Genomic DNA, 47,780 nt, shown 5'->3' on the forward strand with positions numbered 1-47,780 from the left:
TCTTCAATTCTCTTAATGATTTTTCTGCTCTTCGTCAGAGACAGATTCGACACAATACTAAGCTTTTATCTTAACCCTGTAAGCTAAGATATTCTCGTGTATCGCGTCGGGATGAGTGCATTATAGGGAAAAAAAACCGGTACGCAAGCACTTTTATAAATATCTGTGTTCGACCGGTTCTTTTTCACTCAAATAAAGCTTATAAAATTATTAAACATTTGATTTATATCATTAATTTATTTTTTTCGATGTTTTGATCTTTATATCTACAATCTTTATAGGCTGTTTTGGCACGTTTTGATGCATGCCATAGTTTGATGTAGGAACCTGAACAATACGGTCAACCACATCCATTCCTTTTACCACTTTACCAAAAACGGCGTATCCTGGATTTCCTGGTGAACGGTTAAGAAATTTATTATCTGCAACATTTATAAAAAACTGACTAGTAGCTGAATCTGGATCTGATGTACGAGCCATGGCTAAAGTACCACGCGTATTTGCAATACCATTTCCTGCTTCATTCTTAATAGGCGCTCGTGTTGTCTTTTCCTGCATATTTGCAGTCATGCCACCACCTTGTGCCATGAAACCTGGAATCACACGATGAAAGATTGTCTCTTTATAAAAACCAGACTTTATATAGCTTTTAAAGTTATTCACACTAATCGGTGCTTTGTCGTCATATAACTCTATTTCGATGTTGCCTAAATTTGTTTGCATCTCAACTAAGCTATTAGCCCATACTGAGTGACTACTTAGACCTAGACAAAACAACATCAATAGCTTTTTCATATTTTCCTACAATAAAATTTATAAAAAGATAATCATTAAATCTAATCGTCTACAGCAAAGAATTCTAGTGAGTATTTATTAAGAATTTTAATTCTATTTTCTAAGTAATCCATGTTCCACGTGAAACATGGATTACTGTGTTTGTTTAACTATTTTTATCCCAGAATTTTCTAAAGTTTTTACTAATTTCGATAGTATGGCGTTTCGCTTTTCTAGAAATTGGTGTCAGATTAATAAAACCATGTGTCTGTTCCGGAAATTCTTCGTAATACATTTTTACGCCATTTTGTCTTAACTTATGACTATATATTTTTGCTTCGTCATGTAAGACATCATGTCCGGCTGTAATCACAAAAGCTGGTGGATTTTTCTTTAGGTTGCCATAGGTAGGTGAAATAATTGGATCATCAAGTTCTACATTATGCTGAGTTGCATAATATTGTGTGACGTAATCAATATCGGTATTTGTTAAAACCAACCCTTCGTTATAAGCATAAAAAGAAGGATGTCTGCTTTTGAAATCCACTGTTGGATAAATAAGTAATTGTGCTTGCGGAGCATAAGCTTTATTTACTGATCTTTGCGCAACAACAGTACTAATATTTCCACCTGCACTGTCCCCTGCGACCGCTATTCTATTTTTTAAAATTTTTAATTGTCTGCGGTTTTGATAAACCCATGCTAATGCATCTTCACATGACTGAATTAAATGTTGTGGTGAAACTTCCGGAGCAAGAGGATAGTCGATACTGAGTACCTGTACTTTTGCATATTTAGCTAATAAACGACAAACCTCATCATGGGTATCTAAACCACCTACGACAAAACCACCTCCGTGATAAAACACGATTAATGGCAATTTCTTGTTAGGAGCAGGATGATAATGTCTGGCAAAGATTGTCCCGCTTTGTAGTGGTAGGCGAATATCCTCTACTGAATCAATATAAGTTGGTTTTTGGCGTATAGCCTGCATTTGTGCATCAAACATTCTTCTTGATTGAATGGGGTCAGAGCCAATAAAGCCCTCTTTCCCCTGTTTAATTTGCACAGCCATCATGCATTTAGTAAATGAATCAAGATCTGGATACTGATAAGAATATCCTAAAATTTTCGCAAGAGACTCTTGGGCTAGTCGAGGCAACCTATCGAGTGCTCGAGCGGCAGGGCCTTGCCCTTTATCTAGCAATGTTTGAATTTTTTGATTAAATGCTGTCATGCCTGTCTCCTTGAATCCCTCTTATCCTTCATATTTTCTACAGAATTCTTTGTTGTTTGACTATATTCGCATACAACTCATGCAATCAAGATACAAAGGTAAAAACCAATCTACGCTAATCTGATTTATAGCAAATGTCATTAACAAATCTGTCGATTAAAACAGGACTTTTTTGCCAATTATTGTTAACAGACAAAAAGAGGTACCGCTATGTCAGCAAAACTAGTTGTTACTATGTTAGCAACCAGTCTTTTAACTGTAGGCTGTGTTGCTTACCCAGATGATCCTTATTATCGTGGTGGCGGATACGTTTACCATGACCATGATCGCCGCTATGATCGTGATGATCAACGTCGATATAATGATTGGGAAAGGAAGCGTTGGGAAGAGCGTCAACGAGTATATGAACAACAACGTAAAGATATTCGTGAACAAGAAAAAGATCGTCGTGAATGGGATAAAAGACACCGTGACTGGGATAAAAAACGGGTAGAAGATCGAGATCATGATCGCCGAGATTATCGTCATGATGACTAAACTTACTACTATATAAAAAGCCCCAAAGAAATAAGTCTTTTGGGGCTTTTTTGAGGAATATAAATTCTCTCTAATCTATAGAAAAATGAGTAGCAGCTCATTTCATATATGTATTGGCATCTTGAACATATATGTTCTATAAACTCATGTCTCTTATTTTTAGCAGCAAATTACTGAGCAGTTGCAGAACCTGAAACTGAACCAGAAGCACCAGCATCTACTTGACCTGGTTGTGCTTGACCAGAAACACCTGCATCAATACCAGCACCTGCTTGTACCCCAGATGGGCTAGCACTTGTTTGAGCAGAACCTGATGCGTTTAAACCGGCTTCAGATGCACAACCAACAGCTGTAAAAGCAACACCAGCAAGCACTACAGAGATAAGACCTAATTTTTTCATAATCACTTTCCTTTCATTACGACAAACGTTTAAATGCAAAGTTCATCTTCGCGCTGCCTATAATTCACAATTTTTTTTTCTGGCGTGCGTATCATTGGTTGTCTTTTCTAGTAATAGAAGTACAAATTCTGCAATTTTTTATTAAATTCAATTTTTTAATCTAATCAATCTATTTTATAAATTAAACCATAGATAAACGCTTGTTTAATTTTATCAATTTTTTCTTTTTATTCTGCCGAGTCCTTATATTTAAAATTTTTCCATTTATAGAAACGCTATATAAGGTACGTAGACTGTTACAGAGCTTTTTTACCCTTAAAAGTGATTTATTCATAAAAAAGCCGCGAATGATCGCGACTTTTTGAAAGTGAATATGGCTTAAACGTTAAATTATGGCCACTGCATTTCACCTTTTACAACTTTAGCCCCTAACTCTAAGCTATCAACACTTTGAAGAGTTGGATATTGCTTTTGCATAGCTTTGCTCAACTCAGCAGAGTTTTTAGTTGCTTTAGCTGCCTTTTCATAACTATTTAAATAGTTAATCGAGAAATTAACCGCATCGAGACCTTGGGGAGCTCCCTCAACCATATGTGCAGGCACAACAATTTTAGGCTGAAGGGCTTTGATACTTTCTAAGGATTGAATAACTTCCGCACGATCTTTAGTTTTAGGAGTATCGGCCATCCATAAATGAATGCCTGAAGACACAGGGATTCCCCCTACTACTGCTTTTGCAGACGGTACCCATAAATAGGTAAGTTCTTTTTTACCTTTAATTTCGATTGATTCATTTTCAAGTTTTAAAGTTTTAGCTGTATAAGCTTGAGGCACAATAATTTGGCTAGGTGCATTTGCACCCATTTGTGGTCCCCAATATTTAACTTTAAGCGCTTGAGTATCTTGAATATGCTTTACTGTTTCTGGAGTGGCAATAATCTGTACATTCGGGAAATACTGTTTAAATACATCTAAACCAAAGTAATAGTCTGGGTCGCCATAGCTTACAAAAATTGTTTTTAACGTTTTACCGCTATCTAGAATATTTGCGGCAATGCGCAATGCTTCAGATTTTGAGAATTGCGCATTAACCAATAGAACTTCTTTATCGCCTTCAATTAAAGTAGACGTCACGCCAAAATGTTCGGGTTTAGCCAGAAAACTCTGGATTTTGAGATCTTGAGCAAAAGCTGACTGAGCCATAGTTAATGCCGTTGCAGTAGTAAGCGCAAAAGCTGTTAATTTAAATAATTTCATTAGGTATTCTCCTGTTTCATGAAGAACACTTTAAATTGCAATTTATGCAAGATAAATGCACTAATTTAAGATAAACTGTTGCATATATTGTAATAATAGCTAGACATATGGATACTTTAAAAGCGATTCAGGTCTTTGTTTCTATTGCACAGCATGGCAATTTGACCAAAGCCGCAGAACATCTTAATTATTCTCGCGCCATGGTTTCACGTTATCTTGAGCACCTTGAACATACATTCTCAACTCGACTTTTTCAGAGAAATACCCGAAAAATATCCCTCACTCCCGCAGGTGAGAAAGCTCTGCTCTACTGTGAAAATATTTTACAACAACAACAACTTTTACAAGAGCTCGCAGCGCCTGAGCAACATAACGGTACGATTCGTTTTACCTGTGGTTTATTTTTGTTTGAACTTGGGGTAGCAGAATGTATTCGCCAATTTAAACGTCAGCATCCGCATATTAATTTTGATGTTTATTTGACCGAAAACACTATGGATCTTATAGATGCACAAGTGGACTTAGCGTTACGTATTACCCAAAAGGTAGCCGATGGTTTAATTGCACGACCAGTTTGTCAGATCGAGTCCGTTTTCTGTGCTCATCCAGATTATTTAAAACAACACAGTCCCCTGCTCCATCCTCGTCAGCTGATTCAGCATGAATGTATTGCTCATCATAGTCAGCACCAATACTGGACACTGTTTGATAATGAACAACAACCTCAGAACTATCCTTTGAATGTGACTTTCAAAAGTAATGATGTAAATGCGCTTTACGATATGTGTTTACATGCCCAGGGAGTCGCAATGTTACCGTCATTATTAGTTGAAAAAGATTTAAAAGAAAAACGCCTAACCGCTTTATTTAAAAATTTTATGGCTCCTGAGCTAAGCTTGTCGATCGTGTATGCCTCTAGACAACATTTACCTCGAATTACTCAAGAATTTATTGCTTTTATGATCGAAAATTTAGATTTTTACTTAAAACCGCAAAATTAAAAGCTTTAAATTGCCGTGTACGCTTGAATTTTTAGGCAATGCCCATACTTCATCCCTATTAATGAATTACAGCATATGCATGGCAGTTCAGGTTTTACACAGTAAATACTGATGCCAAAAAGGACTGTACATGTTTAAAAACCCATTTAAACGGAGATCATCAATGGCTAATGAGCAAAATGAGCAAGCTCAAGACATTCAAAATGAGCAAGCTGAGCAATCTAACGAGCAAACTCAAGCTGAAGGTGTAGAGCAAGCAAACGACGTTACCGTTGAATCTTTACAAGCGCAAATCACTAAACTAGAAGAAAATCTTAAGCTGGAAAAAGCTCGTACAGCAAACGCAGTTTATGAAGCACAAAAAAGTGTAGAGCGTATTCAACGTGAGTCTGAGAAGCATAAAGAAACTGTGCTTGAAAAATTTGCAAAAGAATTGTTGGACTCTGTCGACAATTTAGAACGTGCAATTCAGGCTGCTGGTGGTGAAGAAACACCAGTACTTGAAGGTATTAAGCTAACCTTGAAGTCACTATTAACAACTCTTGAGAAATTTGGCGTTGTAGAAGCTGATACTCAAAATGGATTCAACGCAGATTTACATCAAGCTGTTGGTATTGATCCAAATGCCCAAGCCAATGAAATCGGCACCGTTTTACAAAAAGGCTATACCTTAAATGGTCGTTTGTTGCGCCCTGCTATGGTTATGGTTGGTCAATAAAACGAACAAAAGCGAAGCATCGCTTTGCTAAAAGCACAAGAATTTGAGAGTTTTTTGATTTTTTTTCATAAAAATGCTTGAAAAAAACCGATTGACTCTCATATCGAATAACAAGCAAAACATTGCAACAGAATTTTAGAGGAACACACCAAATGGCAAAAATTATTGGTATTGACTTAGGTACTACCAACTCATGTGTTGCTGTACTTGAAGGCGATAAAGTAAAAGTAATCGAAAACGCTGAAGGCGCACGTACAACTCCATCGATCATTGCTTATAAAGATGGCGAGATCTTAGTTGGTCAAAGCGCTAAGCGTCAGGCAGTAACAAACCCTAAAAATACATTGTTCGCGATCAAGCGTTTAATTGGTCGTCGTTATGAAGATCAAGCAGTACAAAAAGACATTGGTCTTGTACCGTATAAAATCATCAAAGCAGATAATGGTGATGCTTGGGTTGAAGTAAACGATAAAAAATTAGCACCTCAACAAATCTCTGCTGAAATCTTGAAAAAGATGAAGAAAACTGCAGAAGATTATTTAGGTGAAACAGTTACAGAAGCAGTTATTACTGTTCCTGCTTACTTTAACGATGCTCAACGTCAAGCAACTAAAGATGCAGGTAAAATTGCTGGTTTAGATGTTAAACGTATCATTAACGAACCAACTGCTGCGGCTCTTGCGTTCGGTATGGACAAAAAAGAAGGCGACCGTAAAGTTGCTGTTTACGACTTAGGTGGTGGTACTTTTGACGTATCTATCATTGAAATCGCAGACCTTGATGGCGACCAACAAATCGAAGTGTTATCAACTAACGGTGATACTTTCCTTGGTGGTGAAGACTTTGATAACGCGTTAATTGAATACTTAGTTGAAGAATTCAAGAAAGAACAAAGTGTGAACTTGAAAAATGATCCACTTGCGTTACAACGTTTGAAAGAAGCTGCTGAAAAAGCAAAAATCGAGCTTTCTTCATCAAATGCAACTGAAATCAACCTTCCATACATCACGGCTGATGCGACTGGTCCTAAACACTTAGTGATCAACGTAACTCGTGCAAAACTTGAAGGTTTAGTTGCTGACCTAGTTGCTCGTACAATTGAACCTTGCCGTATTGCTCTTAAAGATGCTGGTCTTTCGACTTCTGACATCTCTGACGTAATTTTGGTTGGTGGTCAGTCTCGTATGCCACTTGTACAACAAAAAGTACAAGAATTCTTTGGTAAAGAGCCACGTAAAGACGTGAACCCTGACGAAGCAGTTGCAATCGGTGCTGCAATTCAAGGTGCTGTATTGTCTGGTGACAAGAATGACGTATTACTTCTTGACGTAACACCATTAACTTTAGGTATTGAAACAATGGGCGGTGTATTAACACCAATCATTGAGAAAAACACTACGATTCCTGCGAAGAAATCACAAGTGTTCTCTACTGCTGCTGATAACCAACCAGCTGTAGATATTTCGGTTTACCAAGGTGAACGTAAAATGGCTCAACAAAACAAATTGTTGGGTAACTTCCAATTAGGCGATATCCCACCTGCTCCACGTGGTGTGCCGCAAATTGAAGTATCGTTTGACATCAACGCTGACGGTATCTTGAAAGTATCTGCGAAAGATAAGAGCACTGGTAAAGAGCAATCGATTCAGATTAAAGCAAACTCAGGTTTATCTGATGCTGAAATCGAAGCGATGATTAGAGATGCTGAAGCGAATGCTGAGGAAGACCGTAAGTTTGAAGAACTTGCAAAAGCTCGTAACGAAGCTGATGCATTAATTTCAAGCTCGAACAAAGCTGTTAAAGATCTTGGTGACAAAGTGACTGAAGATGAAAAAACAGCGGTAAGCACAGCGGTTTCTGAACTTGAAGCAGCAACTAAAGAAAATGATGTTGAAGCGATCAAAGCAAAAACTGAAGCTTTACAAAACATTTTGATGCCGATCACTCAACGTGCTTATGAACAAGCGCAACAAGCTGGTGGTGCTGAAGGTTTTGATCCTAATGCATTCCAAGGCGGTGAAGCTGGTCAACAAAAAGCTGATGATGGTGTTGTAGATGCTGAATTTACAGAAGTAAAAGACGACAAAAAATAATTTGTCTCTTTAAAAAAAGACCGCGCGAAAGCGCGGTTTTTTATTGTTTACAAAAAATAACAATTGCAATTTATATATTTTTAGAAATAATTTATTGTCAAAATAGTCACTTATAAAAACTAACTATTTATTATTTATTGTATTTTTTAAAAAATAAAACCACTGTTATTAAATCTATTAATTTTAAAATTAATGCCAAATAAATAGTTTTATTTATTCCATTTCTTTAGCAAGATCACAAAATGATTGCCTTCTTTGGTCTCCTTTATCACTTTGACGAATCTAAATTACTCACTAACAATAAGAATTTATTAATATTTATATTTTTATTTTGCCATGAAAAAATTTCTATGGTGGGGAATGAGCTTTTACTTAAGTATGAGCTTACACACATTTGCTTTTGCTCAAAGCAACTTATCCAGTGTTACTTTTAATCAGCCTTTAAAATATAAGATTGATTTCATAGATCCACGCTTTCATCTTACTAAAGAACAATTTATGCAAATTGGTCAAGAAGCTGCTGAAATCTGGCAGAAAGAAACAGGAAAAACTTATTTTATTTATGACTCACAAGCAGAGCTTACAATTAACTTAGTATTTGATGATTATCAAGCTGTTCAGAACGAAAAGAAAAGTAATATAAACAATTTATTAGAACAACAGAAAGAATGGCATAAGAAAAATAAAGCTCTTCATTTGTTAAAACAACAAATAGATCAGGAAACTGTACTTCTGAATGAAGAAAAACTTCAGCTTAATAATAAATTTGAACAGTATCAGAAAGATGTAACTCTTTATAATCAAGGAAATTTGGGAAAATTCAATCAAGTTGATTTAATCAAACGTCAAACTCAGTTAAATAAACAATCATTAGAATTAAAAGCTAAATTTATTCAACATAGCAATAAGATAGAAAGTCTTAATTCTCAAATTAAGCAAATAAATCAACAGCAAAGCCTACTTAATGAAACTATTAAACAAATTAATTTAGCCACGACTGTTGGTCCAGAAACTTTTCATAAGGGCTTATTCAGTCATAATCAAATTCAGATTTATGGTTTTAGTTCATTCGATGATTTACGCCTAACCCTTGCTCATGAGTTTGGACATGCATTAGGTCTAAAACATACAACCAACCCAAAGTCTCTAATGTATCCTCGTTTAAAAGAGCAAGATATTCACAACTTCAAATTAACAGATTCCGATCTAAATTTATTAGGCTCATTTTATAAATCAAATAGTGAAAATTATTAAAGCTAACCAGTTAAATAAACTAAATAAAATATAAATTAATCAAATTTTACTAATAAATGATTTTTTCAAAGGGTAAAAAATAATGAGACTAAAGTCTCATTTATTTATTCAAATTGTACATTTTTTGATTGATTTTTCACTTTATATTCTTATAATACGTTTTTTTTTAAATCTCCCCCCATCAATTATGCGTTTAACATCTTTGTTACTAGGCGTAGCCTTTGCTTTTTCTAATTTTCAGGCCAATGCTCACTTGGCTACTTCTGCAAATACTCAAGTTCAGCAGAAAAATGCTCAACATTTGACATATAGAATTGCTGAAGTTGATCCTCGTTTTGGTTTAAGTCAAGATCAATTGCTTGAGATTACTCAGCAAGCTGCTGATATTTGGAAAGAAGGAACAGGTAAAAATTACTTTACTTATGACCCAAATGCAAAGTTAGAAATTCGTCTTGTATATGACGACAGCCAAAATCGTTCAGCAGAGCGTCAAAAAATCTCTGCTCAGTTTAAACAAGATCAACAACGTATCATTGATGAGCAGCAGCAAATTAAACAGTTGAAGCAAAATTTAAGTCAAACTCAATCTGATCTTGAAAACAAAAAACAGATCTTAAATGAGAAGTTGAAAAATTTTGATCAACAAATGATGCAGTTTAATCAAGGTAAATTAGCACCTGAATACACAGCAAAATCGCTTGGTAAAACTCAGAAAGATTTACAGAAACAGACTGTTGCTTTAAAGAAAGATATTGCTGCTTATAATCAACAAGCTGCTGACTTAAATAAAAAGGTTAATCACTTTAACCAAATTAATGATAAGTTCAATCAATCTTTAAATCAGTTTAAGCAAAATGCACAAGCTGATGTATTTAAGAAAGGCATTTATAACAGTAAACAAATCACAATCTATGAATATAGCTCTATCGATGATTTACGTTTAACGATTGCTCATGAGTTAGGCCATGCGCTTGGTTTGAAACATAGCGATCAACCTGGTGCCTTAATGTACTCAGTTCGCAAAGACAATGATAAAAAAACTAATGTTTTAACTGACGCTGATCGTGATCTACTAAACGCTTTACCTCAATAATTAGATATGAAACATCAATGATGTATCTATTTTATAAGTAGATACATCGAAATTCATGTCAAAGTCATGTTATTGTGGTTGTAAGAGCTGACTAAAATAGAATGGAGATCAAGATGAGTTATTATCATATCCTGATTGAAGTAAATGACCACATTAGTACGATTGAACAAACTCGAGATATCGAACTATTTGATATTATTGAACTTAAACCGTACCTTCATTCTATTTTGTTGCCTTACTTTAACGAGCAAGAAATTGAGCTTGAAGATGAAAATATTGAATATAAAGATATTTTACATCTTGAAGTTAAGCAAACCTTACTCCCTATCGAGCATTTAATCGAAGAAGAACAAAAGCAGTTGCCAAGTGACACTGATGTCACTATTACTGCTTATGAAATCTTTAATGATCGTGATTTAAGCCAAGATGTCACTTCAGTTATTTTGGACATTTTGGAAGCTGTAAAGCTAGATTAATTCATAGTTTAACTGCTAAATAAAAAGGTCTGCATATGCAGACCTTTTTATTTAGTATCGTTATTACTGCATCATTTTTCGAGCTTGCTCTTGGCGAAATGCACGTAAAATCTGTTGCCCTGCCCGTCCATTTGGATTTAAACCTAAACGAGTTTGTTCCTGACGGATAGCAACGCGAGTTTTATCACCAATTAAACCATCCACAGCACCAATATCATAACCACGATTAATCAAAAACTGCTGAATTTCTCGACGTTCTGCTCGTGAAGTACCAGGGTCATCTGTTGGCCAAGAAGCAACGAATGGTTTACCACCTTTTAAACGATCAGATAAATGTGCAATCGCAAGTCCATAACTTTCTGCTGCGTTATAACTATAAATAGCATCAAAATTTTTAAACACTAAAAAGATTGGGCCATTTGCTCCTGCTGGAGCCATTAAACCAGCAGGCGTATTATCAGACAACGCACCTTGAATTAAAGGTGTACCATCAATTCGGGTTACTCCACGCGCATTCCAGCTACTCAATGATTTTTTAGAGCGACGCCCTTCTCCATCAATTGACATACCTGCTGGGATTTTGACTTCAAAGCCCCATGGCATACCCGTTTGCCAACCAGCTTTATTCAAGAAATTAGCTGTTGATGCCAATGCATCTGCTGTACTAGAGACTAAATCACGACGACCATCACCATCAAAATCAACAGCTAAGCGTTCATAAGTTGATGGCATAAACTGTGTATGACCGAATGCGCCTGCCCATGAGCCTTTAAGCTGATCTTCGGTTAAATCACCACGTTGTAAAATACGCATAGTGGCAAAAAATTCTGTACGGAAATAACTTTGTCGGCGCCCTTCACAACTTAAAGTTCCAAGTGCTTGCAATAAAGGATATTTTCCAGAAATATCACCAAAATTACTTTCAACGCCCCACACTGCCACAATTGTTTCTGGCGGTACGCCATAAGTTTGAGATGCACGATTTAAAACATCTCGATATTGCGCTAATTTTTGTTTACCAAGCTCAACACGCTCTTCATCTACAAGACCAGATAAATAGTCCCAAATCGGTGTCGAAAATTCTGGCTGATAATTTAACTTATCAATTACTGAGTAGTCCGGCGTTAAATTTTGTGTATAGCGGTCATAAGAGCTACCTGAAACACCTGCAGCAATCGCTTGCGAACGTAAATTTGCCAAACAACTCTGAAAATTATTATTAGGCGTGTAAGTATTGCTATTCGTTACAGGAACAGTCGCATTACTAGATATTGTAGAAGTAGAACCATTAATTATCAGCTCTGCTTGAGCCTGAGTCATTGTCAAAAATATAGACCCAACAATACAAGAAAAACGTCGCATATTATCCTAGTTCAATTTTTAAATTTAAATTTGTCTTTACCATACCATTATGGACTCAAAATTTTCAGAGAGAAATCGTAAATTTGAATTCATAATTAATTCTTTAAATTCATTTCCAAAGTTTTAAATTCAAATTTTACATCTAGTTTTGAATTTAAAACTTCTTACACAAGATTAATTGGTTTTTAAATTCAGAAATCTCTACTGTAGTTTAAATTCAAAATGCCTCTTTAAATTTAAAACTATAAGCCCAATCCATCTGTGGATAACTTATAAAACCCACACCTAAACCACCTTACACACTATATTCTTTATACTTTTCATCATCCTTACGAACTATAAGGCCTTAGCTACTCATGAATACATGTTTTAAATTTAAAAATCAGGCGCTGTTTTGAATTCAAAACACCACCGAGATAACACGCATCTTTTTTAAATTCAAAACGAACATAAGCCGATCTACTAGATTTAAATTCAAACTTTAGGTGCTGGGGATAACTTATTTTAAATTCAAAACCACTAAAACACCTTATTTCATTTTTTAAATTCAAAATAAAAGTCCTCATTTAAATTCAAAAAGCTTAATAAAAGTTATCCACAACAGAACAAGATTAGGCTTCTTAAATTTTTTAAATTTAAAAGACAAAAAAAGCGATCCGAAGATCGCTTTTTAGAAATTTTAACTTAATTAAATAGTCATATCAGCTGTTAATGCGAGTGGTTCTGGCAAAATTTTCGCTAATTGACGGCATAAATTCGTCAATTCATTACTATCCACAGGCATTAACGTAATGTGACCCAACTTACGGCCAGCACGTTCTGATTTGTTATAAAGGTGCAGATGAACGCCATTTAGTGCTAAAACATCTTCAGTTTTAGGATGCTGACCAATAATATTGATCATAACCGTTGGTCGAACAACGTCTGTTGAACCTAATGGTAACCCTGCAACAGCTCTAATATGGTTTTCAAACTGTGAACATACGGCGCCTTCAATTGACCAGTGGCCTGAGTTATGCACACGTGGTGCCATCTCATTTGCGCATAAGCCTTGTTCTGTCACAAATAGCTCTAAAGTTAACACACCTACATAGTTGAGATGATTTAACAAACGCGTAATGTAGTCTTGAGCAACAGGTTGTAGAGCTTCACTATTCGGTGCAGGAACAATTGAATGCGATAAAATACCATTATGATGATGGTTTTCAGCCAGTGGCCAAGTTTTTACTTCACCATTTTGGCCGCGCACCGCAATAATTGAAACTTCACGAGAGAATTTAACAAAGCTTTCGGCAACTAGACTTTTTGCAGGACCAAGTTCAGCCCAAGCAGTATCAATTTGGTCTTCTGAACGAAGTACAAACTGACCTTTGCCGTCATATCCACCAGTTGCTGTCTTAAGCACAATTGGTAAACCAAGCTCAGCAACAGCTTTTTTTAAGCTTTCTAGGCTGTCTACAGCACGATACGGCGCAACAGGAATCGCAAGTTCATCAAACAATGCTTTTTCTGACAAACGATTTTGTGCAGTTGCTAAAGCAATACGGGGAGGGTGCAATGTTTTGGTTTGTGTTAAAACATCTACGTCCGCAACCGGCGTATTTTCAAACTCAAGACTGAAAACATCAGCACTTTCAATAAACTGCTTTAAACCTTGTTCATCTTGGCTAGAAAAAACTTGGCCTAAAACACCTGCTGGACAATCTGTATTTGCTTCAAAAAAAGTACATTGAATATTTAATGGTAACGCTGCTTGCGCCATCATACGGCCCAATTGCCCACCACCAAAAATACCGATAGTTTTATCCATTTCAGCCTCTTAAACCTGTCCCGGAATATTGTTGCTTGCAACTTTATCAGTTTGCGCAGCACGGAAATCTGCAACATTTTTTGCGATTTCAGGACGAGTTAAACCTAAGATTTGAGCAGCCATAATCGCAGCATTAGTCGCACCAGCTGGGCCAATTGCCAAAGTACCGACTGCAATACCTGCTGGCATTTGTACGATTGAAAGTAATGAATCTACACCATTTAAAATTGATGATTTAACTGGTACACCCAACACAGGTAAATCAGTTTTTGCCGCACACATACCCGGTAAATGCGCAGCGCCACCAGCGCCTGCAATAATCACTTGAATACCGCGATCACGCGCAGTTTCTGCGTATTCAAATAAACGGTCTGGCGTACGGTGAGCAGATACCACTTCCGCTTCAAATGGGACACCAAGCTGTTTAAGCATATTGGCAGTATGTTCAAGCGTTGCCCAATCGGACTGGGAACCCATGATAATTCCGACTAAAGGTTGGGTATCTGTTGCGACCGCGTTCATTGGCATTTCCAAAGCGTAAAAATGGTAAAAACTCGACTTGTACCAAGCCAAGCATGAGAGAAAAAGATGAGGCCAATATTATAGCTGTTTTTTCACTCACCCCAAAGCCCAAGTTTATGAGGAAAAAGCGTGAATCCGATGGATTTAACAACGATCTGTCTGAAAACCCAATTTCAAATAATTTTACTGGCTTCTAAATACAAAATAGACACAACCAAACAAGCATAACATGGCCCAAACATAGTCTAATTTGAATGGCTGCTTAAACAGCAACACCATAAATGGTACAAATACAATGAGGGTAACCACTTCTTGGGTAATTTTCATTTCACCCAAGGTCCAATTTTGGTCACTCAAGATTCGAGTTGCTGGAATCATAAAACTATATTCCAGTAGGGCAATAATCCAACCGAATAAAATCGCTTGCCAGAATGGAGCATGGTGCAAAAACTTAAGATGCCCATACCATGCAAGTGTCATAAAACAGTTCGAAATAATTAATAGCACAAAAGCTAAAACCGTTGGGCTCAAAGGCACATCCTTCATCATTACGATGATATAAGTATTAATATGGATCAAAAACATTATAAAAGATAAAACTATAATTCAGCTTAAATCTAAAAAATAAAGCTGTACTTTTATGAGTGCCTCAAGCACATAGAACAACAACGAATTTTGACTATCTTTTCCAGTTGAGCCTTGCTATCGTTGCTGGCAAATTTATCAATAATGAAAACACAGTAATTCACATTAATACTGTGTACAAAAGCAGTGGAGAAGGCGAGCAATGCATCTGCATATCTTGGGTATTTGTGGCACTTTTATGGGCTCTTTAGCACTTTTAGCTCGTGATTTAGGACATAAGGTAACAGGTTCCGATTCAAACGTTTACCCGCCAATGTCTACCCAGTTAGAAAATGCAGGTATTGAACTCATGCAAGGCTATGACCGTAGTCATTTACAGCCTCATCCAGATTTAGTCATTGTCGGCAACGCTATGAAACGTGGTATTGATGCCGTCGAATACATGCTCAATGAAGGTCTGCCATATATTTCTGGTCCACAGTTCCTTGCTGACCACGTTTTACAAGGCAAACATGTCCTTGGGGTGGCGGGTACTCATGGAAAAACAACCACAACAACCATGTTGGCTTGGGTACTTGATCAGGCGGGTTTAAACCCAGGCTTTTTAATTGGTGGTGTTCCACTTGGTTTTAGTGAAAGTGCTCGTTTAGGCGGTGGCAAATACTTCTGCGTTGAAGCCGACGAATATGACTCAGCTTTCTTTGATAAGCGTTCTAAGTTTGTTCATTATCATCCAAAAACGGCGATTTTAAATAACCTTGAATTTGACCATGCCGATATTTTTGATGACTTAGCAGCAATTCAAAAACAGTTCCATCATCTTGTGCGTACTATTCCAAGTGAAGGCCGTATTATTGCGCCAATTACTGAAACGCATATTGATGAAGTACTTGAAATGGGTTGCTGGACGCCAGTGATTCGTACAAGTTTAGAAGCAAATGAAAAAGCTGCTTTATCTGCCGAATTAATCTCAATTGATGGCAGCCATTTTAAAGTCCTCGAAAATGGCAATGCCGTTGGTGAAGTGAAATGGAGCATGACAGGGCAACATAGCGTAGCGAATGCTTTAGCAACCATTGCAGCGGCTCAACATGTGGGCGTTGCACTTGCAACAGCTTGTGAAGCTTTATCTAACTTTGGCGGTGTAAAACGCCGTATGGAGTTACTCGGTACCGTAAATGGTATTGAGGTTTATGATGACTTCGCACACCATCCAACAGCAATTGATACCACTTTAGATGGCGCACGTAAACGTTTAGGCGAACGACGTTTGTGGGCCATTATTGAACCGCGTTCAAATACCATGCGCATGGGTAGCCATAAAGATGGCTTGGCGCATTCAGCACGCTTAGCAGATGACGTTATCTGGTATCAGCCAGAAGGTTTAGACTGGGATTTACAACCAGTGATTGAAGCTGCTTCAAACCGCGCTCAAGTCAGCCGTTCACTTGATGAAATTATTAACCGTATTGTTAATGAAGCAGGTGAGGGCGATGCTGTGGTGATTATGTCTAACGGTGGCTTTGGTGGCTTACATCAAAAACTTATAAGCGCATTAAAAGCAAAAGCTGCTTAACTTTCTCTCTAGATGATTTAATAAAAAAACGGGTTTCAGTTTGAAACCCGTTTTTTTAGTTTAATGGTTTTTAAACCTGCTTTGGCTCTATATCTTGTATAAATTTATTCGAGATGAATAAACGTAACGTATAAACAATACCCATCGCAAACACGCTATACCCCACGTTATTACAAATAAATGGAATACATAAAATAATGAGTGCAGTAATAGGATAAAACCATTTAGAAATTCCAGCTAAACATTCAAACTCGTATAACATCCATATACAAGTGGTATAAAGCACCACACTCACAGCAACAATCACACCCATATATAAATCAGAGATATGTGCATGATGGGTCGTGACATCCACGGCGGCGGCAAGCGCAGCACCTACCGCAGCAATACTCACAAAAACAAAATAATGGCCATAACCCCATACAAATGGACGCACACCTTTAAAATGATGATGTTGTTCACTGCGATCAAAGTAAGCCCACCACATTGCAAACATGAGCATCAATCCACCAATCATTAAGAAAACGGCTGGAATATTGATAGATTGAGCCGCAAGCGCATCACGTATGGCATTAAAACTACCAACAATTGATTCGCCCAAAACAATAATAGTGAGGAGAGCATAGCGCTCTACAATATGATGAGGATGCCACGGCGTAGGCGAATGTTTTTCTGCATAGATGGGAACAAATAACTCGAACACAACTAGAAATAAAAATAGAGGTATAGAAAGGACATGAGCAAAGTTAGCTACAAGCCAGCCAATTTGTACTAAGACTATACCGATCGCATAGCGGTAAGCCGTAACTCGCCGTTCAGGATCATGTTTTGCTGCTCTGAGCCACTGGGTGACTAAAGCCAAGCGCATAATCACATAGCCCACAATAATGATGTCAAAATCCTGACTACGAAACACATCAGGAATACCTGCGGCCATCACCAATGAACCTACAATCTGTACAAAAGTAAGGCATCGATACAATGCATCATCGTTATCATAAGCTGAAGCAAACCACGAAAAATTCATCCATGCCCACCACAGCGCAAAAAATACCATCAGGTAGCTTGGTAATGCATGCCAGAGATGATTTTCAATAATCGCGTGGTGTAACTGCTGACCTGCTGTTGCAATCGCGACCACAAAAATTAAATCAAACAATAATTCGAGGGGAGTCGCTGCTCTATGCGGCTGTTTCGGATCTCTTGGAGACAAAGGCCTCAAACTTAATTTTTTCTGTTTTTCTTGAGTAGTCATAAAATAACGTTCTCGAATAAAGTGCCAACACGTTAACACTTTAATATTAACCACCAGATCACGCATTAAAAATTATTTAGGTCTGCTGATTAATCTTTACTCATTAGCAAACTATATTTCATTTTTGTGACAATTCTTTATCAAGACAATAGGCTTAATTCTTTATCATAGCCCACGTTTTTTTGTTCTTGTTTGGAATATGAATGTCTTTAGAAACACTCAACCTTAGCTTATTCCATGTCATAAATGGTGCTCAGGATGCGAGTCAATTTATCATTCGTCTTGCTATCTTTTTTGCTAATGATCTCCTCTATATTCTTTTATTCATTCTTACATTTTTATGGTTCTACGGCGATCAAGATTTAAAAAATAGGGTCATTAAATCTGTCTTTTTAACCTGCATATCACTTTTAGTGGGTTATGTTATTTCTCTGTTTTATCACCATCCAAGACCATTTGTGATGGGTGTGGGCACCACGTTTATTGAACATGCACCAACAGCATCTTTTCCAAGTAATCATATGCTGATTTTCAGCACCATCGCGCTGTCTTATTTGTTTGCTCAGCGCAAAATGATTGGAATCATTCTGTTATTTTTGTCATTTGTAGTAGCGTGGTCACGTATTTATTTAGGTGTGCATTTCCCTTTAGACATGTTGGGGGCTTTTATTGTTGCGCTTCTGGTCAATACGGCAGGTTATTACTTCTGGAATGCTTACGGTACAAGTTTGACAGCATTCTTTATTCATCTTTACCAAATTATATGCAAACCGCTTTTAGACCGCGGTTTGATTAAATAATTCGTAGAAATTTTGGTATTCTCACTACGACACTAAGTTCAGTTGCGTAATACAAAAAAATCTGCCATTCTATGTGAAATTGGATAGGTTTTATCCAATACAGAATTTAGTTTGACAAGGGGAGTAGCCTCCTCCAAACATAACAGCAATGTTATGTGTCAGATATCGTCAATACACTTTTATTAAAAAGTCGGTATCTGAGCATCGTGAAATTCATGATGTAGGCAAGACCTTGATCATGTTGATACAGATGTTTAATTCATCTGGCAACTGGTCGAGGTTTTTTTATGCCCAATTGCCGGATGTATGGAGAATTTATGGAAACAATCGGCAATTTATGGCTGTACGTAGCATTCTTTGGCATAGTCATTGTCATGCTTTTAGTGGACTTTCTAGGCTTTAAACAAAAGCAGGGCCAGGATGTCTCAATTAAGCAAGCTGCGTACTGGAGTGTGGCGTGGGTAAGCGTCGCGGTCTTATTTGGTGGCGGTTTATGGCTTTACCTTCAACAAAAAGTTGGGGTGACCTTAGCAAACCAAAAAACCATGGAATACTTCGCAGGTTACTTACTTGAAAAGTCCCTCGCAATTGACAACGTTTTCGTCTGGTTAATGATTTTTGCGGCATTTGCTATTCCAGCTGCGCTACAACGTAAAATTTTGCTCTACGGCGTATTAGGCGCAATCGTACTGCGTACTCTGTTTATCTTTATTGGTGCATGGTTCGTTCAAGAATTTTCTTGGGTGCTTTATATTTTCGGTGCGTTCTTGGTTTATACAGGCTTTAAGTTCTTAAAGGGCCAAGAAGAAGAAACCAATATCGAAGACATTAAAATTTTAAAATGGCTACGTAAGCACATGCGTATTACCCCACAGCTTGATGGTGACAAATTCTTTGTACGCCAAAATGGTTTATTGTGGGCAACACCGTTATTTCTAGTTTTGATTTTGGTTGAAGCTTCAGATGTGATTTTCGCGGTAGATTCTATTCCTGCTATTTTCGCGGTAACGAGCGATCCATTCATTGTTTTAACAGCAAACTTAATGGCAATTTTAGGTTTACGCGCAATGTTCTTCTTGCTTGCTGGCGCTGCTTCTAAACTGCATTACTTACCATATGGTTTAGGCATTATCTTATTGTTCATTGGCGCGAAAATGTTGTTGCTTGATGTATTCCATATGCCAATCTGGATTTCGTTAAGCTTTATCGTAATAGTGTTGGCAATTACCGCTTACCTCTCTTTACGACACAACAAAAAGCAATTGCAGTCTTAATTCATCCTATCAAGGGATCTACATAAAAAAGCACTTTTAAAGTGCTTTTTTATTGGGTCTTTCTTGCAATCAATCAGTGCACTTTAAGTATAAAACGCATAATGAACTTTCATTTTCAAATCTAATTTAGAACAAAAATTCAAAAATAAAATTCCATAAAATTATGTATTTTAATAATTTTACTCTTAATTTCTTTATTAAAAATCAATATTGGCAAGCTCTTTGCATCTCCTAAAAAGAAAAAAGCCTAGATTTTAGGGGCTCGAAAGAGCCCTGATTTTTTTAAGGAGAGATGCCATGAATGCGATTCCAACTTTAACGCCACTTGCAATGCCGTGTAACAGCAGCTTTGAAGCAAAAGATTGGGAAATTTTATCTACTCACTGGTATCCAGTTGCGCGTATTCAAGATGTCTCCACAGCACCTCAACGAGTTACATTACTAGACGTCAACATGGCTTTATATAAGACAGAAAGTGGTGAAATTCATCTGGTGCGAGACATTTGCCCACATCGTGGCGTTCCTTTAACCAAAGGTTGGGTCGATGGTGAAGAAATTGTGTGTCCATATCATGGTCTACGCTATAACACTGAAGGGAAATGTACCCAAATACCGGCCCAACCCGAACTAACTAAAATTTCGGATCGTTTTTCTCTGACCAAATTTCCGGTTGTTGAACGTTATGGCTTGATTTGGACCAGTATTCATGGTCGTGATGTTGCTAAAGCCAATATTCCTGTATTAGACACTTGGGACCATGCAGAGCATCAATCAATTTTACCGCCTTTTGTCGATATTGGCGGTTCTAGCGGGCGTCAACTCGAAGGATTTATCGATGTCGCTCATTTTGCATGGGTGCATCACAACGCCTTTGCCAGTCGCGATAATCCCGTTGTCCCTAAATACCATACTGAACGTACAGAATATGGCTTAAAAACAGTCTATATCAGCAATGTCAGTAACTATCCGCATGAGTTAAAACATCTCGAACCAGAAGGTTTTTTATGGAAGCGTACCTTTGATGTCTATCCACCTTTTTCAGCCGTGCTTACGGTCGATTTTCCAGAAGGTGGGGTCTTAAAAATCTTAAATGCCTGCTGTCCTATCTCAAGCAATAAAACCCGTTTATTTGTTCCACTCACCCGCAACTTTGACCAAACAGGGGATTTAGAAAAGGTATATGCATTTAATGCGCAAATTTTTGCTGAAGACCAAGATATGGTCGAATCACAAAAACCAGAAGATCTTCCGCTTGATTTAATGATGGAGGCACATTTTGAAGCAGACCGTTCATCAACGACTTATCGACGGATTTTGGCAGAATGGGGCCTAAGTAAACGTTATACCGTTTAAATCTTGGCTAAGTGGGGTACAATCAATCGAAAAAAGTGAAAATATAAAGGCTTTCCATGTCATTGATCGCAAATACCACCGTTGTGCGTGGTCGTTTTTTAGATATTCAACAAACTGTCTCTGAACCTACTGATATTCCAAATCAAGTGCGTTATTTAGAAGATGGTGTATTGATTAGTGAGCATGGAAAAATCAAATGGTTTGGTACATGGGATGAGGCTCAACAGCATCTTCCTGCTGGAGTTGAGGTTCAACATTATCCAGAACAATTGATTGTACCCGGCTTCATTGATACCCATATTCATTTTCCGCAAACCGAAATGGTGGGAGCTTACGGCGAGCAACTTTTAAGCTGGCTTAATACATATACATTTCCAACCGAAATCCAGTTTCAAGACAAAGCATACGCAAGTGAAATTGCCCAGTTCTTTGTTCAAGAGCTATTAAAACACGGTACGACCACAGCCCTCGTTTTCTGTACAGTTCATCCTGAGTCTGTGGATGCCTTATTTGAAGCCGCAGAGCACGTTCAGATGCGTTTAATCGCTGGTAAGGTACTCATGGACCGTAATGCCCCTGAAGCACTGTGTGACACACCAGAAACGGCTTACAGCGACACTAAAGCACTCATTGAAAAATGGCATGGTAAAGGCCGTGCTCTATATGCAATTACGCCACGTTTTGCACCAACATCTACACCTGAACAGTTAGAAAGAGCAGGGCAGTTAAAACAAGAGTTTCCGGATGTTTATGTACATACTCATTTAAGTGAAAACAAAGATGAAATTGCTTGGGTGAAATCTTTATTTCCAGAACAAGCGGGCTATTTAGATGTTTATCAACATTATGGCCTAACTGGTAAACGTTCTGTATTTGCGCATTGCGTTCACTTAGAAGATCAAGAATGGCAATGTATGCATGATACGCAGTCAGCTATCGCATTTTGTCCAACCTCAAACCTCTTCTTAGGCAGTGGTTTATTCCCATTGAAAAAGGCATGGGAAAAACAAGTGAAAGTAGGTTTAGGGACAGATATCGGTGCGGGTACATCGTTTAGTTTACTGCAAACCGTTAACGAGGCTTATAAGGTTCAGCAGTTACAAGGTGATAAACTTTCAGCTTATGAAGCGCTCTATCATGCAACTTTAGGTGGAGCAAAAGCGCTTGATTTACAAGATCAGTTAGGCAACTTTAATTTAGGCAAAGAAGCAGACTTTGTGGTACTGAATCTCAAACCAACAGCATTACAGCAACTTCGCCAGTCTAAATCTAAGTCTGTTGAAGATTCCCTATTTGCATTATTCACTTTAGGTGATGACCGTAATATTGAGGCGACTTATGTTTATGGAAAACGTGCTTATCAAAAAGAAACAGCCCAGTAAAAAAGGCATTGTTAAGTTTTTGTTATTATTTGGAATATGTGCTGTTGCGTTAAAGCGTGATCGACATATTCAGCAAAATCATAAAATTTCAACTCCTTCAAAGGGTGCATGAAACGTGATTTTGCTTTAAAATTTTACCATTAACTCAAATTTTCGAGGTGTTGCAGGTCAACACCTTTTTTATTTTTTCTTTTATATCTTGTAGGAATCTGCCATGACTGTTGCAATGAGCATCATGATTTCAACCGAAGAAATTCAAGCAAAAGTCAAAGAGCTCGGCGAGCAAATCAATTCTCACTATGCAAATAGTGATAAAGAATTGGTTCTGATTGGTCTACTTCGTGGTTCTGTTATTTTTATGGCAGACTTATGCCGTACCATTACCAAACCACACGAACTCGACTTTATGACAGTGTCTAGCTACGGCGGTGGTACCACTTCAAGCCGAGATGTTAAAATCTTAAAAGATCTTGACGGTGAAATTCGCGGTAAAGATGTACTAGTGGTTGAAGACATCATCGACTCAGGTAACACCTTAAGCAAAGTTGTGGAAATGTTGCAAACTCGCGAGCCAAATTCGATTCAATTGTGCACATTAGTGAGCAAACCGTCTCGCCGTGAAATTGATCTCGAAGTTAAATTTTTAGGTTTTGAAGTTGAAGATAAGTTTATTGTGGGCTATGGCCTAGATTACGATCAAAAATATCGCCATTTGCCTTTTATTGGTGAAATTGGCCTATAAATTTCATAAAAATAGCACCATAAGGTGCTATTTTTTTATATAAGGTTTTATCTTTGAACAAAAAAGACACAAAAAGTCGCAATCTGCTACAGACAAAATAGACAGCTCTGTCGCACGATAGAATATGAAGCAAAATCATTAACTTCATCAAAAAAACAACTGGAGAACAAATATGTGGTCACTTATTGTTGCTATTGTGGTTGGTTTCTTCGCTGGCTTAATCGCTCGTGCTTTGCATCCAGGTGATGACAAGGCAGGCTTTATCGTTACCACTTTAATTGGTATTGCAGGTTCACTTCTAGCCACTTATGGTGGTCGCTTACTTGGCTTTTACGGAGAAAATTCAGCTGCGGGCTTTATCGCTTCCGTAATTGGTGCAGTCATTATTTTGTTTATTTACAATTTGATTGCACGAAAAAGCTAATCTTTAGTTCATTCATAAAAAAAGCACCCTATGGTGCTTTTTTAATATCTTTATAGACCTAGCTCTTTCCAGACTTCCTGAATTTCTTCAGCAGACCTTGCACCTACTAATTTAAAACCGTTTGCAAAAATCAGAGTAGGAGTAGCATTAAAACCTAATTTTCTTCCAAGCTCCAAGTTTCGGTCAATTGGGTTTGTGCAGCTCGCAACCGTTGGTTTAACACCTTGTTCAATTAGCTTTTTCCAAGAGTATGATTGGTTTGGTGCACACCACACTTGTCTGGAAACGACAATAGACTGAGGTTTTAAAGGATAAATAAACGTGTAAATTGTTACGTCTTTAAGCTTATCTAGCTCAGGTTCGAGCTTTTTACAGTAAGGACAGTTTGGGTCAGAAAATACCGCTAAAACATGCTGGCCATTACCTTTAATTGTTTTTATGGCATCTTTTAAAGGCAATTGTTTCCAATCAATTGAGTTTTGCCCTAAAACTAAGTCTTTGGTCAAATTCTTCTGATCTTTTAAGCGAATCATAGAACCTACCAACATATGCTGACCATCTTCACCAAGGTAAATGATTTGTTGATCCAGATTAGCGCTATATAGTCCAGGCATTTCGGTTTTCTGAATATTGCTAATTTTCAAATTAGGATATTGTTTTTTAATATTTTCCCTAACAGTATCCACATTAGCGAAACTCAAACTTGTAGTTAAGCTAAATAATGCCAATATTCCTAATTTTTTAAGCATAAAACCGACTCATAGAGAGGAAAGAATATTATTTTAATCACTTCATCTTATAAAAACAGAGCTGATTACGAGTTATAACCAAATTCCCACTTAGTTAACCCAATGTTTCACGTGGAACATAAACAGCTTTTAAAAGCTTTCTCAATCTGATTTTGATCATGACGTGATACACTATAGCCGTGCATAACATTTAAACCCAATATACTCCCTACCAGTATATTGAATTATTAAGAGAAAACAGATGAGTCACATTGGTCAGGATAAAAAAATTCTTAATCGTGTAAAACGACTAAAAGGGCAAATCAACAGCATCGAAAATGCGATAGAACAACCAGAATCCTCATGCATCGATATTTTGCAGCAAGTTGCAGCGATCAAAGGTGCAATAAACGGTTTAATGAGTGAATTGATGGAACAACACTTACACCACCATGTACTTCAAGGTGCAGAAGTTGATCAAAATGAGTTAGAGGAATTTTTAAAAGTTTTAAAGAGATACGGCTAAGGAAATTACTGGATGACATAGTACTCTACATCATCCAGTTTTTTTATTATTTCCCAATACAGAAAGAACCAAAGATTTTGCCTAATAGGTCGTCAGCGCTAAAGTCGCCTGTAATTTCACCTAAAGCATTTTGAGCAAGGCGTAATGACTCGGCAACAAGCTCACCAGCGTTAAATACAACAAGTTGCTCACGTGCTTCTGAAAGATAGAGTTGTGTGCGCTTCATTGCGTCTAAATGGCGTGTTCTTGCAATAAACGTATCTTCCTCAGGGTGAAAACCTGCATGCGCTGTAATCGCATCTACGAGGCCTTGTACACCCATCTCTTGTTTTGCAGAAACTGTAATATGGCGGAACCCCTGAAAATCAGTGATTTCGGCTAATTGACCGGTTAAATCGCATTTATTACCAATTAGCATTAAACGTCGCGGTTCAATATGCTCAGCAAAATATTCTTGAGCGAGTTGTAATGGGTCGTCCCCCTGATTCAAGTCGTAAACCAACAGCAATAAATCGGCTTGTTCAATTTCCTTTATTGCTCTGCGAATCCCTTCTTTTTCGACCACATCTCCCGTTTCACGAAGGCCGGCCGTGTCTGTTAAAGTGATTGGTAAGCCATTTAAGCTAATTTTTTCATGCAAAACATCGCGAGTAGTACCAGCAATATCGGTCACAATCGCTCGTTCTACACCAGCAAGTGCATTTAACAAGCTTGATTTACCCGCATTCGGTTTACCCGCAATCACAACTTGCAAACCTTCACGCAAAAGTTGTCCTTGTCGTGCAGATGTTTGAACTGCATGTACTGACTGCTGAACATCTTCCAGTAAAGCTAAAATCTTACCATCTGCTAAGAAATCAATTTCCTCTTCAGGAAAATCAATTGCAGCTTCTACATGCAATCGTAAATGGATCAGTTTTTCTAAAACTGTATTAATTTTTGTTGAAAAGGCGCCTTGTAAAGAACGGACTGCCGAACGAGCCGCAGCTTGCGAAGTCGCATCAATCAAATCCGCAATCGCTTCAGCTTGTACCAAGTCCATTTTGCCATTTTCAAAAGCTCGCATGGAGAATTCACCAGCTTTTGCAGCAATTGCACCAAGCTCAAATAAACGACCAAGCAAGGCATTTTGAATAACTGGACCGCCGTGACCTTGTAACTCGACAACATCTTCACCTGTAAAGGAGTGCGGATTTGGAAAGCACAACACTATCCCTTCATCCATGATGCTTCCATCTACCTCATAAAACTTACGGAAACCAGCCATGCGTGCTTCAGGCAAGTTTTTTTGCGTTAGCTTTTGAGCAATTTCATAGGCCTTAGGTCCAGATAAGCGAATCACGCCCACTCCACCACGCCCGGGTGGCGTTGCAATTGCGGCAATTGTGGTTTGACTTTGCATATTACTCACCTAAAAAACCCAAAATACAGCCAAAGAAAAATCCGCTTAAGATTACCATCTTAAGCGGATTGATTCAGCAAAAGTTCAACGTTTAAGATGCTGATTCAGTCTTGTTTAGACGACTTTTCGCAACACTCTTGTTAATAAACGACTGCTGTAAAATAGTAATACTGTTGTTCACAATCCAGTACAACACCAGACCCGCAGGGAAGAACAACATAAATACCGTGAACATAATCGGCATAATGCGGAATACTTTCGCTTGCATTGGATCAGCAGGTTGCGGGTTCAACATTTGCTGAGCAAACATTGTCGCACCCATAATTAATGGCAAGATGAACCAAGGATCCATTGCTGACAAGTCTTGAATCCAGCCTAACCATGGCGCATGACGCAATTCCACACTTTCCATGAGTACCCAGTACAAAGCAAGGAAAATTGGCATTTGTAGCAATAATGGTAAGCAACCTGACAGTGGGTTAACTTGTTCACGTTTATAAAGTGCCATCATTTCTTGCGAGAAGCGCATACGGTCTTCACCGAACTCTTCTTTCATGCGTTGCATTTCTGGTGCAATCACACGCATTTTCGCCATAGAACGATAACTTTTTGAAGATAAAGGCCACAAAATCATCTTCACCATAATGGTAAGCAAGATGATCGACCATCCCCAGTTGCCTACAATGCTATGGAAGAATTGAAGACCTAAGAACAACAACTTGGCAATTGGCCATAACCAACCATAGTCAACAGTCTGGTTTAAACCTACAGCCAAATCTTTTAATTCAGATTGTACTTTTGGACCTGAATAAAGCTTCGCATCTACTTCCATTGAAGTGCCAGCTGGAACATTAATTACTGGCGACGTAAAGCCAATAATATTCATATGATCCGCAGACTGACGAGATTCAAGCTTCGCAACATAAGGCTGACCATTTGCTTGGGTCAGTTTAAGATTTCCAGGAATCCAAGCACTAACGAAATAATGCTGAACAATCGCAACCCATCCACCTTTAGCTTCAGTATTTACTTTTTCTTCTGAGAAATTAGCAAATTTAAGCTTGTTATAGTGTGAATCAGGCGTACCCCATGCTCCACCTAAGAAAGTTCCTAGTGTGAAAATACCTTGAGAAGACTTACCAGGATCCTCAGAGTTATCGCGCTTTAATTGTCCAAACATCTGACCTTGCCAATTTTGTTGGCTACGGTTAATGACTTGATGGCTTACAACAATTGGATACTGACCTTGAGTAAAGGTGAAAGTTTTAATAATTTCAACGCCTTCTGGTGTTTTAAATACCATAGGAACGTTTAAAACTTTTTCAGCCTGACCCTTTTGATCTTGTACACCTTTAGCATCAGCCAAAGTATATGATGTTTTTTCAACCGCATATAACGGACGACCACCACGACTACTGTCTGGTCCATTCAAACCAATTAAGCCAGATTGAGCAACATATGTACGCTTGGCATCATTTTCAAGCATAACAAAAGGTTGATTACTGTCTTTGCTTTTGTCGTGAGAGAGTAATTCAATACGAACAATATCACCACCTTTTGGATTAATCCAAATATGGTAAAGGTCAGTTTGTACTGAAATAAGCTGTTGATTCACAGGTGCAGTTGCATCTGTGGTTTGTGACTGCGCAATATTTGCTTGTGGCACATCGGAAGCCACTGTTGCAGTTTTGGCATTTGGCAAATCAGCAGATACTTCATGCGAACTTACAGCCGCCGCTTGTTGTTGCGGTGCAGTTGCAGCATTTCCATAATCTTTTTGCCAAGCCAAAATGAGCAAATATGCGGTGACAAACATGGCCCCGAGAATTGCAAACCTGGCCCATTGTTGCATATCTATTACCCCAAATGGTTAGAGAGATTTTGCTTCATTAAACGATCACGAAAGGGTACAGCAACATGATGCGTTTGAGAATCTATTTGATGAAACGAAATAAAACGAATTGCTTTTGGCGGTACCGGATCATATCCGGAGCCTCCCCATGGATGACAACGGCAAATACGTTTAGAAGATAACCAAACGCCTTTAATTGCACCATGAGTTTGTAATGCTTCTATCGCATATTGGGAACAAGTTGGAATATAACGACAACGGGGTCCAAGAAGCGGACTAATCGCAATTTGATACAGACGAATCAACCAACGCAAAATACGAACCATTGGTCATCTCTTAGTTCTGCGAGGTTGGGACAACTTTAGAATGTTTTTTTGCCAAGCGTTGTAATTTTTGCCAAGCAAAATCTAATTGTTGATATAGCTCAGCATTCGTAATCGTTTCAATACCAACTTTAGGCATTACAACAACATCTATGTCTAACCCAAATTTCGGCTGATTAAGACGAAAGCTCTCACGGGCAAGACGCTTTATTCGATTTCTTTCATGCGCACGGCGCACTTTTTTCTTAGCAACGACAATACCCAAACGGCTATTAGGCTGTTCGGTGAATTTTGCAAGAAATAAAAAATGGGGCTGATGCACTTTAAAAAGCGCACCATCAAATACACTTTTATAATCTGCAGCACAGCGTACACGACGATCTGTGCTAAAACTGTAAAGTGCCATCACACCCAAGTCTGGTCAGCTAACAGTAATTAAACAGTTAAGCTATGACGACCTTTTGCACGACGACGAGCTAAAACTTGACGACCAGCTTTAGTTGCCATACGAGCACGGAAACCATGAACGCGCTTACGCTTTAATTCAGATGGTTGGAAAGTACGTTTCATATTGAAACTCCCAAAAATGATCTTTCTATAAAGGTCCGCGATTTTATTGTGCAATGTTTACGCTGTCAATGAAAAACCGAGAAAGTTTTGTATTTAAGTCAAATTTTTACTTTCCTACCTTCTGTTTATATTTAGCTACTTTTTCTTATTTAAGAGTTATACACAAAGTAATTGTTTATTTTTATTGAGACTTTTAAGATATGCACTTCTTATTTACACACTTATCAACAAACCAAGATGTCAAAGTGGTTCTAGTTTGGTATATTTGAATTTAAATTCATATTTTTTAGTTATCCACAATTTGATGCAACCCTATTATATAAATTCAAATTTTAAAATTTAAATTTATTCTTATTAGTGTGGACTTTTTCTGTGGATTTCGTAGTTTTAAATTTAAAAAACATATATTTGAGTTGTTGATAACTCTGTTTTTATTAACTTTATAGATTGTGGATAAGTTTATGTGTTAATTTATCCACAGGATGTGCAAAAAGTTATTCACAATTGGTTTTGAATTTAAATTTATTCACAAGAGTTTTCTTTTTAGACAAAATCAACTGAAATCGTCATGACAGATGTGGATAACTTGGGTAGAATGGCGACCCCTTCTTATCAGGAAGGGTTAATCTTTAAATGATTTGAATTTAAAACGCAGACATAGGGGATACACATGCTTTGGACAGACTGCTTAACTCGCTTGCGACAAGAGCTCTCTGATAACGTCTTTGCGATGTGGATTCGCCCTTTAGTAGCTGAAGAAGTGGAGGGTATACTACGTCTATATGCTCCTAATCCTTATTGGACGCGTTATATTCAAGAGAATCATTTAGAGTTAATTTCTATATTGGCAGAACAACTGTCAGAAGGGCGAGTGCGTCAAGTTGAAATCTTGGTCGATTCCCGTCCTGGTAGTATTTTGTCTTCTAATGAGCAACCTGCAACTACTACAGCAGCTTTACAGACTGCTCATGTAGCTCAACCTGTTAAGGTTAAAAAGGAAGTAGAAGCTGTTGCTAATAATGTTGTTAATCCTAAAACATCAAAAAAGAAGCTTTTAAATCCACAATTTACATTTTCTTTATTTGTTGAAGGCCGTTCTAACCAGATGGCTGCTGAAACATGCAGGAAGGTTTTAACGCAATTAGGTGCATCTCAACACAATCCTTTGTTTTTATATGGTCCAACGGGCCTTGGTAAAACTCACTTAATGCAAGCAGTTGGTAATGCCTTGCTCCAAGCTAAGCCGAATGCGAGAGTCATGTATATGACTTCGGAAAGTTTTGTACAGGATTTTGTGAGTTCCTTACAAAAAGGAAAGGTTGAAGAATTTAAGAAAAATTGTCGTTCTCTAGATTTATTATTAGTTGATGATATTCACCTTTTGGCTGGTAAAGAAGCTAGTCTTGTTGAATTCTTTTATACATTTAACGCCTTACTTGATGAATCTAAACAAATTATTTTAACGTCTGACCGATATCCTAAAGAATTAACAGAACTTGACCCTCGATTGGTTTCTCGTTTTTCTTGGGGTCTATCAGTAGGTGTTGAACCGCCAGATATTGAAACACGAATCGAAATTTTACTTAAAAAAGCTGAAAATAGTGGCGTTGATTTGCCTAGAAACTGTGCATTATTTATTGCTCAACAAGTGGTAGCGAACGTACGTGAACTTGAAGGTGCGTTGAATAAAGTAGTTGCAATTTCACGTTTTAAAGGTGCTCCGATCGACCTTGATGTCGTACGAGAGTCTTTAAAAGATGTATTGGCGATTCGTGCACGTACAATTAGTGTAGAAAATATACAACGCGTGGTGAGTGAATATTTCCGTATCCCGTTAAAAGAATTAGTTGGTCCAAAACGAACACGAATTTATGCACGACCACGTCAATTGGCGATGGGGCTTGCTCGTGAATTGACGGGTGATAGTTTTCCGGAAATCGGAATGGCTTTTGGTGGACGAGACCATAGCACCGTAATGCATGCGTGTGAAAAAGTGGTTAGTTTGCGGGGAGAAGATCCTATCTTTGACGAAGATTATAAGAACTTATTACGTCTTCTTCAGAGTTAATGAAATCATAAGACGTTGTTGCAAAGTCTCCATAAGTGCAGCATAGTACACAGCTAAAAAATGAAATGTTTGCTCCAAGTTGCTAGAGGAATGAATCGTGCGTTTGAAAATCGCTAAAGAAAGTTTACTCAATGTTTTATCGCATGTTGTCGGTGCGGTAGAACGTCGTCATACCTTGAATATTCTTTCAAACGTCAAAATTCAGACTAATGGTCAAGCACTTACCATTACAGGTTCGGATTTAGAAGTTGAACTGGTGGCGAGTACTGCTTTATCAGAAGGGGCGTGCCTTGAAGCAGGTGAAACAACTGTTCCTGCGCGTAAGTTGATGGACATTTGTAAATCTTTGCCAACAGCTGCATTAATTGATTTACAAATTACTGAAGATCAACGATGTATTTTAAAGTCTGGTAATAGCCGTTTTGTATTAGGTACTCTGCCAGCTGAAGATTATCCGTTACTCAATACTGAGAATAGCCAAGGTACGCAAGTACAGGTGACTCAACGTGAATTAAAGCGTTTATTTGAAAAAACTGCTTTTGCGATGGCTGTACAAGATGTACGTTTTTATCTAACCGGTACTTTGTTAGAAATTGATGAAAATCAATTGCGTGCAGTAACAACTGATGGCCACCGTCTTGCTCTATGTGAAATTTTGGCTTCTTCTAGTTCATCTCAATTAGTTCAAGCAATTGTGCCGCGTAAAGCTGTTGGTGAATTACAACGTTTACTGAGTATTGAAGATGAGCAACTTACCTTGCTTATTGGTCGTGAATTATTAAATGTGACGATTAATACGCCAAGTCGTGATAAAGAACAAGGTGATATTACCGTTCGTTTTACGACGAAATTGATTGACGGAAAATTCCCTGATTACCGCCGTGTGATTCCACGTGGTGGTGATAAACATGTTTTGATTGGTCATGATGTATTTAAGCAATCATTACAGCGTGTCGCAATTTTAAGTAATGAAAAATTACGTGGTGTTTTCTTAAACTTTAATCAAGATTCTTTGCAGCTGCGTGCAAATAACCCTGAACAAGATGAAGCGATTGAAGATTTAGCAATCCAATATCAAAATTCACCATTAGAAATGTCATTTAATGCTCAATATTTACTTGATGTATTAGGTGTATTAGATGGTGATGATGTCAACATGAGCATGACTGAGGCGAACCAATCAGTATTGGTACAAGATCCAGCTCACCCTGATCAGACTTACGTTGTTATGCCGATGCGTGTTTAATTTGGTTTAATTCTATGCATCTTACGCGTTTAAACATAGAACGTGTGCGTAATTTAAAAACGGTTGCACTCCATGGTTTGCAACCGTTTAATGTTTTTTATGGCGCCAACGGTTCAGGAAAAACTTCAATTCTGGAAGCAATTCATTTGCTTGCAACAGGTCGTTCATTTCGTACACATATTCCAAAGAATTATATTCAATATGAAGCTGACGACGCGATTGTATTTGCTCAATCGGTGACTGAAAAAATCGGTATGCAGAAACTTGCTTCTGGTGAGCAGTTGATGAAAGTGAATGGCGATACGGTGGCAACACAAGGTCAGCTCGCCAAATTACTTCCTTTACAGCATATTGACCCCCAAAGTACAGATATTATTGATCATGGCGCTAAGCCAAGACGTCAGCTTCTAGATTGGCTGATGTTCCACGTGGAACCTGAATTTTATTTTGCATGGCAATACTACTCCCGTGCATTAAAACAGCGAAATACCTTACTCAAAACAAGACGCAATCTTTCTTTGGCTGATTTAGAGCCGTGGAACAAAATGTTGAGTGATTATGGTGAAATTTTGCACTCTCAGCGTTTAAGCATCGTAGAACAATGGAATGTTTATTTTCAAAATGACTTAAGTCAATTGCTGCCTGATTTAGAGATTGAACTGGAATATAGCCCAGGTTTTCATACTGAGCAGGGACTCATGCAAGACTTGTTAAATCAGCATCAAAAAGACATTGAAAGACGTTATACAGAGTATGGTCCACATCGAGCTGATTTGCGCTTAAAAACACCCTTTGGACACGCAGATGATGTTTTATCAAGAGGTCAGAAAAAACTCCTGATTATTGCTTTAAAACTGTCACAAATTGCAATGTTGCATGCGAGTAATAAGGAAACTGTGGTATTATTAGATGATCTGACAGCAGAATTAGACTTAACCGCACAACAACGTTTAATTGAACGATTAAGCCAACTTGGTAGCCAGGTTTTTATGACAACTTTAGATCATGCTTCGGTAAAAAAACACTTACATGATCTGTCCATTTCATATCAATTATTCAATGTTGAATCCGGTCAAGTTAGTCTTGCTTCACCATAATTTTTTGATGTTACCCATCTTTGAATAAACCTATATTTGCTAGGGAGAAACCATGAGTTCAGAGTCTCAATCAGCCTCTCAAACAGAACAAACCAATGAAAAGGCTTATGATTCCTCTAGTATTAAAGTATTACGTGGATTAGATGCAGTTCGTAAACGTCCGGGCATGTATATTGGGGATACAGACGACGGTACCGGTTTACACCATATGGTATTCGAGGTTGTCGATAACGCAATCGATGAAGCCTTAGCTGGCCACTGTGATGAAATCATTGTTACGATTCACGAAGATGAATCTGTGAGTGTTTCAGATAATGGTCGTGGTATTCCAACTGATATTCACCCTGAAGAAGGTGTTTCTGCAGCCGAAGTAATTCTTACTATTCTGCACGCAGGTGGTAAGTTCGATGACAACAGCTATAAAGTTTCAGGCGGTTTACACGGGGTAGGTGTTTCAGTTGTAAACGCACTTTCAAGTAAATTGCATTTAATTATTAATCGTGCTGGCCAAGTTCATGAGCAAGAATATCAACACGGCGATCCGCAATATCCTTTACGTGTGATTGGTGAAACGGATAGTAGTGGTACAACTGTACGTTTCTGGCCAAGTGAACTAACTTTTAGTCAAACCATTTTTAACGTTGAAATTTTAGCGCGTCGTTTACGTGAGCTTTCTTTCTTAAATGCGGGCGTGCGCATTGTTTTACGTGATGAGCGTATTAATCTTGAGCATGTATATGACTACGAAGGTGGTTTATCTGAGTTTGTAAAATACATTAACGAAGGTAAAACTCATCTCAATGAGATCTTCCATTTCACCGCAGATACCGAAAGTGGTATTGGTGTAGAAGTTGCATTGCAGTGGAATGAAAGTTATCAAGAAAACGTTCGTTGTTTCACAAACAACATTCCGCAAAAAGATGGTGGTACGCACTTAGCAGGTTTCCGTGCTGCTTTAACACGTGGCTTAAACCAGTATCTTGAAAATGAAAACATTCTCAAGAAAGAGAAAGTCAATGTGACTGGTGATGATGCGCGTGAAGGTTTAACGGCGATTATTTCGGTTAAAGTTCCTGATCCAAAGTTTTCGTCTCAAACGAAAGAAAAATTGGTATCAAGTGAAGTAAAACCGGCGGTTGAGCAAGCAATGAACAAAGAGTTCTCTGCTTACTTATTAGAAAACCCACAAGCTGCAAAATCGATTGCTGGAAAGATTATTGACGCTGCACGTGCACGTGATGCTGCGCGTAAGGCACGTGAAATGACACGCCGTAAGAGCGCGTTAGATATCGCTGGTTTACCAGGTAAATTAGCTGACTGTCAGGAAAAAGACCCAGCACTTTCTGAATTATATCTTGTCGAGGGTGACTCTGCGGGTGGTAGTGCCAAGCAAGGTCGTAACCGTAAAATGCAGGCTATTTTACCTTTGAAAGGTAAGATCTTGAACGTTGAACGTGCTCGCTTTGACAAAATGATTTCGAGTCAGGAAGTAGGTACATTAATTACAGCACTTGGCTGTGGTATTGGCCGTGAAGAATATAATCCTGACAAGCTTCGTTATCATAAAATTATCATCATGACCGATGCCGACGTCGATGGCTCGCACATCCGTACATTGTTATTAACGTTCTTCTTCCGTCAAATGCCTGAGTTGGTTGAACGTGGTCATATCTATATTGCACAGCCACCTTTGTATAAGCTGAAAAAAGGTAAGCAAGAGCAATACATCAAAGATAACGATGCATTAGAAACATACTTAATTTCAAATGCGATTGATGAGCTTGCTTTACATATTAGTGCTGAAGCACCTGCGATTACAGGCGAAGCATTGGCAAAAGTGATTCAGGACTATCAAGTTTCACAAAAGAGCCTACAGCGTTTAACATTGCGTTATCCAGCGAGCTTACTTGATGCATTACTTGAAATGGAAGCGTTTAAAGCTGACCAGAATCATGATCAAGCTTATGTACAACAATGGGCTGATCAAGTACGTGAAGCTATTCAACGACTACAGCCAAGTTTGCGTCCAGAAATTACACTGGAAACCTTTGAGCGTGAAAATGCTCAGGGTGAGAAAACTGCGCATTATTGGCCACGTGTGACAGTGTATGTTCATAACTTACCACATGCTTACTTACTTGATGCTGGCTTACTAAATTCAGCAGAATATGCTCGTTTATTGAAGAACTCGAAGAGTTGGTTCAAATTGATTGAAGACGGTGCATATTTACAGAAAGGTGATCGCCGTATTCAAGTGGCTAACTTCCATCAAGTATGGCAGCACATTTTGCAAGACTCACGTCGTGGAATGATGATTCAGCGCTATAAAGGTCTGGGCGAGATGAATGCTGAACAGCTTTGGGAAACCACAATGGACCCTGAAAACCGTAATATGTTACAGGTGACTATTGATGATGCAATCGAAGCAGACCGTATGTTCTCATGCTTAATGGGTGATGACGTTGAACCACGTCGTGCTTTCATTGAAGAAAATGCATTAAATGCAGATATTGATGCTTAATTGATAGCTAGATTCTAAATCAGTCTAGGGAGAGAAGATGATGAGTCAAAAAATTTTAGCAAGTATGCTGATTTCATGTGTGGCTTTAGTGAGTCATTCTGCATTTGCAGCTGACTTGGAAGCCGACATGAAAACTTTAGCAAAGAGCACAAAAGCCTTTGCTGAAGCGAAAGATCTCAATAACGCAAAACAGCAGCTTGTGATTATGCGTCAGGCAGCATTATCATCAAAAAAATCTTTACCTCATAAGTTGGAGGGTTTACCGCCGGAAAATGTACAGGTAAAACAATATCAAGCGGGTTTAGATCAGTTGGTTGCTGAAATTGATCGAGTTACTGTATTGGTTGATAAGGGTCAATTAGACCAAGCAAAATCAGAAGCAATTAATCTAGTTAATATCCGTAATGAAAACCACAAAAAATTTAGATAGATTCATTTTGATCTAAATAAAATAAAGGGAATGATTGATTCATTCCCTTTATTTTTTGGTCTATTTCAGTGTATTAAACCTAAAAAGATCAATTTTCTACTAAGTCTGTAACCTGAATGAGCGCATGGCCAAATAAATATCCAGCTGTTAATAGAATGCAGATCCACAAAATAGCTCCAGCGACATTATAGATCAAAAATTTTCCATAACTCATATTGCTAGAGCCTGCAGCTAATGGTGCAAAAGAACGTGCAAAAGGAATAAAGCGTGCCAGAAGAATAGTTTTGCCGCCGTGTTGTAAGAAATAACGGTTGGTTTTATTTAAATACTCTTTCTTAATAAAACGTGATTTTGCTTCAAAAATTCTGTTACCAAAATGACGACCGATAGAATAGTTCACAATATAGCCAAGCGTTGCAGCTACAGTCAGCAAAGTAATCATGTAACCTAGATGCATCATTTCAATCACTGAACACAAAGCACCAACGGTTAGAAGTAAACTGTCCCCAGGTAAAAAGAACATAAATACAAAAGCTGTTTCAGAAAAAATAATCAAAAAGAGGATGGCATAGACCCATGCGCCATACTCCTGAATTAAAATAGGTAAAAAATGTTCAAAATTAGTAATAAAATCAATAAAATTCATTCAGTTTGTCTGATCCCGAATTAAATACCTACTAAACAAGGGTAAAAACGAAGTTACAGAATTTAGTTAAATTATCTGTGTATGGCAACCCTTAAGATGTAGCTTAAGTTTTATATGTTATCAAATTTGAATCTATCTCAAAAATTTAACAGCTGAATGAAATATTATTCGAAGTCATTCACATTTTTATAAAGTAGCGCAAATAAAGCTCTTATTTGAACTAAAAGCCTGTACTGCTATTTAAAAAATACCAGTACAGGCAAGAACTTAGTTCTCGAAAGAGGCTTCCATTTCCTCAAGTTCCATCATAAGTTCTAAAAGTTGCTCTTCATATTGCTCAAGTTTAGCTTTCAGTTCAGTTTGTTCATTCATCAGCTTAAGCAAATCATCTTTACGTGCAGCTTCATATAGTGAGCTATCCGCTAAAGCTTCTTCAATCTTAGCAAGCAGTGGCTGTAGCTTTTCAATTTGAGATTCAACTTTTTCAATATTTTTACGAATAGGTCGAGTTTGTTCACGACGACGCGCGGCTTCTTTACGCTGTGCTTCTTTATCGATTTTAGCTGGGGCAGAAGTGGTAGAGGACGAGTTATTTTGTGCTACTGCAGTTTGAGCATTAATTTGTTGCTGACGGGCTTCACGTAGCCATTTAGCATAATCCTGTAAATCACCTTCAAACTCGGTACATTTACCGCCGTGTACTAAAAGAAGCTCATCACACACACTGGCAATAAGCTGACGTTCATGGGAAACCAGTACGACAGCACCTTCAAAATCTTGTAAAGCCATGCTCAGCGCATGTCGCATATCAAGATCTAAATGGTTCGTTGGTTCATCAAGAATTAAAACATTTGGACGCTGCCATACAATGAGTGCCAGAGCCAAACGAGCGCGCTCTCCACCAGAAAAGCTTTCACATGGTGTATCCATACGTTCACCACTGAAGCCGAAACTACCTAAGAAAGAGCGTAGGGTGGCTTCACTAATTTGTTTATCTGCTATACGGGCAAGCTGTAACATTGGGCTAGCGTGACCATCTAAAGCATCCATCTGGTGCTGCGCAAAGTAACCAATGTTAAGTAACTCGGAAGCTTTACGTTCACCTGCTAAAAGTGGTAAATCACCCACCAAGCTCTTAATTAATGTTGATTTACCTGCGCCATTCATACCGAGTAAACCAATACGCGAGTTTGGTGTAATTTGAAGTCTAATTTTTTCAGCGATTTGTTTATCGCCATAACCTATGCTGGCATTGTCTAAGGTCAGCAAAGGTGAACTCATTTTTGTCGGTTCACGGAAACTAAAAGTAAACGGCGTATCGACATGAGCGGGTGCGAGTTGTTGCATACGCTCAAGTTGTTTAATACGACTTTGTGCCTGACGAGCTTTAGTCGCTTTTGCTTTGAAACGATCAATAAATTTTTGTAGGTGAGCACGTGTTTCTTGCTGCTTCTCAAAAGCTTGTTGTTGTTGTGCTAAACGTTCACTTCGAGTTGTTTCAAATGTTGAATAGTTACCCGTATAAAGCGTGAGTTCCTGATTCTCAATATGGAGAATATGATCTGTAATCGCATCTAAAAAGTCGCGGTCATGTGAAATGAGGATGAGGGTACCTTCATAGGCTTTAAGCCAGTCTTCTAACCACAAAATTGCATCTAAGTCTAAGTGGTTGGTTGGTTCGTCTAGTAATAATAAATCGGAACGACTCATAAGGGTACGCGCCAAGTTTAAGCGCATACGCCATCCACCAGAGAAACTCTCAACGTTCAAACGCAATTGATTCTCTAGGAAACCTAAGCCCGCCATGAGCTGTGCAGCTTTAGATGGTGCTGAATAACCATGAATTTCATCAAAACGACCATGTAATTTAGCTAACTCAAAGTCACTTAGTTGATCTGGATGAGCAAGCTTATTTTGAATATCCCAAAACTCTTCATCACCTGAAAGAACAAAATCAATTGCTGGCATATCCAAAGCTTTTACTTCTTGTGCCATATGCGCAACAGTCCAGCCTGAAGGACGAGTAAGCGAACCTTCATCTGCGCTTAAACTTCCAAGTAACGCTGCAAATAAAGTTGATTTACCTGCTCCATTGACCCCAGTCAGACCAATCTTCCAACCTGGGTGTAATTGCATAGATGCTTTTTGAAATAGAACACGTCCACCGCGGCGTAAAGAAACTTGGTCAAATTGAATCATCTTGTTTTATCGAGGTGAGTTAGGGATGCTGTATTTTAAAGAGAACTGACCGTGAAGACAAAGTTTTAGCAGTTTTAGTTTATAAATGCTGGGATTGCATAGCTTAACCTAATCTCTATTTAAGCTATTCGTCTGAAAATATCTAAATTTTTAACGAGATAGACCACTTTTTAAAAAATATGGCTAAAATAAAAACAATTTAAAACTTGGTTGATAAATGAACTCCTAATAAAACTAGACTAAGGAAAGTCAAATGAAAAAAGGATTGGGGATAATTGGTACAGTATTTTGCTGTGCTATGGGAACAGCACATGCTGGGCAAAATGTATGTGTATTCGATTTATTGGGAAAATCAGGTGAATCCTACAAAATGATGGAAGAGTGGGCGCTTGCAGCCAAAAGTTGGCAAGCTGACATTACTTTAATTCCATTTCAAGATGAAGCTTTGGTAGATCGTAGATTGCGAGAGGGAAAATGTGACGCAGCTTATATGACCTCTATGCGAGCAAGAAATTATAATAAATTTGCAGGTTCGATTGATGCGATTGGTAGTGTGACCAGTAATGCAATTGCTCAAAAGGCAATTAGTTACGTTTTAGATCAGCGTAATAGACATCGCATGGTAACTACACAAAATGGAACAAACTACGAGGTTGTGGGTATTGTACAGATTGGTTTGGCTTATTTGTTTGTAAGAGATAAAAGCCTGAACTCAATTGAAAAAGTACGTGGTACTAAATTTGCTATTTTACAGTATGACGCAGCGCAAAAAATTATGGTTGAAAGTGTCGGTGCACATCCTATTCCATCGGAAATTACCGATTTTGTGAAAAAGTTTAATAGTGGCCAAGTCGAAGCAATTGCCGCACCTGCTTATGCTTATAAACCCTTAGAAATTGGTAAAGGCGTAGGAACGAATGGAGCGATGTTCACTTTTCCTGTTGTTAACGTTACAGGGGATTTAATAACAAGAAATGATAGATTTCCAGCCAACTTTGGAATCAAGTCTCGTGAATGGTTTATTAAACAGTTACCGCAAAACTTCAATATGGTAAAACAGTTGGAAGCAGGGGTACCGCCTAGAATTAAATTAAATTTTTCAGCTGAGGATAAGCTGAAATATCAAAAAATATTGCGTGAAGGACGGCTCAAATTAACCAAGCAAGGTGTCTATGATGCGACCATGATGAGTGTGCTGAAGCGTGCACGTTGTACGATTGAACGTACTAATTTTGAATGTACGCTCAATGATGAGTAGTTTGTTTTTTAATCACAAAATCGCTACACATATTTCAAAGCTGAATATGGGTATGAAAATTGTGAATATAAAAAGTAACTTACGGAAAATTAGAGATTTTTACTTCTAATAAATAATTTAAATAGAACAAACAATGATCCAATCAGATAAAAATATTTGAGTAAAAGCTCTATTTTTTTCTAAAAAACATGATTAATATCTGTGTTTGAAAGGAAACTTCAAACAAAAAATCTATTCCGTGGAAGGATGAAGAAAATGAAAAAAATCGTACTTGCTATGGCTGCCGCTTCTGTTGTTGGTTTTTCTGCTTCAGCACAAGCAGCGAGTACCGTGTGTGTATTCGACCTCTTAGGAAAAGCAGGCGACTCATATAAAATGATGGAAGAATGGGCTCTAGCTGCAAAAGGCTGGGGTACTGAAATTAACTTAGTTCCTCGTCAGGACGAGGCTGTTGCAGATAATGATTTTAAAGCTGGTAAATGTGATGCTGTAGCAATGACTGCTATGCGTGCACGCCAATATAACAAATTCGCAGGATCAATCGACTCGCTTGGTGGTGTTCCTAACAACCAAATCGCACAGCGTGCTATTACCTATGTATTAGATGCACGTAATGCTGCAAAAATGACAACTAACCTTGGTGGTAAAAAATACGAAGTTGCTGGTATCTCTCCGCTAGGTTCAGCATTTATTTTCGTACGTGACAAAAACATCAACTCTGTTGAAAAAGCTGCGGGTAAAAAATTCGCCGTATTAGGCTATGACGATGCACAAAAAATTATGGTGCAGCGTGTAGGTGCTCAGGCAGTTCTTTCTGATATTTCAAACTTTGCTGCTAAATTTAATAATGGTCAGGTAGATATGGTAGGTGCGCCTGCTTATGCATACAAACCATTAGAACTAAACAAAGGTTTAGGTGCAAACGGTGTAATGTGGAACTTCCCAGTTTTACACGTAACTGCTGACCTTGTATTACGTGCAGATAAATTCCCAGCGGGCTTTGGTCAAAAATCTCGTGATTGGTTCGTAAAACAATTACCTAAAAACTTTGCAATGATTAACCGCCTAGAAGCACAGATTCCGGGTAAATACAAAATGAACCTAAGTGCTGAAGACAAACTTAAGTACCAAAAAATGTTACGTGATGGTCGTATGGACTTAACGAAACGTGGTATTTACGATGCGGGTATGATGTCTGTATTGAAAAAAGCACGTTGTTCTGTAGACAAAGCTAACTTTGAATGTTCAATGGCTGGTGAATAATTCATATTGATCTTAAAAGCCTAGACTTAGTTCTAGGCTTTTTTACTTTATATAGGCTGTCAATTCAGCCATTGTGGATAGTTAGAAAGACGTTAAGCTAAATTTAGATAAAAACTTCATAAGGAAACATGAAGGTATAAAAATGGATCAAGGACTTGAGTGATTAAAAATAATTGCTAATAGGTAGGTCAGTCACTATCTATTTTTCATGGAAGTAAAATCATAAAAGCAAATTCGGTCTATAAAAATATTCCAACATGATTTTTATATGAAGCCTATCCGACTCATACCTGATCGGTATGAAATTTCTTGGTATCGAAAAACAAAAACTCCACAAGGAAAGGAACAACGAATATGCAATTTTCCAAAACGCTATTACTTGCTATGGGACTTACCACCGTTTCTTTTGCAGTTCAGGCTAAACAAACGGTATGTGTTTTTGACTTCGTTGGAAAAAATGGCGACGTTTATGCACTCATGAAAGATTATCAACTTGCCGCTAAAAACTGGGGAGCTGATATCGAACTAAAAGTAAACCAGAATGAAGCAGTGATTGCTGAAGATTTTAAAGCGGGTAAATGTGACGGCATTAGCGTATCAGGTATGCGCGGGCGTCAATTCAACTCATTTACAGGATCATTAGATGCTATTGGTGCGATTCCTGACCTCAAGCTTGCTGTAAAAATAATGCAAGGTTTAGCGAGTCCTACTTTTAGTAAATATATGGTTAATGGCCGCTATGAGGTTGTTGGTGTTATTCCCGTAGGAGATGCTTACCTTTTAGTAAACGACCGTAGCATTAATACAGTAGCGAAAGCTGCAGGTAAAAAAATTGCTGTACTAGATTACGATGAAGCGCAAAAGATTATGGTTCAGCAGGTAGGAGCACAGGCTGTAAGTGCTGATGTGACTAACTTTGGCGCTAAATTTAATAACCATCAGGTCGATATTATTGGTGCACCAGCAGCAGCATTTAAACCTTTAGAGCTACAAAAAGGCTTAGGTACGAAAGGAGCAATCGTTAACTATCCAATCTTACAGGTAACTGGAAATATTATTATCCGTCCAGATAAATTCCCAGCTGGATTTGGTCAGAAATCTAGAGAATGGGTGGCAGGTCAGCTGCCTCGTGCCTTTACTATTTTAGGAAAAATGAAAGCAGATATTCCACAAAAATACTGGATGGATGTTCCTGCTGCTGATAAACCGGGCTATCAAAAGCTTATGCGTGAATCACGAATTAATCTTACAAAGCGTGGTGTTTATGATAAACGGATGATGAAATTATTATGGCAATTCCGTTGTAAACAAGATGCGAAAAACTTCGAATGCGGCTTACAAGATGAGAATTACAAATAATCTTGATAAAAATACTCAAGATTCGCTTTAAACTTCGAAGACAGACCCTATATTGATTATGCTATACTCAATATAGGGTCTTTTTTATTTTGAAAGGCACAGCAAAATCCGAGGAACCATCATCATGAATGCCCAAGCTCTAGTTTTGACAGATAATGCTGCCAATAAGGTACGCCAACTCCGTGATAGTGAAGGGAATGACGATCTCATGTTACGTGTATATGTAACAGGTGGTGGATGTTCAGGGTTTTCGTATGGCTTCAATTTTGCTGAAAGCGTAAATGAAGATGACGCAGAATTCGTAAATGGCGATGTAAAAATGCTGGTTGACTCACTTAGCTACCAATACCTTATTGGTTCAGTAGTTGACTATGTAGAAGGCCTTGAAGGTTCACGTTTTATCGTACAAAACCCGAATGCAACAACAACATGTGGTTGCGGTTCATCTTTCTCGATTTAAAAGAATTTTAAAATTTAAAAAACCTCTCTATTTTGAGAGGTTTTTTATTGCCTATATCTTTACTCTTCACGGACAGATTCTAAAAAATATTGCACGAGTTCTGGTGCATTTTGATATGGAATCCAATGCGATGCATCCATAAAAACTGCGTCATAACTATTTTTAAAATAATGTGAGTTTAGCTCGGCACTTTTTTCTGTAACGGCAATATCATGCTTACCCCAAATAAACAACGTTGGAACATCTATGGCTTTAAGCGAATTCCGAGCTTTATCCCAGAAAAATCCTCGATACCAATTTAACGCCGTTGTTAATCTATTTTCTTTTATAAATTCAGTTTCGAATATTTCAATTTGTTGTTCAGTCATGCCTGATGACTTTAGAAACTTACGGCCTAATTTCGGTATCTTTTTAAATAAAAGTTCGGGCAGAATCGGTAGCTGAAAAATTGCAAAATAATAAGATTTAAAAAGTTGTCTACTGCTTAAACAAGCTTTTAAAAATGCGGCTTGATGAGGTACAGAAACTAAAGTGAGATGTTGAATATATTGTGGATACTTCATGGCTACACTAGACGCAATTACAGAACCCCAGTCGTGCCCAATTAAATAAACTGGTTGACCAATTTGTTTAATAAAGCTTGCCACATCTTCTACAAGTTCACTCAGAGAATACTCAAATCGGCTTTGAGGCCTAGCATTTAAACTATAACCACGTTGATGAATCGCAAGCGTTCTAAATCCATGCTGATGCAATAGTTCAGAAGTTTGCTCCCAACTATGGGCAGTTTCTGGAAAACCATGCAATAAAACAACGAGAGGACCATCTATAGGGCCTGAATCAATCACATCGAATGTCCAAGCCCCACGAGTGTATTGATGAATACGATTGGTCAAATCCATAACAACATGCCTTAAATTATTTTTGTCGGCATTTATCATGAGTTTTTATGTCTATTTACATAACAGCATTTCGGGTCAGTAAATGTGTTATGAGGTCGAATCTAGGTAAAAGAACTTATAAAAAATCTTATACCGCTGTGATTGTTCCTAGAATTCTAAAATTCGAAGCACCTGTTACCGCTGGCAAATTACCACTTAAACCATTTACAAAACGCATAGCTAACCATGCAAATGCGGTAGCCTCCACCCAAGTAGGGGAGAGCCCTAAAACATCTGTAGGTTGAACAGACCAATTATGTTTACGTAAACGCCAACGTAATTGCTCTAACAAATAAGAGTTATAAGCACCACCACCACATACATATACTTCACCTGTTTCCATCTCAGAGCGATAAATCGCTTTTTGAATGGCACGCACAGTAAGCTTTAATAAAGTTGCTTGGATATTTTCAGGTGTATCTTCTAACTCATCGTAAGTTAAATCATTACGCCAATCAATTAACTGATCATCTAGCCAGTCAATATTGAAGTCTTCACGTCCTGTGCTCTTAGGTGGTTCTTTAGAAAAATACTCATGCGCATGGAGACGATCGAGTAAAGAGCGGATAGGATGACCATAAGCAGCCCAATCACCATTTTCATCATATGGATGACCCGTGTGGCGATGACACCATGCATCCATCAAAATATTCGCAGGCCCCGTATCAAACCCAAATACGCCGTCAGGATTATTGGCAGGCAACATACTTACATTGGCAATGCCACCTAAATTCAAAATCACACGATGAATGCTTGGATGTTGAAATAATGCCTGATGAAAAGCTGGAACTAATGGAGCACCTTGTCCGCCTGCAGCCATATCTCTACGACGGAAATCAGAAACAACCGGAATCTGAGTAATTTCAGTAATGATGTTTGGATCGCCAATTTGTAACGTAAAGCCATGCTCTGGACGATGACGAATAGTTTGCCCATGTGAACCAATCGCTTTAATTTGGCTACGGTCTAATTGATGCTTTTCAATTAAGCTATTAATCCCGTGACCAATCATTTTGGCTAGGGCAACATCGGCTTTACCCATGCGGTCAATTTCATTGTCATCGGGTAAAGTTAATCCCATAAGCTCATCACGTAACTCGGGTTCGAATGGAACTGTAAGAGTGGCATGAAGCTGTAGTGGCTCAAATGAAGCCGCAACAATATCTACACCATCCATACTAGTGCCAGTCATTACGCCGATATAGATTGCGCTCATATGCAACTTCCCCTGCAAGACGCTGAAAAAATGTTAGTATATCGCACAAATTGAATAACTGATGTGTTTAGGTTTTGTGATGTCAAATTTCTTGCCCGCCGAAGAACAGCTTGCCCTCATCCAACGAGGCACGCACGAAATTATTTCAGAAGAAGATTTACTGAAAAAGCTTAAAGAGAATCGTCCTCTTAAAATTAAAGCTGGTTTTGACCCTACTGCACCAGATTTACATTTAGGACATACGGTTCTTATTAACAAACTAAAAACGTTCCAAGACTTGGGCCATGAAGTTACCTTCTTAATTGGTGACTATACAGCGATGATCGGTGACCCAACTGGTAAAAGCGCAACGCGTCCACCGTTGTCACGTGAACAAGTAGAAGCTAACGCTAAAACTTATCAAGAACAAGTTTTCAAAATATTAGATCCAAATAAAACAAAAGTACGTTTTAACTCAGAATGGTTTAATCAAAAGTCTGCTGCTGACCTTATTCAATTAGCAAGCCAGCAAACTGTGTCTCGTATGTTAGAACGTGATGACTTTACTAAGCGTTATAGCAACCATCAGCCGATTGCAATTCATGAGTTTTTATATCCTCTAGTTCAAGGTTATGACTCAATTGCACTTGAAGCTGACGTTGAGTTAGGCGGAACAGACCAGACCTTTAACTTACTTATGGGTCGTACCTTACAAAGCCGTTATGGCCAAGAATCACAAGTATGTATCACTGTGCCGATTCTAGAAGGTCTAGATGGCGTAAATAAAATGTCTAAATCCTTAGGTAACTATATTGGTGTATTTGATACACCAGGGGCAATGTACCAAAAAGTATTATCAATGCCTGACTCTTTAATCGAACGCTATTTCGATTTATTAAGTTTTAAATCTCTCGATGAGATCAAAGCTTTATTAGATGAAATTGCTGCAGGTCGTAATCCGCAGGAAGTAAAACGTATTCTCGCGCTTGAGCTAGTTGAACGCTTCCATGATGCAGAAGCAGCTGCTAATGCTCATAAAAGTGCTGGTAACCGTATTACAGAAGGTGAAGTACCTGAAGATACACCTGAAGTGACTATTTCGCGTGGCGAGTTTGGTGGAGAAATCTTTATTGCCACGATTTTACGTGTAGCAGGCCTAAATCCAAATGCAGCAGCTGCAAAAGATGCGGTAGCTCGCGGTGCAGTAAAAGTTGACTGGAATGCTGTTGATGCAGGTTTCTCTGTAAAAGAAAACGGTACTTTCATTATTCAGTCAGGTAAAAAAGCAATTGCACGAGTAACATTCACTGACTAAGAATGTTGTGTAGTGATAAAAAGCAGGAGTAATCCTGCTTTTTTTATTTCTGGATCATAAAATCAATTAAACGTTCCACGTGGAACCCACTAAACATAATTAATGATAAAAGAACTAATTTAAAAATAAGAAGAAATATAGGTTGAAATAGAGTATTTACTCTATTGTTTCTTTGGAATCTTTGGAATCTTTGGAATCTTTGGAATCTTTGGAATCTTTGGAATCTTTGGAATCTTTGGAATCTTTGGAACCGAAAATGATATATATGTCTATGAGCTCTATAAAAAGACATCAAAAATCTAAGGTAAACTGTATTTTTCCAAAATAGAAATTAATAAAAGTGGTGAAAATGCCTAAAAAAAAGCCATATATATCACTTTTTTTGCAAAATAGCAGAAAAAAACGGCACTCAATAGAAAAAGGCTGAAATACCCCTTGCAAAGGGATCTTAATCC

General features: G+C 38.0%; 43 protein-coding genes and 1 pseudogene. 25 read left to right on the forward strand and 19 right to left on the reverse strand.

Features of this window, described 5'->3' with window-relative positions; genetic code table 11:
- Positions 1 to 231: 231 nt before the first annotated feature.
- Together B554_RS0101150 and B554_RS0101155 are read right to left on the reverse strand one after the other, a co-directional pair.
- Entirely contained in the window at positions 232 to 795 is a 564-nt protein-coding gene (locus tag B554_RS0101150) for a peptidylprolyl isomerase (protein ID WP_019456660.1), read from the reverse strand.
- 145 nt (positions 796 to 940) lie between these two features.
- The gene (locus B554_RS0101155) at positions 941 to 2,011 is read right to left on the reverse strand and encodes an alpha/beta hydrolase (protein WP_004706145.1); all 1,071 of its coding nucleotides are present in this window, start codon (positions 2,009 to 2,011) and stop codon (positions 941 to 943) included.
- A 210-nt stretch (positions 2,012 to 2,221) separates the two neighbouring features.
- Between B554_RS0101155 and B554_RS0101160 the strand changes: the two genes are divergently transcribed.
- Positions 2,222 to 2,548: a hypothetical protein gene (locus B554_RS0101160; protein ID WP_019456661.1), complete on the forward strand. Its 327-nt coding sequence runs from the start codon at positions 2,222 to 2,224 to the stop codon at positions 2,546 to 2,548.
- Positions 2,549 to 2,718: 170 nt separating this feature from the next.
- On the opposite strand, the gene B554_RS0101165 is transcribed toward B554_RS0101160, so the two are convergent.
- Together B554_RS0101165 and B554_RS0101170 are read right to left on the reverse strand one after the other, a co-directional pair.
- Positions 2,719 to 2,949 (reverse strand): hypothetical protein, encoded by a 231-nt coding sequence (locus B554_RS0101165; protein ID WP_004706148.1) that lies wholly within the window; start codon positions 2,947 to 2,949, stop codon positions 2,719 to 2,721.
- Positions 2,950 to 3,339: 390 nt separating this feature from the next.
- On the reverse strand, positions 3,340 to 4,206 hold the full coding sequence (locus tag B554_RS0101170) for an MBL fold metallo-hydrolase (RefSeq protein ID WP_019456662.1): 867 nt from the start codon (positions 4,204 to 4,206) through the stop codon (positions 3,340 to 3,342).
- Between the two features lie 107 nt (positions 4,207 to 4,313).
- Between B554_RS0101170 and B554_RS0101175 the strand changes: the two are divergent.
- From B554_RS0101175 to B554_RS0101200, 6 genes and pseudogenes are all read left to right on the forward strand, one after another.
- Positions 4,314 to 5,242: pseudogene (locus B554_RS0101175) on the forward strand (LysR family transcriptional regulator).
- Between the two features lie 128 nt (positions 5,243 to 5,370).
- Positions 5,371 to 5,925: a nucleotide exchange factor GrpE gene (gene grpE / locus B554_RS0101180; RefSeq protein WP_019456664.1), complete on the forward strand. Its 555-nt coding sequence runs from the start codon at positions 5,371 to 5,373 to the stop codon at positions 5,923 to 5,925.
- Between the two features lie 152 nt (positions 5,926 to 6,077).
- Positions 6,078 to 8,018: a molecular chaperone DnaK gene (gene dnaK, locus B554_RS0101185; RefSeq protein ID WP_019456665.1), complete on the forward strand. Its 1,941-nt coding sequence runs from the start codon at positions 6,078 to 6,080 to the stop codon at positions 8,016 to 8,018.
- 336 nt (positions 8,019 to 8,354) lie between these two features.
- Positions 8,355 to 9,272 carry a matrixin family metalloprotease gene (locus B554_RS0101190; RefSeq protein WP_025465041.1) on the forward strand — a complete coding sequence of 306 codons (918 nt, stop codon included), beginning with the start codon at positions 8,355 to 8,357 and terminating at the stop codon, positions 9,270 to 9,272.
- A gap of 82 nt (positions 9,273 to 9,354) precedes the next feature.
- Entirely contained in the window at positions 9,355 to 10,365 is a 1,011-nt protein-coding gene (locus B554_RS0101195; RefSeq protein WP_019456667.1) for a M57 family metalloprotease, read from the forward strand.
- 101 nt (positions 10,366 to 10,466) lie between these two features.
- Positions 10,467 to 10,841 carry a hypothetical protein gene (locus B554_RS0101200; protein ID WP_077164428.1) on the forward strand — a complete coding sequence of 125 codons (375 nt, stop codon included), beginning with the start codon at positions 10,467 to 10,469 and terminating at the stop codon, positions 10,839 to 10,841.
- A gap of 63 nt (positions 10,842 to 10,904) precedes the next feature.
- On the opposite strand, the gene B554_RS0101205 is transcribed toward B554_RS0101200, so the two are convergent.
- From B554_RS0101205 to B554_RS0101225, 4 genes are all read right to left on the reverse strand, one after another.
- Complete coding sequence (locus tag B554_RS0101205; RefSeq protein WP_019456668.1) at positions 10,905 to 12,203, reverse strand: lytic murein transglycosylase; 1,299 nt, start codon at positions 12,201 to 12,203, stop codon at positions 10,905 to 10,907.
- Positions 12,204 to 12,891: 688 nt separating this feature from the next.
- Positions 12,892 to 14,013, reverse strand: coding sequence for a 5-(carboxyamino)imidazole ribonucleotide synthase (locus tag B554_RS0101215; RefSeq protein ID WP_019456670.1), 1,122 nt, complete (start codon positions 14,011 to 14,013; stop codon positions 12,892 to 12,894).
- A gap of 9 nt (positions 14,014 to 14,022) precedes the next feature.
- The gene (gene purE, locus B554_RS0101220; protein ID WP_000994663.1) at positions 14,023 to 14,535 is read right to left on the reverse strand and encodes a 5-(carboxyamino)imidazole ribonucleotide mutase; all 513 of its coding nucleotides are present in this window, start codon (positions 14,533 to 14,535) and stop codon (positions 14,023 to 14,025) included.
- Positions 14,536 to 14,718: 183 nt separating this feature from the next.
- Positions 14,719 to 15,081 (reverse strand): DMT family protein, encoded by a 363-nt coding sequence (locus B554_RS0101225; protein ID WP_004711246.1) that lies wholly within the window; start codon positions 15,079 to 15,081, stop codon positions 14,719 to 14,721.
- 241 nt (positions 15,082 to 15,322) lie between these two features.
- Here B554_RS0101225 and mpl point away from each other — a divergent pair, with 241 nt between their 5' ends.
- On the forward strand, positions 15,323 to 16,696 hold the full coding sequence (gene mpl, locus B554_RS0101230; protein WP_019456671.1) for a UDP-N-acetylmuramate:L-alanyl-gamma-D-glutamyl-meso-diaminopimelate ligase: 1,374 nt from the start codon (positions 15,323 to 15,325) through the stop codon (positions 16,694 to 16,696).
- A gap of 70 nt (positions 16,697 to 16,766) precedes the next feature.
- On the opposite strand, the gene B554_RS0101235 is transcribed toward mpl, so the two are convergent.
- On the reverse strand, positions 16,767 to 18,017 hold the full coding sequence (locus B554_RS0101235; protein WP_019456672.1) for a low temperature requirement protein A: 1,251 nt from the start codon (positions 18,015 to 18,017) through the stop codon (positions 16,767 to 16,769).
- Between the two features lie 137 nt (positions 18,018 to 18,154).
- Here B554_RS0101235 and B554_RS0101240 point away from each other — a divergent pair, with 137 nt between their 5' ends.
- From B554_RS0101240 to B554_RS0101270, 6 genes are all read left to right on the forward strand, one after another.
- Positions 18,155 to 18,751 carry an undecaprenyl-diphosphatase gene (locus tag B554_RS0101240; protein WP_004706173.1) on the forward strand — a complete coding sequence of 199 codons (597 nt, stop codon included), beginning with the start codon at positions 18,155 to 18,157 and terminating at the stop codon, positions 18,749 to 18,751.
- A gap of 317 nt (positions 18,752 to 19,068) precedes the next feature.
- Positions 19,069 to 20,025 (forward strand): TerC family protein, encoded by a 957-nt coding sequence (locus B554_RS0101245; RefSeq protein ID WP_019456673.1) that lies wholly within the window; start codon positions 19,069 to 19,071, stop codon positions 20,023 to 20,025.
- Between the two features lie 297 nt (positions 20,026 to 20,322).
- On the forward strand, positions 20,323 to 21,378 hold the full coding sequence (locus B554_RS0101250; RefSeq protein ID WP_019456674.1) for an aromatic ring-hydroxylating oxygenase subunit alpha: 1,056 nt from the start codon (positions 20,323 to 20,325) through the stop codon (positions 21,376 to 21,378).
- Between the two features lie 56 nt (positions 21,379 to 21,434).
- On the forward strand, positions 21,435 to 22,760 hold the full coding sequence (gene guaD, locus B554_RS0101255) for a guanine deaminase (protein ID WP_019456675.1): 1,326 nt from the start codon (positions 21,435 to 21,437) through the stop codon (positions 22,758 to 22,760).
- 214 nt (positions 22,761 to 22,974) lie between these two features.
- Positions 22,975 to 23,502 carry a hypoxanthine phosphoribosyltransferase gene (gene hpt, locus B554_RS0101265; RefSeq protein WP_000214980.1) on the forward strand — a complete coding sequence of 176 codons (528 nt, stop codon included), beginning with the start codon at positions 22,975 to 22,977 and terminating at the stop codon, positions 23,500 to 23,502.
- A 172-nt stretch (positions 23,503 to 23,674) separates the two neighbouring features.
- Complete coding sequence (locus B554_RS0101270; protein ID WP_004706183.1) at positions 23,675 to 23,926, forward strand: GlsB/YeaQ/YmgE family stress response membrane protein; 252 nt, start codon at positions 23,675 to 23,677, stop codon at positions 23,924 to 23,926.
- A 50-nt stretch (positions 23,927 to 23,976) separates the two neighbouring features.
- Here the strand turns inward: B554_RS0101270 and B554_RS0101275 are convergent, their stop codons facing one another.
- Positions 23,977 to 24,675, reverse strand: a complete 699-nt coding sequence (locus tag B554_RS0101275) for a DsbC family protein (protein ID WP_019456677.1) — start codon at positions 24,673 to 24,675, stop codon at positions 23,977 to 23,979.
- Between the two features lie 241 nt (positions 24,676 to 24,916).
- Here B554_RS0101275 and B554_RS0101280 point away from each other — a divergent pair, with 241 nt between their 5' ends.
- The gene (locus tag B554_RS0101280) at positions 24,917 to 25,180 is read left to right on the forward strand and encodes a metal/formaldehyde-sensitive transcriptional repressor (RefSeq protein ID WP_004706188.1); all 264 of its coding nucleotides are present in this window, start codon (positions 24,917 to 24,919) and stop codon (positions 25,178 to 25,180) included.
- A gap of 46 nt (positions 25,181 to 25,226) precedes the next feature.
- On the opposite strand, the gene mnmE is transcribed toward B554_RS0101280, so the two are convergent.
- The 5 genes from mnmE to rpmH form a co-directional block, all read right to left on the reverse strand.
- Complete coding sequence (gene mnmE / locus B554_RS0101285) at positions 25,227 to 26,582, reverse strand: tRNA uridine-5-carboxymethylaminomethyl(34) synthesis GTPase MnmE (RefSeq protein ID WP_019456678.1); 1,356 nt, start codon at positions 26,580 to 26,582, stop codon at positions 25,227 to 25,229.
- 91 nt (positions 26,583 to 26,673) lie between these two features.
- Complete coding sequence (gene yidC / locus B554_RS0101290; protein ID WP_004706192.1) at positions 26,674 to 28,434, reverse strand: membrane protein insertase YidC; 1,761 nt, start codon at positions 28,432 to 28,434, stop codon at positions 26,674 to 26,676.
- Positions 28,435 to 28,439: 5 nt separating this feature from the next.
- Positions 28,440 to 28,760 carry a membrane protein insertion efficiency factor YidD gene (gene yidD, locus B554_RS0101295; protein ID WP_004706194.1) on the reverse strand — a complete coding sequence of 107 codons (321 nt, stop codon included), beginning with the start codon at positions 28,758 to 28,760 and terminating at the stop codon, positions 28,440 to 28,442.
- Between the two features lie 10 nt (positions 28,761 to 28,770).
- The gene (gene rnpA, locus B554_RS0101300) at positions 28,771 to 29,163 is read right to left on the reverse strand and encodes a ribonuclease P protein component (protein ID WP_004706196.1); all 393 of its coding nucleotides are present in this window, start codon (positions 29,161 to 29,163) and stop codon (positions 28,771 to 28,773) included.
- A 29-nt stretch (positions 29,164 to 29,192) separates the two neighbouring features.
- Positions 29,193 to 29,327, reverse strand: coding sequence for a 50S ribosomal protein L34 (gene rpmH, locus B554_RS0101305; protein ID WP_000831329.1), 135 nt, complete (start codon positions 29,325 to 29,327; stop codon positions 29,193 to 29,195).
- Between the two features lie 670 nt (positions 29,328 to 29,997).
- On the opposite strand from rpmH, the gene dnaA reads away from it, so the two are divergent.
- The 5 genes from dnaA (at position 29,998) to cybC (ending at position 36,689) form a co-directional block, all read left to right on the forward strand.
- Positions 29,998 to 31,395, forward strand: coding sequence for a chromosomal replication initiator protein DnaA (gene dnaA / locus B554_RS0101310; protein ID WP_019456679.1), 1,398 nt, complete (start codon positions 29,998 to 30,000; stop codon positions 31,393 to 31,395).
- Between the two features lie 97 nt (positions 31,396 to 31,492).
- Positions 31,493 to 32,641 (forward strand): DNA polymerase III subunit beta, encoded by a 1,149-nt coding sequence (gene dnaN, locus B554_RS0101315; protein ID WP_019456680.1) that lies wholly within the window; start codon positions 31,493 to 31,495, stop codon positions 32,639 to 32,641.
- A 14-nt stretch (positions 32,642 to 32,655) separates the two neighbouring features.
- Positions 32,656 to 33,738: a DNA replication/repair protein RecF gene (gene recF / locus B554_RS0101320; protein ID WP_019456681.1), complete on the forward strand. Its 1,083-nt coding sequence runs from the start codon at positions 32,656 to 32,658 to the stop codon at positions 33,736 to 33,738.
- 52 nt (positions 33,739 to 33,790) lie between these two features.
- A complete protein-coding gene (gene gyrB, locus B554_RS0101325) occupies positions 33,791 to 36,259 on the forward strand; it encodes a DNA topoisomerase (ATP-hydrolyzing) subunit B (protein ID WP_004698165.1) in 2,469 nt (822 codons plus the stop codon).
- A gap of 37 nt (positions 36,260 to 36,296) precedes the next feature.
- Positions 36,297 to 36,689: a cytochrome b562 gene (gene cybC / locus B554_RS0101330; protein WP_019456682.1), complete on the forward strand. Its 393-nt coding sequence runs from the start codon at positions 36,297 to 36,299 to the stop codon at positions 36,687 to 36,689.
- Between the two features lie 88 nt (positions 36,690 to 36,777).
- On the opposite strand, the gene B554_RS0101335 is transcribed toward cybC, so the two are convergent.
- Both B554_RS0101335 and abc-f read right to left on the reverse strand, forming a co-directional pair.
- Complete coding sequence (locus B554_RS0101335) at positions 36,778 to 37,335, reverse strand: VTT domain-containing protein (RefSeq protein ID WP_002051888.1); 558 nt, start codon at positions 37,333 to 37,335, stop codon at positions 36,778 to 36,780.
- A gap of 267 nt (positions 37,336 to 37,602) precedes the next feature.
- Positions 37,603 to 39,534, reverse strand: coding sequence for a ribosomal protection-like ABC-F family protein (gene abc-f / locus B554_RS0101340; protein WP_019456683.1), 1,932 nt, complete (start codon positions 39,532 to 39,534; stop codon positions 37,603 to 37,605).
- A 253-nt stretch (positions 39,535 to 39,787) separates the two neighbouring features.
- Here abc-f and B554_RS0101345 point away from each other — a divergent pair, with 253 nt between their 5' ends.
- From B554_RS0101345 to erpA, 4 genes are all read left to right on the forward strand, one after another.
- Positions 39,788 to 40,792 carry a putative solute-binding protein gene (locus tag B554_RS0101345; protein ID WP_019456684.1) on the forward strand — a complete coding sequence of 335 codons (1,005 nt, stop codon included), beginning with the start codon at positions 39,788 to 39,790 and terminating at the stop codon, positions 40,790 to 40,792.
- Between the two features lie 255 nt (positions 40,793 to 41,047).
- Positions 41,048 to 42,055 carry a putative solute-binding protein gene (locus B554_RS0101350; protein ID WP_004698179.1) on the forward strand — a complete coding sequence of 336 codons (1,008 nt, stop codon included), beginning with the start codon at positions 41,048 to 41,050 and terminating at the stop codon, positions 42,053 to 42,055.
- Between the two features lie 354 nt (positions 42,056 to 42,409).
- Positions 42,410 to 43,414, forward strand: a complete 1,005-nt coding sequence (locus B554_RS0101355; protein WP_019456685.1) for a putative solute-binding protein — start codon at positions 42,410 to 42,412, stop codon at positions 43,412 to 43,414.
- 124 nt (positions 43,415 to 43,538) lie between these two features.
- Entirely contained in the window at positions 43,539 to 43,874 is a 336-nt protein-coding gene (gene erpA, locus B554_RS0101360) for an iron-sulfur cluster insertion protein ErpA (protein WP_002115421.1), read from the forward strand.
- Between the two features lie 59 nt (positions 43,875 to 43,933).
- Here erpA and B554_RS0101365 read toward each other — a convergent pair whose 3' ends face one another.
- Positions 43,934 to 44,776 carry an alpha/beta fold hydrolase gene (locus B554_RS0101365; protein WP_019456686.1) on the reverse strand — a complete coding sequence of 281 codons (843 nt, stop codon included), beginning with the start codon at positions 44,774 to 44,776 and terminating at the stop codon, positions 43,934 to 43,936.
- Positions 44,777 to 44,903: 127 nt separating this feature from the next.
- On the reverse strand, positions 44,904 to 46,031 hold the full coding sequence (locus B554_RS0101370) for an anhydro-N-acetylmuramic acid kinase (protein WP_019456687.1): 1,128 nt from the start codon (positions 46,029 to 46,031) through the stop codon (positions 44,904 to 44,906).
- Positions 46,032 to 46,092: 61 nt separating this feature from the next.
- Here B554_RS0101370 and tyrS point away from each other — a divergent pair, with 61 nt between their 5' ends.
- On the forward strand, positions 46,093 to 47,325 hold the full coding sequence (gene tyrS / locus B554_RS0101375) for a tyrosine--tRNA ligase (protein WP_019456688.1): 1,233 nt from the start codon (positions 46,093 to 46,095) through the stop codon (positions 47,323 to 47,325).
- Positions 47,326 to 47,780: the final 455 nt, after the last annotated feature.

Source organism: Acinetobacter sp. GG2 (genome assembly GCF_000292385.1).
Lineage (GTDB): Bacteria > Pseudomonadota > Gammaproteobacteria > Pseudomonadales > Moraxellaceae > Acinetobacter > Acinetobacter seifertii.

Excerpts from the sequence above, each read along its gene's own strand:
- B554_RS0101150 (WP_019456660.1), bottom strand. The coding sequence starts at position 795 with ATGAAAAAGCTATTGATGTTGTTTTGTCTAGGTCTAAGTAGTCACTCA.
- B554_RS0101155 (WP_004706145.1), bottom strand. The coding sequence starts at position 2,011 with ATGACAGCATTTAATCAAAAAATTCAAACATTGCTAGATAAAGGGCAA.
- B554_RS0101160 (WP_019456661.1), top strand. The coding sequence starts at position 2,222 with ATGTCAGCAAAACTAGTTGTTACTATGTTAGCAACCAGTCTTTTAACT.
- B554_RS0101165 (WP_004706148.1), bottom strand. The coding sequence starts at position 2,949 with ATGAAAAAATTAGGTCTTATCTCTGTAGTGCTTGCTGGTGTTGCTTTT.
- B554_RS0101170 (WP_019456662.1), bottom strand. The coding sequence starts at position 4,206 with ATGAAATTATTTAAATTAACAGCTTTTGCGCTTACTACTGCAACGGCA.
- grpE (WP_019456664.1), top strand. The coding sequence starts at position 5,371 with ATGGCTAATGAGCAAAATGAGCAAGCTCAAGACATTCAAAATGAGCAA.
- dnaK (WP_019456665.1), top strand. The coding sequence starts at position 6,078 with ATGGCAAAAATTATTGGTATTGACTTAGGTACTACCAACTCATGTGTT.
- B554_RS0101190 (WP_025465041.1), top strand. The coding sequence starts at position 8,355 with ATGAAAAAATTTCTATGGTGGGGAATGAGCTTTTACTTAAGTATGAGC.
- B554_RS0101195 (WP_019456667.1), top strand. The coding sequence starts at position 9,355 with ATGAGACTAAAGTCTCATTTATTTATTCAAATTGTACATTTTTTGATT.
- B554_RS0101200 (WP_077164428.1), top strand. The coding sequence starts at position 10,467 with ATGGAGATCAAGATGAGTTATTATCATATCCTGATTGAAGTAAATGAC.
- B554_RS0101205 (WP_019456668.1), bottom strand. The coding sequence starts at position 12,203 with ATGCGACGTTTTTCTTGTATTGTTGGGTCTATATTTTTGACAATGACT.
- B554_RS0101215 (WP_019456670.1), bottom strand. The coding sequence starts at position 14,013 with ATGGATAAAACTATCGGTATTTTTGGTGGTGGGCAATTGGGCCGTATG.
- purE (WP_000994663.1), bottom strand. The coding sequence starts at position 14,535 with ATGAACGCGGTCGCAACAGATACCCAACCTTTAGTCGGAATTATCATG.
- B554_RS0101225 (WP_004711246.1), bottom strand. The coding sequence starts at position 15,081 with ATGAAGGATGTGCCTTTGAGCCCAACGGTTTTAGCTTTTGTGCTATTA.
- mpl (WP_019456671.1), top strand. The coding sequence starts at position 15,323 with ATGCATCTGCATATCTTGGGTATTTGTGGCACTTTTATGGGCTCTTTA.
- B554_RS0101235 (WP_019456672.1), bottom strand. The coding sequence starts at position 18,017 with ATGCGTGATCTGGTGGTTAATATTAAAGTGTTAACGTGTTGGCACTTT.
- B554_RS0101240 (WP_004706173.1), top strand. The coding sequence starts at position 18,155 with ATGTCTTTAGAAACACTCAACCTTAGCTTATTCCATGTCATAAATGGT.
- B554_RS0101245 (WP_019456673.1), top strand. The coding sequence starts at position 19,069 with ATGGAAACAATCGGCAATTTATGGCTGTACGTAGCATTCTTTGGCATA.
- B554_RS0101250 (WP_019456674.1), top strand. The coding sequence starts at position 20,323 with ATGAATGCGATTCCAACTTTAACGCCACTTGCAATGCCGTGTAACAGC.
- guaD (WP_019456675.1), top strand. The coding sequence starts at position 21,435 with ATGTCATTGATCGCAAATACCACCGTTGTGCGTGGTCGTTTTTTAGAT.
- hpt (WP_000214980.1), top strand. The coding sequence starts at position 22,975 with ATGACTGTTGCAATGAGCATCATGATTTCAACCGAAGAAATTCAAGCA.
- B554_RS0101270 (WP_004706183.1), top strand. The coding sequence starts at position 23,675 with ATGTGGTCACTTATTGTTGCTATTGTGGTTGGTTTCTTCGCTGGCTTA.
- B554_RS0101275 (WP_019456677.1), bottom strand. The coding sequence starts at position 24,675 with ATGCTTAAAAAATTAGGAATATTGGCATTATTTAGCTTAACTACAAGT.
- B554_RS0101280 (WP_004706188.1), top strand. The coding sequence starts at position 24,917 with ATGAGTCACATTGGTCAGGATAAAAAAATTCTTAATCGTGTAAAACGA.
- mnmE (WP_019456678.1), bottom strand. The coding sequence starts at position 26,582 with ATGCAAAGTCAAACCACAATTGCCGCAATTGCAACGCCACCCGGGCGT.
- yidC (WP_004706192.1), bottom strand. The coding sequence starts at position 28,434 with ATGCAACAATGGGCCAGGTTTGCAATTCTCGGGGCCATGTTTGTCACC.
- yidD (WP_004706194.1), bottom strand. The coding sequence starts at position 28,760 with ATGGTTCGTATTTTGCGTTGGTTGATTCGTCTGTATCAAATTGCGATT.
- rnpA (WP_004706196.1), bottom strand. The coding sequence starts at position 29,163 with ATGGCACTTTACAGTTTTAGCACAGATCGTCGTGTACGCTGTGCTGCA.
- rpmH (WP_000831329.1), bottom strand. The coding sequence starts at position 29,327 with ATGAAACGTACTTTCCAACCATCTGAATTAAAGCGTAAGCGCGTTCAT.
- dnaA (WP_019456679.1), top strand. The coding sequence starts at position 29,998 with ATGCTTTGGACAGACTGCTTAACTCGCTTGCGACAAGAGCTCTCTGAT.
- recF (WP_019456681.1), top strand. The coding sequence starts at position 32,656 with ATGCATCTTACGCGTTTAAACATAGAACGTGTGCGTAATTTAAAAACG.
- gyrB (WP_004698165.1), top strand. The coding sequence starts at position 33,791 with ATGAGTTCAGAGTCTCAATCAGCCTCTCAAACAGAACAAACCAATGAA.
- cybC (WP_019456682.1), top strand. The coding sequence starts at position 36,297 with ATGATGAGTCAAAAAATTTTAGCAAGTATGCTGATTTCATGTGTGGCT.
- B554_RS0101335 (WP_002051888.1), bottom strand. The coding sequence starts at position 37,335 with ATGAATTTTATTGATTTTATTACTAATTTTGAACATTTTTTACCTATT.
- abc-f (WP_019456683.1), bottom strand. The coding sequence starts at position 39,534 with ATGATTCAATTTGACCAAGTTTCTTTACGCCGCGGTGGACGTGTTCTA.
- B554_RS0101345 (WP_019456684.1), top strand. The coding sequence starts at position 39,788 with ATGAAAAAAGGATTGGGGATAATTGGTACAGTATTTTGCTGTGCTATG.
- B554_RS0101350 (WP_004698179.1), top strand. The coding sequence starts at position 41,048 with ATGAAAAAAATCGTACTTGCTATGGCTGCCGCTTCTGTTGTTGGTTTT.
- B554_RS0101355 (WP_019456685.1), top strand. The coding sequence starts at position 42,410 with ATGCAATTTTCCAAAACGCTATTACTTGCTATGGGACTTACCACCGTT.
- erpA (WP_002115421.1), top strand. The coding sequence starts at position 43,539 with ATGAATGCCCAAGCTCTAGTTTTGACAGATAATGCTGCCAATAAGGTA.
- B554_RS0101365 (WP_019456686.1), bottom strand. The coding sequence starts at position 44,776 with ATGGATTTGACCAATCGTATTCATCAATACACTCGTGGGGCTTGGACA.
- B554_RS0101370 (WP_019456687.1), bottom strand. The coding sequence starts at position 46,031 with ATGAGCGCAATCTATATCGGCGTAATGACTGGCACTAGTATGGATGGT.
- tyrS (WP_019456688.1), top strand. The coding sequence starts at position 46,093 with ATGTGTTTAGGTTTTGTGATGTCAAATTTCTTGCCCGCCGAAGAACAG.